50 protein-coding genes (2 of these 50 cut by a window edge) are annotated in these 56,451 nt (G+C 68.4%); 29 read left to right on the top strand and 21 right to left on the bottom strand.

Annotated elements, in window-relative coordinates:
* Positions 1 to 826, top strand: the 3' portion of a protein-coding gene (locus AC3WLD_RS01705) for a phosphodiesterase (protein ID WP_492555169.1). 38 nt of this gene lie to the left of the window's left edge; only the last 826 of its 864 coding nucleotides appear in the window; the start codon falls outside the window, past its left edge; the stop codon is at positions 824 to 826.
* Positions 827 to 848: 22 nt separating this feature from the next.
* On the opposite strand, the gene AC3WLD_RS01700 is transcribed toward AC3WLD_RS01705, so the two are convergent.
* The 4 genes from AC3WLD_RS01700 to lptB all read right to left on the bottom strand — a co-directional run bounded on the left by AC3WLD_RS01700 (position 849) and on the right by lptB (position 6,878).
* Entirely contained in the window at positions 849 to 3,662 is a 2,814-nt protein-coding gene (locus tag AC3WLD_RS01700; protein WP_492555168.1) for a DUF3857 domain-containing protein, read from the bottom strand.
* A gap of 119 nt (positions 3,663 to 3,781) precedes the next feature.
* Positions 3,782 to 4,411, bottom strand: coding sequence for a hypothetical protein (locus tag AC3WLD_RS01695; protein ID WP_492555167.1), 630 nt, complete (start codon positions 4,409 to 4,411; stop codon positions 3,782 to 3,784).
* Between the two features lie 83 nt (positions 4,412 to 4,494).
* Positions 4,495 to 6,000, bottom strand: a complete 1,506-nt coding sequence (rpoN, locus tag AC3WLD_RS01690; protein ID WP_492555166.1) for an RNA polymerase factor sigma-54 — start codon at positions 5,998 to 6,000, stop codon at positions 4,495 to 4,497.
* A gap of 98 nt (positions 6,001 to 6,098) precedes the next feature.
* Entirely contained in the window at positions 6,099 to 6,878 is a 780-nt protein-coding gene (gene lptB / locus AC3WLD_RS01685) for an LPS export ABC transporter ATP-binding protein (protein WP_492555165.1), read from the bottom strand.
* Positions 6,879 to 7,081: 203 nt separating this feature from the next.
* On the opposite strand from lptB, the gene AC3WLD_RS01680 reads away from it, so the two are divergent.
* The 3 genes from AC3WLD_RS01680 to AC3WLD_RS01670 all read left to right on the top strand — a co-directional run bounded on the left by AC3WLD_RS01680 (position 7,082) and on the right by AC3WLD_RS01670 (position 10,229).
* On the top strand, positions 7,082 to 7,447 hold the full coding sequence (locus AC3WLD_RS01680) for a hypothetical protein (RefSeq protein ID WP_492555164.1): 366 nt from the start codon (positions 7,082 to 7,084) through the stop codon (positions 7,445 to 7,447).
* 87 nt (positions 7,448 to 7,534) lie between these two features.
* Positions 7,535 to 8,881, top strand: a complete 1,347-nt coding sequence (locus AC3WLD_RS01675) for a TldD/PmbA family protein (RefSeq protein ID WP_492555163.1) — start codon at positions 7,535 to 7,537, stop codon at positions 8,879 to 8,881.
* Positions 8,874 to 10,229 carry a mechanosensitive ion channel domain-containing protein gene (locus AC3WLD_RS01670; protein ID WP_492555162.1) on the top strand — a complete coding sequence of 452 codons (1,356 nt, stop codon included), beginning with the start codon at positions 8,874 to 8,876 and terminating at the stop codon, positions 10,227 to 10,229. Before AC3WLD_RS01675 ends, AC3WLD_RS01670 begins: the two co-directional genes overlap by 8 nt.
* A 42-nt stretch (positions 10,230 to 10,271) precedes the next feature.
* Here AC3WLD_RS01670 and ppa read toward each other — a convergent pair whose 3' ends face one another.
* The 3 genes from ppa to AC3WLD_RS01655 all read right to left on the bottom strand — a co-directional run bounded on the left by ppa (position 10,272) and on the right by AC3WLD_RS01655 (position 13,566).
* On the bottom strand, positions 10,272 to 10,814 hold the full coding sequence (ppa, locus tag AC3WLD_RS01665) for an inorganic diphosphatase (RefSeq protein WP_492555161.1): 543 nt from the start codon (positions 10,812 to 10,814) through the stop codon (positions 10,272 to 10,274).
* A gap of 104 nt (positions 10,815 to 10,918) precedes the next feature.
* Positions 10,919 to 11,599 (bottom strand): DUF1345 domain-containing protein, encoded by a 681-nt coding sequence (locus AC3WLD_RS01660; protein ID WP_492555160.1) that lies wholly within the window; start codon positions 11,597 to 11,599, stop codon positions 10,919 to 10,921.
* A 2-nt stretch (positions 11,600 to 11,601) separates the two neighbouring features.
* Entirely contained in the window at positions 11,602 to 13,566 is a 1,965-nt protein-coding gene (locus AC3WLD_RS01655; protein WP_492555159.1) for a M61 family metallopeptidase, read from the bottom strand.
* Between the two features lie 91 nt (positions 13,567 to 13,657).
* On the opposite strand from AC3WLD_RS01655, the gene hisS reads away from it, so the two are divergent.
* The 7 genes from hisS (at position 13,658) to metK (ending at position 21,954) form a co-directional block, all read left to right on the top strand.
* Positions 13,658 to 14,902 carry a histidine--tRNA ligase gene (gene hisS / locus AC3WLD_RS01650; RefSeq protein WP_492555158.1) on the top strand — a complete coding sequence of 415 codons (1,245 nt, stop codon included), beginning with the start codon at positions 13,658 to 13,660 and terminating at the stop codon, positions 14,900 to 14,902.
* Positions 14,902 to 15,975, top strand: a complete 1,074-nt coding sequence (prfA, locus tag AC3WLD_RS01645) for a peptide chain release factor 1 (RefSeq protein ID WP_492555157.1) — start codon at positions 14,902 to 14,904, stop codon at positions 15,973 to 15,975. The genes hisS and prfA overlap by 1 nt, the downstream gene beginning before the upstream one ends.
* Positions 15,976 to 16,086: 111 nt before the next feature.
* Entirely contained in the window at positions 16,087 to 16,950 is an 864-nt protein-coding gene (gene prmC / locus AC3WLD_RS01640) for a peptide chain release factor N(5)-glutamine methyltransferase (protein WP_492555156.1), read from the top strand.
* Between the two features lie 187 nt (positions 16,951 to 17,137).
* The gene (locus tag AC3WLD_RS01635; RefSeq protein ID WP_492555155.1) at positions 17,138 to 17,995 is read left to right on the top strand and encodes a DUF4167 domain-containing protein; all 858 of its coding nucleotides are present in this window, start codon (positions 17,138 to 17,140) and stop codon (positions 17,993 to 17,995) included.
* A 63-nt stretch (positions 17,996 to 18,058) separates the two neighbouring features.
* Positions 18,059 to 19,096: an aldo/keto reductase gene (locus AC3WLD_RS01630; protein WP_492555154.1), complete on the top strand. Its 1,038-nt coding sequence runs from the start codon at positions 18,059 to 18,061 to the stop codon at positions 19,094 to 19,096.
* A gap of 39 nt (positions 19,097 to 19,135) precedes the next feature.
* Complete coding sequence (gene lnt / locus AC3WLD_RS01625) at positions 19,136 to 20,710, top strand: apolipoprotein N-acyltransferase (RefSeq protein ID WP_492555153.1); 1,575 nt, start codon at positions 19,136 to 19,138, stop codon at positions 20,708 to 20,710.
* Positions 20,711 to 20,748: 38 nt separating this feature from the next.
* On the top strand, positions 20,749 to 21,954 hold the full coding sequence (gene metK, locus AC3WLD_RS01620) for a methionine adenosyltransferase (RefSeq protein WP_492555152.1): 1,206 nt from the start codon (positions 20,749 to 20,751) through the stop codon (positions 21,952 to 21,954).
* Between the two features lie 113 nt (positions 21,955 to 22,067).
* Here metK and AC3WLD_RS01615 read toward each other — a convergent pair whose 3' ends face one another.
* The gene (locus tag AC3WLD_RS01615; protein WP_492555151.1) at positions 22,068 to 23,369 is read right to left on the bottom strand and encodes an acyl-CoA dehydrogenase family protein; all 1,302 of its coding nucleotides are present in this window, start codon (positions 23,367 to 23,369) and stop codon (positions 22,068 to 22,070) included.
* Positions 23,369 to 24,712 (bottom strand): phosphotransferase family protein, encoded by a 1,344-nt coding sequence (locus AC3WLD_RS01610; RefSeq protein ID WP_492555150.1) that lies wholly within the window; start codon positions 24,710 to 24,712, stop codon positions 23,369 to 23,371. Before AC3WLD_RS01610 ends, AC3WLD_RS01615 begins: the two co-directional genes overlap by 1 nt.
* A gap of 169 nt (positions 24,713 to 24,881) precedes the next feature.
* Between AC3WLD_RS01610 and AC3WLD_RS01605 the strand changes: the two genes are divergently transcribed.
* On the top strand, positions 24,882 to 25,838 hold the full coding sequence (locus AC3WLD_RS01605; RefSeq protein WP_492555149.1) for a serine hydrolase: 957 nt from the start codon (positions 24,882 to 24,884) through the stop codon (positions 25,836 to 25,838).
* 138 nt (positions 25,839 to 25,976) lie between these two features.
* Here the strand turns inward: AC3WLD_RS01605 and AC3WLD_RS01600 are convergent, their stop codons facing one another.
* Positions 25,977 to 26,156 carry a hypothetical protein gene (locus AC3WLD_RS01600; protein ID WP_492555148.1) on the bottom strand — a complete coding sequence of 60 codons (180 nt, stop codon included), beginning with the start codon at positions 26,154 to 26,156 and terminating at the stop codon, positions 25,977 to 25,979.
* A gap of 278 nt (positions 26,157 to 26,434) precedes the next feature.
* Between AC3WLD_RS01600 and polA the strand changes: the two genes are divergently transcribed.
* Positions 26,435 to 29,272 (top strand): DNA polymerase I, encoded by a 2,838-nt coding sequence (gene polA, locus AC3WLD_RS01595; protein WP_492555147.1) that lies wholly within the window; start codon positions 26,435 to 26,437, stop codon positions 29,270 to 29,272.
* On the opposite strand, the gene AC3WLD_RS01590 is transcribed toward polA, so the two are convergent.
* Genes AC3WLD_RS01590 through AC3WLD_RS01580 form a run of 3 tightly spaced genes read right to left on the bottom strand, consistent with a single transcriptional unit; the run spans position 29,269 to position 30,746 of the window.
* A complete protein-coding gene (locus AC3WLD_RS01590; protein WP_492555146.1) occupies positions 29,269 to 29,511 on the bottom strand; it encodes a hypothetical protein in 243 nt (80 codons plus the stop codon). The genes polA and AC3WLD_RS01590 overlap by 4 nt on opposite strands.
* Positions 29,512 to 29,535: 24 nt before the next feature.
* A complete protein-coding gene (locus tag AC3WLD_RS01585) occupies positions 29,536 to 30,000 on the bottom strand; it encodes a class I SAM-dependent methyltransferase (RefSeq protein ID WP_492555145.1) in 465 nt (154 codons plus the stop codon).
* 41 nt (positions 30,001 to 30,041) lie between these two features.
* The gene (locus AC3WLD_RS01580) at positions 30,042 to 30,746 is read right to left on the bottom strand and encodes a hypothetical protein (RefSeq protein ID WP_492555144.1); all 705 of its coding nucleotides are present in this window, start codon (positions 30,744 to 30,746) and stop codon (positions 30,042 to 30,044) included.
* Between the two features lie 147 nt (positions 30,747 to 30,893).
* On the opposite strand from AC3WLD_RS01580, the gene AC3WLD_RS01575 reads away from it, so the two are divergent.
* Positions 30,894 to 32,402 carry a YifB family Mg chelatase-like AAA ATPase gene (locus tag AC3WLD_RS01575; RefSeq protein ID WP_492555143.1) on the top strand — a complete coding sequence of 503 codons (1,509 nt, stop codon included), beginning with the start codon at positions 30,894 to 30,896 and terminating at the stop codon, positions 32,400 to 32,402.
* A 3-nt stretch (positions 32,403 to 32,405) separates the two neighbouring features.
* Here AC3WLD_RS01575 and AC3WLD_RS01570 read toward each other — a convergent pair whose 3' ends face one another.
* From AC3WLD_RS01570 to AC3WLD_RS01555, 4 genes are all read right to left on the bottom strand, one after another.
* Positions 32,406 to 33,176, bottom strand: coding sequence for an SEL1-like repeat protein (locus tag AC3WLD_RS01570; RefSeq protein ID WP_492555142.1), 771 nt, complete (start codon positions 33,174 to 33,176; stop codon positions 32,406 to 32,408).
* A gap of 77 nt (positions 33,177 to 33,253) precedes the next feature.
* Positions 33,254 to 34,003, bottom strand: a complete 750-nt coding sequence (locus AC3WLD_RS01565) for a LytR/AlgR family response regulator transcription factor (RefSeq protein WP_492555141.1) — start codon at positions 34,001 to 34,003, stop codon at positions 33,254 to 33,256.
* Positions 33,993 to 35,789, bottom strand: coding sequence for a histidine kinase (locus AC3WLD_RS01560; RefSeq protein WP_492555140.1), 1,797 nt, complete (start codon positions 35,787 to 35,789; stop codon positions 33,993 to 33,995). Before AC3WLD_RS01560 ends, AC3WLD_RS01565 begins: the two co-directional genes overlap by 11 nt.
* A gap of 86 nt (positions 35,790 to 35,875) precedes the next feature.
* Positions 35,876 to 37,399, bottom strand: a complete 1,524-nt coding sequence (locus AC3WLD_RS01555) for a fumarate hydratase (protein WP_492555139.1) — start codon at positions 37,397 to 37,399, stop codon at positions 35,876 to 35,878.
* Positions 37,400 to 37,589: 190 nt separating this feature from the next.
* Between AC3WLD_RS01555 and AC3WLD_RS01550 the strand changes: the two genes are divergently transcribed.
* The 7 genes from AC3WLD_RS01550 (at position 37,590) to AC3WLD_RS01520 (ending at position 43,248) form a co-directional block, all read left to right on the top strand.
* A complete protein-coding gene (locus tag AC3WLD_RS01550; protein ID WP_492555138.1) occupies positions 37,590 to 38,243 on the top strand; it encodes a protein-L-isoaspartate O-methyltransferase family protein in 654 nt (217 codons plus the stop codon).
* Between the two features lie 5 nt (positions 38,244 to 38,248).
* Positions 38,249 to 39,706 (top strand): TolC family outer membrane protein, encoded by a 1,458-nt coding sequence (locus AC3WLD_RS01545; protein WP_492555137.1) that lies wholly within the window; start codon positions 38,249 to 38,251, stop codon positions 39,704 to 39,706.
* Positions 39,707 to 39,756: 50 nt separating this feature from the next.
* Positions 39,757 to 40,230 (top strand): DUF2497 domain-containing protein, encoded by a 474-nt coding sequence (locus AC3WLD_RS01540; protein ID WP_492555136.1) that lies wholly within the window; start codon positions 39,757 to 39,759, stop codon positions 40,228 to 40,230.
* Between the two features lie 104 nt (positions 40,231 to 40,334).
* Complete coding sequence (locus AC3WLD_RS01535) at positions 40,335 to 42,125, top strand: acyclic terpene utilization AtuA family protein (RefSeq protein WP_492555135.1); 1,791 nt, start codon at positions 40,335 to 40,337, stop codon at positions 42,123 to 42,125.
* 11 nt (positions 42,126 to 42,136) lie between these two features.
* A complete protein-coding gene (locus tag AC3WLD_RS01530) occupies positions 42,137 to 42,553 on the top strand; it encodes an acyl-CoA thioesterase (RefSeq protein WP_492555134.1) in 417 nt (138 codons plus the stop codon).
* Positions 42,546 to 42,920 (top strand): (2Fe-2S) ferredoxin domain-containing protein, encoded by a 375-nt coding sequence (locus AC3WLD_RS01525; protein WP_492555133.1) that lies wholly within the window; start codon positions 42,546 to 42,548, stop codon positions 42,918 to 42,920. Before AC3WLD_RS01530 ends, AC3WLD_RS01525 begins: the two co-directional genes overlap by 8 nt.
* 85 nt (positions 42,921 to 43,005) lie before the next feature.
* Positions 43,006 to 43,248, top strand: coding sequence for a hypothetical protein (locus AC3WLD_RS01520; protein WP_492555132.1), 243 nt, complete (start codon positions 43,006 to 43,008; stop codon positions 43,246 to 43,248).
* Positions 43,249 to 43,314: 66 nt separating this feature from the next.
* Here the strand turns inward: AC3WLD_RS01520 and AC3WLD_RS01515 are convergent, their stop codons facing one another.
* The 3 genes from AC3WLD_RS01515 to hflK all read right to left on the bottom strand — a co-directional run bounded on the left by AC3WLD_RS01515 (position 43,315) and on the right by hflK (position 46,981).
* Positions 43,315 to 44,838 (bottom strand): Do family serine endopeptidase, encoded by a 1,524-nt coding sequence (locus AC3WLD_RS01515; RefSeq protein ID WP_492555131.1) that lies wholly within the window; start codon positions 44,836 to 44,838, stop codon positions 43,315 to 43,317.
* Positions 44,839 to 44,952: 114 nt separating this feature from the next.
* Positions 44,953 to 45,795 carry a protease modulator HflC gene (gene hflC / locus AC3WLD_RS01510; protein WP_492555130.1) on the bottom strand — a complete coding sequence of 281 codons (843 nt, stop codon included), beginning with the start codon at positions 45,793 to 45,795 and terminating at the stop codon, positions 44,953 to 44,955.
* Position 45,796: 1 nt separating this feature from the next.
* Positions 45,797 to 46,981, bottom strand: a complete 1,185-nt coding sequence (gene hflK, locus AC3WLD_RS01505) for an FtsH protease activity modulator HflK (protein ID WP_492555129.1) — start codon at positions 46,979 to 46,981, stop codon at positions 45,797 to 45,799.
* A gap of 275 nt (positions 46,982 to 47,256) precedes the next feature.
* Between hflK and AC3WLD_RS01500 the strand changes: the two genes are divergently transcribed.
* From AC3WLD_RS01500 to AC3WLD_RS01465, 8 genes are all read left to right on the top strand, one after another.
* A complete protein-coding gene (locus AC3WLD_RS01500; protein ID WP_492555334.1) occupies positions 47,257 to 48,024 on the top strand; it encodes an Mrp/NBP35 family ATP-binding protein in 768 nt (255 codons plus the stop codon).
* A gap of 1 nt (position 48,025) precedes the next feature.
* Entirely contained in the window at positions 48,026 to 50,284 is a 2,259-nt protein-coding gene (locus AC3WLD_RS01495; protein WP_492555128.1) for a molybdopterin cofactor-binding domain-containing protein, read from the top strand.
* Complete coding sequence (gene hemH, locus AC3WLD_RS01490) at positions 50,284 to 51,297, top strand: ferrochelatase (protein ID WP_492555333.1); 1,014 nt, start codon at positions 50,284 to 50,286, stop codon at positions 51,295 to 51,297. Before AC3WLD_RS01495 ends, hemH begins: the two co-directional genes overlap by 1 nt.
* A 60-nt stretch (positions 51,298 to 51,357) precedes the next feature.
* Entirely contained in the window at positions 51,358 to 52,737 is a 1,380-nt protein-coding gene (locus AC3WLD_RS01485) for a cytochrome P450 (protein ID WP_492555127.1), read from the top strand.
* Positions 52,738 to 52,889: 152 nt separating this feature from the next.
* Complete coding sequence (gene rpsT, locus AC3WLD_RS01480) at positions 52,890 to 53,150, top strand: 30S ribosomal protein S20 (protein ID WP_492555126.1); 261 nt, start codon at positions 52,890 to 52,892, stop codon at positions 53,148 to 53,150.
* 616 nt (positions 53,151 to 53,766) lie between these two features.
* Positions 53,767 to 55,158 (top strand): chromosomal replication initiator protein DnaA, encoded by a 1,392-nt coding sequence (dnaA, locus tag AC3WLD_RS01475; RefSeq protein ID WP_492555125.1) that lies wholly within the window; start codon positions 53,767 to 53,769, stop codon positions 55,156 to 55,158.
* 41 nt (positions 55,159 to 55,199) lie between these two features.
* The gene (locus AC3WLD_RS01470) at positions 55,200 to 55,592 is read left to right on the top strand and encodes a DUF983 domain-containing protein (RefSeq protein WP_492555124.1); all 393 of its coding nucleotides are present in this window, start codon (positions 55,200 to 55,202) and stop codon (positions 55,590 to 55,592) included.
* Positions 55,589 to 56,356, top strand: a complete 768-nt coding sequence (locus AC3WLD_RS01465; protein WP_492555123.1) for a HesA/MoeB/ThiF family protein — start codon at positions 55,589 to 55,591, stop codon at positions 56,354 to 56,356. Before AC3WLD_RS01470 ends, AC3WLD_RS01465 begins: the two co-directional genes overlap by 4 nt.
* Here AC3WLD_RS01465 and AC3WLD_RS01460 read toward each other — a convergent pair.
* Positions 56,353 to 56,451, bottom strand: partial view of a GFA family protein gene (locus AC3WLD_RS01460; RefSeq protein WP_492555122.1) — the final stretch only. 240 nt of this gene lie beyond the right edge of the window; only the last 99 of its 339 coding nucleotides appear in the window; the start codon falls outside the window, past its right edge — the gene reads right to left on this strand; its stop codon occupies positions 56,353 to 56,355. The two genes, AC3WLD_RS01465 and AC3WLD_RS01460, sit on opposite strands and share 4 nt — an antisense overlap.

The following is a 56,451-nucleotide window of genomic DNA, read 5'->3' as shown; positions in this document are numbered from 1 at the left end:
CGAGCCGGACACGCCGGGCGAGTTCAATCGCCAGCGGCTCGACCGGACGATCGAGACGATCCGCGCGCTCGATCCGCAGCCGCAGATGCTGCTGTGCACGGGTGACCTGATCGACCGGGGCGATGCGGGCAGCTACCGCCGCTTGAAGGAAGCGCTCGCCGACCTGCCGTTCCCGTATTACCTCGCGCTTGGCAACCACGACGAGCGCGCCAACTTCACCGAAGTGTTCCCCGACTACGTCTTCACCGACGGGTTCCTCCAGTACGAGATCGACACTCCGGACCTGCGGATCCTCGTCCTCGACACGCTCGAGGAAGGCCGCCACGGCGGTGCGTTCTGCGAGACGCGGGCCGACTGGCTCAACGCCCGTCTGGACGAGGAAACCAGCAAGAAGACCCTGATTGTCCAGCACCACCCGCCGATCGAGGTGGGGATTCCGTGGATGAACACCGACCCGCGCGAACCGTGGGTCCACCGCCTCGCCGATTGCCTGACCAAGCGCGACAACGTGATCGGTCTCGTCTGCGGGCACATCCACCGCGCGGTGACGACGCACTGGGAAGACCTCGTGGTCGCGACCTGCCCGTCGACCGCGCCGCAGGTCGCGCTCGACCTACGCCCGATCGATCCCGACGTGCCCGACCACCGGCACCTGATCATCGCCGATCCGCCGGCCTATGCCTTGCACTGGTGGAACGGGCGCGAGCTCATTACCCACTGGAACACGGCCGAGGACCACGCCGTCCTCGCGCGCTACGACCAGAACCTGCAGGGCATGATCCAGCACATGCTGGCCGAGCGGCCGGGCGCCGAAGGGCACCACTGACCGCCGGGCAGGCTGGCGCCGCTCAGGGCGCGATGCCGTAAATCTTGAAGTCCGCATCGACCATCGGGTCGATCTCGCGCGCGGCTGCCAGGTCGCTCCCATGGCCGGCCCGGCCCAGCTGCTTCCCGATCACGCCGCGCATGAACAGGGCGGAGGCCGAATCCGGCCAGGTCAGCAGCGCGGCATCGAGATCGGCCTGGGCTTCCTCCAGCCGGTTGAGCCGGAAGAACACCATTGCCCTGCTGTCGAGCGATTGCGCCGGACTGTCGCTCAGCTCGATCGCCTTGCTGCAATCCTTGAGCGCGGAATCGAGCTGGACGCTGGTCGTTCCCTTGACCCAGCAGCGGGCGTAAAGCAGCGTCGAGTCGCTGGGATGCGAGGCAATCTGCTCGTCGAGCACGGCAATCGCCTCGGCCCCCTGGCCCGCGCGGATCATCAGGTCAGCGAGCGAGGCGTAAAGGTTGCTGTTCTGGCTCCCGGAATTGGCGATGCGCTCGTCGAGCAGGGCCCGCGCCTGATCCGGTTTCCCGGTCTTGAGGAGCAGGCGCGCCTGGTCCGCGGCGATCGTGTCGTCGGACGGATCGAGTTCGGCCGCTGCGGTGAAGTCGGCAAGCGCCGGGGCGAACTTGCCCGCGCCTTCGTACAGTCTGGCCCGGGCGTTGTAGGTGAACGTGGTGGGTTCGATGGCGATGGCCTTGGCGAAGTCGCTCAGCGCCCCGGTCTTGTTTCCGGCACGGTCGCGGAACCAGCCCCGCCAGGCGTAGCCGCTCTGGTCTTCCGGATCGCGGGCGATCACCGCGGTATAGCCTGCCTCGATCGCCGCATAGCGCGCGCGGCGTTCCGCCTGCGGCACTTGCCAGTAACGCGGCGTGTCGGCGGGCGCGACCAGGCGGGGCTGCCTGGCGATGACCTGCGCCATGCGGGTGCGCAGGGCGGGAAGCTCCGCAGCGGGAATCTCGACGCCGCTGAAGTCGATGGTTTCCTTTTGCGTCAGCATTTCGCCGGCGATGGCAATGTCGCGGGTCATCGCGAGCCCCGCGAGCGTGTCGGCGAATACCGCGTCTCCCTCGATGGTGTACCCTGCGCCGCCACCGGGGAGACGAACGGTCCGCTCCACGGATGCGCTGCCGAGCAGGGCCGCCATCGGCCCCGATACCCGGGTCGCGACCGGCACGTTCTTCCATGCCGCGCGCGCCCGGTCGGGGGCGAAGGCCTTTTGCTCGGACGGGGTCGAAAGCGAAAGTGTCCACTTCCCACGGTCATAGGACCAGTCTTCCGAGGTCACGCCGCTGACGGACATGGTGATGGTGCCGGTAGCCTCGTCCCAGGCCATCGTGCCCGAACCGATCATCGCATTATCGATGAACGATCGGGTCAGGCTCCCGATCATTTCGTCGCGCTTCTTCGGGGTGAGCTGGCCCTCCGCGAGGTGGATGTACGCGGCCAGATCGCCCCGGATGGCGATCGTGGTCGCAAACGGCATCGGCATGTCGATGCCGCCGGTCGCATCCAGTGTGCCGGACACTGCCATGAACCGCCGCGCCGGGGGATGGCGGACGATCGGCACGAGGTCCGCCCCGTCCGGCCGCAGCGGCAGCGCGTAGCGGAACGGCGGCGAATCGCCGATGTCGGCCAGCTGGGTGACCGGGCGTGTCCCGTCGAGCCACAGCTCCTGCCCGTCGACCACCGCACGGATGATCACGTGGTCGAATTCCGCCGGGAGCGGGAGGACCTCGGGCAGCATGTCGTCGGCCGTGGCATTGATCAGCACCGCTTCGGATTCGATCCCCATCGCCCGCAGCAGGCTGAGCAGGAGAAGTGACTTGGCCTTGCAATCGCCATAGCGCACGTCCCAGGTGTGCGCCGGCGTCTGGGGGACATAGTTGCCGCCGTTCATCCCCATCAGCAGGTAGCTGATCTTGCCCTGGACCAGCGCCAGCGCCGCCGCGGTGCGGCCGAGCGGGTCGGGGTGCGCGGCCTCTATCGCCGCCACCTGTTCGGCAAGCGGGCTGCCCGGCGCGATCAGGCCGTCGGTGGCGAACAGCGGCGCCATCGTGCGCGAAACGTCCTTCCAGTCGGCAAAGTCGCCGATCTGGACCGACGTCTTGCGCAAGTACCGCTGCGGCGCATCGTCGGGCATGGCGATCCGCTTCGAGCCGACCGGCACCGAGAGGACGTGCCAGCCATCGACGACCTTGTCGGCATCGGCCGGGAGGGTCAGCTGCGGGCCGGTCCGCCACGCCAGCTTGCGGTCCCTGGGCCACGACAGTTCGATCCGTCCGAAGCCCAGCGCCGTATCGTCGTCGGGCACGACCTGGACATCCTGGACCTTCCCGCCAAGCGCCGCGTCGCGCTCGGTCACGGACACGCTGAGGCGGAGCGCATCGCCCACGCGGAGGCCCTTCACCGGCATGTTCGCGGTAAGCATCCCGGTGAGAACCCGCTGCTCCAGCTGCGATTCGCGGCGAATCACGGTGAACCTGTCGTCACCCAGCAGGTCGATCGTCTCGTCCCCGCGCAGGATCTGGGCGCGATGGACGATGAGATCGCCCTTGTCGGGCATCCATGCTCCGTTGAGCATGCTCCACTGGGTCAGGGCTTCGGGCGTATCGAGGCGGATGACGGTGTCGGTGTAAGTCCAGACGCGGCCATCCTCGAACCGGCTCTGCGTGTCCGAGACGACGAGCGAAGGGCCGGTCTTGAGGCGCGCCTGGTCAAGCGTCGGGGCGGCCTTCACCCAGCCTGGCGGCGGCTGGTACAACGGCTCGTCCCCCGCCCGTGCGGGAATCGCCGGCAGACACAGCAGCGCGGCAGCGCAGAGCAGCGACTTCTTCAAAACCCCAATCCCCCGAATAGCTTAGCGATCGAGATTATCGCCGCGCGGCGTTTCGGCAAGCGTATTCGCAGTCGAAATGGAGCGTGTAAGACGTTCGCTCCGACTGGCGGGACGGCCCGTCAGTGCGCCGACAGCAGGGCAAGATGCGCGAGCGCCGCCACCAGCGCCAGCACCAGCGCGACCCAAACGCGCGGGCCAAGGTACAACGATGGTCCGCGCCGGGCAGGGAACGAGAACGTCGCCGCGGTGCCGAGGACCTTGTCCGGGTGGCCGGCCCGGAAATCCGGATCGCGGGCGATCTTCACGAGGTCGCGGCGGCTGCGGTAACGCATCACGCTGAACAGGCTCCAGCCGGGATCGGGTGTGGTGTTCCACGCGTCGACATATCCGCCAACCTTGTCCGCCATCATCCCCGGATGCCCGCCGCGCCGCACGAGATGGCGGATGAACCGGCGGGCATAGCGCAGCAGCATCGTGCGCCCCGGCACGCTCTCACCGCTCTGGGGGTCGGTCACCGTGCCGGGTTCGACCCGGATCAGGTTGAGCATGAGGAATTCGCGCCCATCGTCGGCTTCGAGGAAGGCGCGCATGGTCGCCGGATCATTCGCGCTTTCCTCGAACCGCCCGGCGACCTCGGCCATGAACGCATCGATCTCGGCAGGCGTGAGCGGCCCGCGCCAGTTGTCGTACCACAGCCGGAACGCCGCATAGGCGGCCAGCGCGCCGCCCCAGATCATGATCGGAGTCATCGTCCTTCCCCCTCGCCGGAGACACTATTGCGGCGCGGCGCGGGCGCAAGCGATGCCCGTCCCTCCGCTGCCGCCCAAGGGGCCTAGCGGACGGCGGCGAGCGCCTTCTGCCGCCGCCGCTGCACCGAACTGCCGAGCCCGATCGCCTCGCGATACTTGGCGACGGTCCGCCGGGCGAGGTCGAACCCTTTCGCCTTGAGAAGATCGACCAGCGCGTCGTCGCTGAGCACGGCCTTGGGATCCTCGGCATCGATCAGGGTGCGGATCGCCGCCTTGACCGCTTCGGCCGACGCCCCGCCCTCGCCATCGGTCGAGGCGACGCCCGAGGTGAAGAAGAACTTCAGCTCGAACGTCCCGCGCTCGCACGACAGGTATTTGTTCGAGGTGACCCGGCTGACGGTCGATTCGTGCATGCCGATCGCTTCGGCGACCGTGCGCAGGGTCAGCGGGCGCAGCTCCGACACGCCCTTGCGAAAAAACCCGTCCTGCCGCTTCACGATCTCGCTGGCGACCTTGAGGATGGTTTTCTGCCGCTGGTCGAGCGCCTTCACCAGCCAGTTGGCGTCAGCGAGCTTCTCGCCGAGCCAAGCCCTGGCGTCGCGCGCCGTGCAGGAGCCGCGAAGTTCGACGTAGTAGCTGCGGTTGATGACGAGGCGCGGCAGCGTCGCCTGGTTGAGCGCGATATCGAAGCCCCCGGCGGCGGCGCGGACGAGGATGTCGGGCACCACCGCTTCCGCCGCGCCGCCACCGAAGCGCAGGCCCGGCTTGGGATCATAGCCGCGCAGCTCGGAGAGCATGTCGGCGAAGTCTTCTTCGTCGACTCCGCACATCCGCCGCAGCCGCGCAAACTCGCCGCGGGCGAGAAGGTCGAGATTGTCGATCAGCCGCGCCATGCACGGATCGTAACGGTCTGCCTCCTTCGCCTGCAGGGCGAGGCATTCGGCGAGGTTGCGCGCGCCCACCCCGGTCGGGTCGAGCGACTGGACGAGCGCGAGCGCCGCATCGAGCTCGGCCTCGTTCACCGCAAGGTCGCCGGCGATCTCGCGCAGGGAGGTGTGGAGATACCCCGCCTCGTCGAGCTGGTCGATCAGCCAGCGGGCGAGGAACAGCTGCATCGTGTCGCGCGCCACCGCACCGACCTGGGCATGGAGGTGTTCGGCCAGCGTCGATTCGCCGCCGCCGCGTTCGTCGATTCCAGGACCCTCGCCGCTGCCGCCGACCCGCGTGTCGCCGCCGAAGTCGGTGCCAGAATCTCCCGGGGCGTCGCCGGTATCGCGGTCGCGGTCGAGCGCGCTGGCATCGATGTCGAGCGGGCGGTCCTCCGCGGCGCGGCCTTCGCCGACGAGCTGGTCCACCGGCGAGCTTTCAAGGTGGGTGCGGCGCAGCTCGTCCGGCCCGCCGGTTTCGGCGGACGGTTCCGCCGGCGCGGCCTCGCCGATCTCGAGCAGGGGATTGGCATCGAGCGCCTCGCCGATGAACGCCTCGATCTCGAGGTTCGACAGCGCCAGCAGCTTGATCGCCTGCTGGAGCTGCGGCGTCATCACCAGCGACTGGGTCTGACGCAGGTCGAGGCGGGGGCCGAGGGCCATGGATTAAGCGCCCGTCGTCCCGGACCTGATCCGGGACCGCTGGCCTTTCTCGTGGGTGCCGCCAGCGATCCCGGCCTGCGCCGGGATGACGTGAGATTTCACAGCGTGAAGCCCTCGCCAAGGTAGAGTCGGCGCACGTTTTCGTCGGCGACCAGCGCTTCCGGGCTGCCCGCGAACAGGACCTGCCCGCCATAGATGATGCAGGCGCGGTCGACGATGTCGAGCGTCTCGCGCACGTTGTGGTCGGTGATCAGCACCCCGATGCCGCGGCGCTTCAGGTCCTTGACGAGGTCGCGGATGTCGCTGATCGAAAGCGGGTCGATCCCCGCGAACGGTTCGTCGAGGAGGATGATCGAGGGGCGCGCGGCCAGTGCCCGGGCAATTTCGCAGCGCCGCCGCTCACCGCCCGACAGCGCCATCGCGGGCGAGCCGCGCAGGCGAGTCAGGCCGAATTCGTCGAGCAGGCGTTCCAGTTCCTCGGCCCGGGTCGCCTTGTCCGGCTCGACCAGTTCGAGGACGGTCGCGATGTTCTGCTCGACCGTCAGCCCGCGGAAGATCGAGGTTTCCTGCGGCAGGTAGCCGAGTCCGAGGACCGAGCGGCGGTACATCGGCAGCTTGGTGATATCGACGCCATCGAGCAGGATCCGCCCCGAATCCGGCCGGACCAGTCCCATGATCGAATAGAAGCAGGTGGTCTTGCCCGCGCCGTTCGGTCCGAGCAGGCCGAGCACCTCGCCCTTGCCGACCGACAACGAGATGTCGGTGAGCACGGCGCGCTTGTCATAGCTCTTGGCGATCGAGACGACTTCGAGCCCGCCCTGCGGGAGCGGAGGGGAGGCGTCCGCGCGTTCGGCGACAGGGGTGGCGACAGCGTCCATCGTGGCTCCAGAGACGGCCGGTCATCCGGCGGTGCCCTTCCCAATAGCGGCCATCTCCTCGCGGAAAAAGGGAAAGATCGCGCTTGGCAGGGTTCATGCATGGCGGCGCAGTCCCGTTCGGGGCCCGGAGAACGGCAATCGGCCTTGATCCCGGACCGACTCGGTGTTTTACTCGCACCGGGATTGGAAGAAGGAACAGGCCGATGGCAAAGGCCATGCCCACCGGTATCAGCCGGGGTCGCGTGCTCGATTGGCGCAAGCGGATGAGCGACAATGTCGCCTATGCCCTGCTGGTCTACACGGCGCTCCAGATTTTCGTGACGACCAAGGCCTTGCGAGAGACCGGATCGTCGGCGCTGCCGATGATGGCACTGGTGGTGCTGGTCGCAGCGATCATCCCGTTGTGCCGCCGCTTCGAGAAGCGCTGGGAGGCAATCGGAGACGCGGCTGCGGGCGATCCCCAGCTCAAGCCCCGGTTCCGCCGCGACCAGCTTGTCCTGTGGGTTCTCGCGATCGGCCTGCCGTTCGTTTTTACCGGCCTGTCCATGGCGGTCATCGCGGCGTTCTGACCCTGCCGATTGCGGTGGGGCGAGGGGCAAGCTAGACCGGCCCGCCCGCGCGCACGTCCTCCTGCGCGCCAAGACGAAGGCCGTACCATGCTCTCCCCCGCCGATGCCCAGGCGCGCTGCCACGCCCTGATCGACCGCGCGACCCGCGCCGGCGCCGATGCCGGCGACGTGATCTATCTCGCCAATTCCAGCGAATCGGTCTCGGTTCGCCTGGGTGCGCTCGAAGACGTCGAGCGGTCGGAAAACGAGCACATCGGCCTGCGCGTGTTCGTCGGCAAGGGCTCGGCCTCGATCGGTTCGACCGACCTGTCCGACGGTGCCCTCGACGAACTCGCCGCCCGCGCGGTGGCGATGGCCCGCGCCGCCCCGCCGGACCAGTACGCGGGGCTCGCCCCGGAAGAGCGGCTGCTCAAGGGCGGGGTGATCGACCTCGATCTCGTCGACCCCGCCGATCGCAGCCCGGCCGAACTGCGCCGCACGGCCGAGGAAGCGGAGGACGCGGCCCGCGCCGTCGCGGGCGTCACCAACAGCGAGGGTGCGGGCGCTTCGGCCTCGCGCAGCGTCGTCGCGCTCGCCACCAGCCACGGCTTTGCCGGTGGCTATGCGACGACCGCGCACAGCCTTTCGGCGAGCGTCGTTGCGGGCGAGGGCAGCGGGATGCAGCGCGACTATGCCTGGCGCAGCGCCAGGTACGCCGCCGACCTGCTCGCGCCCGACGAGATCGGACGCCGCGCCGGGAGCCGCGCCGTCGCCCGGCTGGCACCGGGGCGGGTCAAGAGCGGACCGATGCCGGTGGTGTTCGATCCGCGCGTCGGCAACTCGCTGGTCGGCCACCTGATTGGCGCGATCAGCGGCTCGGCCATCGCCCGCCGATCGAGTTTCCTGCTCGACAAGCTGGAGGCGCAGCTGTTCGATTCCGCGATCACCATCCTCGACCAGCCGCATCGCCCGCGCGGGCTCCGCTCGCGGCCGTTCGACGGCGAGGGCCTGCCCACCGCGCCGCGCGCGCTGGTCGAGCAGGGCCGCCTGACCGGCTGGCTGATGGAAAGCGCGTCCGCCCGCCAGCTCGGCCTCGAGCCGACCGGTCACGCCTCGCGCGGCGCATCGGGCGCGCCGGGCGTGGGGGCGAGCAACGTCATCCTTGAAGCCGGATCGGCCAGCGTCGCCGACCTCATCGCCGATATCGCCGAGGGTGTGTTCGTCACCGAACTGATCGGCCACGGGGTGAACGCGGTGACGGGCGACTACAGCCGCGGGGCGAGCGGCTTCCGCATCGTCCATGGCGAGATCGCCGGCCCGGTCGCGGAGTTCACCGTCGCCGGCAACCTCGTCGACATGTTTGCCGGGCTCACTGCGGCGGGCGACCTCGATATCCATCGCGGAATCGATGTGCCCACGCTGCGGATCGACGGGATGAGCGTTGCGGGTGACTGAGCGGGCGGGAACTGCGAGCCAGGACATGCGCTTTGCCGGGATGATCCGGCCGTTCTTGACCGCACTCGCCGCGCTTGCCCTGCTGCCTGCCCTCCCCGCCCTGGCGCAAAGCGCCAGTCCCGCGCCGACGGCGAGCGCCATAGCGTCGGCGGTGCCCGCCAATGACGATGCCCGCATCGCCCAGCGCATTCGCGGGATCTATTCCGAGATCGCAGCGCTTCGCCCCGTGCAGGTGCGCGTTTCGCAAGGCGTCGTGACGCTGAGCGGCACTCTCAACGATGCCGATGCGATCGCCCAGGCGGTCGGGATTGCCGGCCGGGTTTCGGGCGTGGTGACGGTCCAGAACCGCCTCCAGCGCAACCTCAAGGTCGAAACCAACCTCAGCCCCGCACTGGCCGGAGTTCAGAAGAAGGCGACCGAACTGGTCCAGGCGGCGCCGCTGCTGGGCGTCGCGATCGTCATCGCGCTGCTGGTCGGGTGGCTCGGCTACGCGGTCGCGCGGCGCAAGACGCTGTGGCAGCGGCTCGCACCCAACCCGTTCCTCGCCGAAGTCATCGCCACCGCGATCCGCCTGGTTTTCGTCGTCGCCGGGATCGTCCTTGCGCTCGACATCGTCGGGGCGACCGCGCTGCTCGGCGCGGTGCTGGGCGGCGCGGGGGTGATCGGCATCGCCGTCGGCTTCGCGGTGCGCGACACCATCGACAACTACATCTCGTCACTGATGCTGTCGGTGCGCCAGCCGTTCCGGGCCAACGATTCGGTCTCGATCGACGGCAAGGAGGGCCGGGTGCTGCGGATGAACAGCCGCGCGACGATCCTGATCACGCCCGACGGCAACCACCTGCGCATTTCCAACAGCGCGGTGTTCCGCGCGGTCATCGTCAACTTCACGATCAACCCGCAGCGCCGGTTCCAGTTCGACATCCCGATCGACGTCCATGCCGACCTTGCCTGCGCGGTCGGCGTGGCGCTCGACGCGGTGAAGGCCGAAGACTTCGTGCTGAAGAACCCCGAACCCAAGGTCGAGATCGCCGACGTCGCCGGCGCCAACCCGGTGCTGCGCGTGTTCGGCTGGGTCGATCAGACCGACACCGATCTCGGCAAGGCGCGGACGGTCGTGATCGAATCGGTCGCGGCCGCGCTGCACGAGGGCGGCTATGCGGTGTCCGACACCGTCTACAAGGTCCGAATGGAGCAGCAGCAGCAGGCCAAGCCGGTGGCTGCCCCGTCACCGCCGCCGGCCAAGGATGTCGCGCCCGAGGACCACGTCAAGGCGATGGTCGAGGAAGAGCGCCAGACCAAGAAGGACGGCAAGGACCTGCTCGACTCGAGCCGCCCGACGGAATGAGCGAAACGTTCGTCCCGGGGCTGGCCCGGGACAACGCGAAGGTCAGGCCGCGGCCTTGTCTTCGTTGTAGCGCGCGATCGCTTCAAGGGTGATCTGCTTGGCCTCGTCGGCCCCGCCCCACTTGCCGATGCGCACCCACTTCTCGGCCTCGAGGTCCTTGTAGTGGGTAAAGAAGTGCTCGATCTGCTGGAGCACGATCTGCGGCAGGTCGTCCTTTTCCTTGACGTCGGAATAGTACGGGAAGGTCGAATCGACCGGCACGCAGACGAGCTTCTCGTCGCCGCCGTGCTCGTCTTCGAGGTTCAGCACCGCAATCGGCCGGGCGCGGACGACACAGCCCGGGACAAACGGCGAGCGGGCGATGACCAGCGCGTCGAGCGGGTCGCCGTCGGGCGAGAGGGTGTGCGGCACGAAGCCATAGTTGGCCGGGTAGCGCATGGGCGTGTGGAGGATGCGGTCCACGAACAGCGCGCCGCTGGCCTTGTCGAACTCGTACTTCACGGGTTCGCCGCCGACCGGCACTTCGATGATGACGTTGAGGCTTTCGGGCGGGTTGTCGCCCGTGGGGATGAGGTCGATACGCATGGGCGGGCCTTAGCCGCAGCATTGCTGCGCTGCAACATCGCGAAGGTCTAATTTTTTTCATCCGTTCGGGCGCACAGCCGCCAGAAAGTTGCGCGGAAGCAGGATCAGCCGGCGAGGCCGCCCAGCGCGTTGATGGTGAAGGCGATCACGCCGATGTTGAAGACGAACGCCGCGAACGAGTGGAGCAGGACGATCCGCCGCACCGTGGAACTGGTGATCTCCACGTCCGAGGTCTGGAAAGTCATCCCCAGCGTCGCCGCGAAGTAGCAGAAGTCGCTGTAGGTCGGGGTCTTCGTTCCCGGGAATTCGATCCCGCCGCAGTCCCCGCCGGCTTCCGGTTCGCGGTAGAACATGTGCGCATAGTGGAGCGCATAGACGACCTGCGCGAACACCCAGATGAGCACCAGCGTCGCCACCAGCTTGGCGATCGCCAGCGTCTCCCCGCTGCTCGCGCCTTTGAGCTCGCCGGCGATCGCGGCCATGACCACCACCGTCAGCAGCGAGGTGAACAGCAGCAGGAACAGCCGGTTGGCATCGTTATCGCGGGCGTGGCGGCGCATCGTGTCGGCGTCGCTGTCGCGCAGCAGCGGGACCAGGCTTGCGAGGAAGAATGCGGCGGCGAAGTCGAACGCGATCGCCGCGGCATCCTTCCACTCGGCCGACGGGACGAGGTGACGGTAGGCGAAGAAACCGACCGGGAGCAGGGCGAGGAAGGCGAGGAAGCGGGGCGGGGCGAGCCAGGCGCCGAACCCGCGCCTGTCCTGCGATCCGCCCCCCTGGCCCAAGCCTACTTGCCCTTCTTCTTCGCCATCGGCCGGCGCGGTTCGAGCAGCTTGTCGAGCCCGTTCGGCGCATTCCCCGGCGTGGCCTTTTCCAGCCAAGGGTAGCGCAGGCCGCCGTGGTAGTCGATCGCGATAGTCTGGAACCTGTCGCCGCGCTGGACGAGCAACTCGATCGGCGTGGTCGTGCCCTTGGCCGCGGTGATCGCCTTCTTGAGGGTGTCCTGGTCATAGGCGGTGCCGTTCACCGCGACGATCTTCGACCCCGTCACGATCCCGGCGTTGACCCCCGGGCTGCCCCACTGCGGGCCGACGACCTTGCCGTCTTTGTCGATGGTGAAGCCCAGCGAATAGGTCAGCGACAGGTTCTTGGCGTCGGCCATCAGCGCCTTGTTGAGGACGTTGGGCTCCTCCTTCCAGACGAGCTTGTAGCCGCCCATCTCGATGCCCTTGACCGGGGCGGGCTGGTTCGGCTGGTTGATCCGGGTGTCGAGGAAGGTCGCCCAGTCGTACGCATAGACCGAGTTCAGCGTCTTGACGACGTCGTCGAACTCATAGGTCAGCACGCCCCAGTCGCCGTCGTTCATGCCGTAGAAGGCGCGGGCGAAGTCATCGAGGCTCTTCCTGCCGCCGGTGCCCTTGCGGATGATCTGGTCGGCCTCGAGCCAGGTCAGCGCGCCTTCGGTGTAGTAGTCCTCGTTGCGGGCGAGGGTGGCATAGGGCTTGGCCTTGCGCGCCGCGAACACCGGATCGTGCGTGGTGTCCTCGACCGAACGCCAGCCGCGGCCGGGGTTCTCGGAGAAGCCGCCGACGTAGTTGGCGAGGGTCGCGAGCACCATTTCCTTCGACTGGACACCCGAGCGCGCGGCAAGGACATAGCCCCAGAACTGGTCGTTGCCTTCATAGACCCACAGCAGGTTGTCCTGCATCGGCTGGCGGTAATCGGGCGTCCACAGCTTGGCCGGGCGGCGGTACTTGCCCGACCACGAATGGCCGAACTCGTGCACGATCACGTTGCGATCCCAATCGTAGCCCTTCCAGTCGATCCACGACTTGGGCTCCTGCTGGTTCTCGCTCGAGCGGTGATGTTCCAGCCCGATCCCGCCCATGCGGTCGGTCAGGGCGAGGAGGAAGTCATAGTGGTCGAAGTGCTTCGCGCCGAAGGTCAGCAGCGCCTCGTCGACCATCGCGTTGTAGGTGGCGAGATTCTCGGGCGCGATCTCGAGCAGTTCGGGCGAATCGGCGAAGGTGTTCATGTACACGCTGTGGCCGAGGTCCCAGCGCTTCATGTACTTGCCCGCGAACAGCGGCGAATCGACCAGCGTCTCGTAGTCGGTCTCGGCCCAGGTGACGGTGCTGCCGGACGCGGCCTTGCCGTCGAGCGCGCCGGCGACCTGCCAGCCTTCGGGCAGGGTCACGGTCGGCTTGACCCGGATCTGGCGGACGTAGTGCCCGGCCGGATAGAGGCTCATCTTCTCCCACTGCAGGTTGAGCATTTCCTGCGTCATGGTGATGCGGCCCTCGCCGCTCGCCATCGGCGAAGGCGAGATGAAGGTGGCGACGACTTCGCGGGTGTTCGCCGGCAGGTCGAGGTGGAAGGCATAGACCTCGACCGGATCGCGGGTCCACTTGACCGGCTGGCCATCGACGAGGAAGCGCAGGTCGACGACTTCGGCGAGCGGGCCGCGCGGGCCGTGGTTGCCGGGCAGCCACTGCGGGAACAGCAGGGTCAGCTTCGAGGTGTTCGCGGCGACGGGGATCGTCTGCTTCACCTTGTAGACCATCCGCGTGATGTCGGACGCGTCGATGTCGAGCATGATCGTCCCGCCGGGATAAGGCGTGTCGACCGCATCGGGCACGGTATCGGGAATCGCCACGGCGACCGGCGCGCTTTTCTGAGCGGCAGTCTGCGCGATGGCGCTGGTGGACAAGGATAGGGCGGCGGCGAGGGCGAGTGCGACTGTTTTTTGCATCGTGCCCTCATGCCCGCAAGTGATTGCTTCTGCAACCATCCGCGCTGCACCCTTTCCAAGCGGGCGCGCCGGGGGTAATCGCGCGCCCATCATGGCGAAAGAGACACCACAGGCGATCCGGGGCACCCAGGACATCTTCGGCGCGGAGGCCGAGGCGTTCGGCTTCGTGGTCGAGACCTTCGAACGCATCCGCAAGCTCTACCGCTTCCGCCGGGCCGAGATGCCGGTGTTCGAAAAGACCACCGTGTTCTCCCGCTCGCTGGGCGAGACCACCGACGTCGTCTCCAAGGAGATGTACAGCTTCGAAGACCGCGGCGGGGAATCGCTGACCCTGCGCCCCGAATTCACCGCCGGCCTCGCCCGCGCCTACCTGACCGACGGCTGGCAGCAGTACGCGCCCCTGAAGGTCGCGACGCACGGTCCGCTGTTCCGCTACGAGCGTCCCCAGAAGGGCCGCTACCGCCAGTTCCACCAGATCGATGCCGAGGTGATCGGCGCGGCGGAACCGCAGGCCGACGTCGAGTTGCTGGTCATGGCCGACCAGCTGCTCAAGGAACTGGGCATTGCCGACGGGGTGACGCTGCAGCTCAACACGCTGGGCGACGCGTCCAGCCGCGAAGCGTGGCGGAGCGCGCTGATCGCGTATTTCCGCGACCACAAGGCCTCGCTGAGCGAGGATTCACAGGACCGGCTCGAACGCAATCCCCTGCGCATCCTCGACAGCAAGGATCCGCGCGACAAACCGTTCACGGCGGATGCGCCCAAGATCGACGAATTCCTCTCCGGCGAGGCCCAGGACTTCTTCGGCAAGGTCACCGCCGGGCTGGACGCGGCCGGCGTCGAATGGACCCGCGCCCCGGCGCTGGTGCGCGGCCTCGACTACTACCGCCACACCGCGTTCGAGTTCGTCACCGATCGGCTCGGCGCGCAGGGTACCGTGCTCGGCGGCGGGCGCTATGACGGGCTGATGGAAGCACTTGGCGGTCCGGCCACCCCGGCGGTTGGCTGGGCCGCGGGAATCGAGCGGCTGGCGATGCTGGTGGGGGAGAAGGGCGAGGCCAAGGCCGACGTCGCGATCGTCCCGATGGGTGAGGCGGCGGAGGCGGCGTGTCTCGGCCTCGCGGCCACGCTGCGCCGCTCGGGCCTTGCGGTCGACATGGGCTTTCGCGGCAACATGAAGAAGCGGATGAGCCGGGCGAATGAAAGCGGCGCGCGCTTTGCCCTGATCGTCGGCGACGATGAGCTGGCGGCCGGCGAGGCGATGATCAAGAACCTCGTCACGGGAGATCAGGAGCGGCTGCCCCTCCACTTCATTCCCGCACATGTCGGCGCCTGATGGCGCAGCTGTCCGACCAGCGCCTCGCCCAGATCACCGCGCGCTTTGCCGAGCTTGAGGCGCGGCTGGCGTCGGGCACGCTCGAGGGCAAGGACTTCATCGCCGCCAGCCGCGACTATGCCGAGCTCGAACCCGTGGCGAAGGCCGCCGAGGCCGTGCGCGCCATGCGCGGCGAGCTCGAGAGCCTCGAGGGCATGGGCGAGAGCGATCCCGATATGCGCGCGCTGGCCGAAGAGGAAGTCGCCCGCATTCGCGCCGAATTGCCCGAGGCCGAGCAGCGCCTCGCCATCGCCATGCTCCCGCGCGATTCGGCGGACACCCGCCCGGCGATGCTCGAAATCCGTGCCGGCACCGGCGGCGACGAGGCCGCGCTGTTCGCCGCCGACCTTTACCGGATGTACGAACGCTATGCCGCCGAACAGGGCTGGCGGGTCGAGACGATCAGCGTCAACGCCAACGATCTCGGGGGCTTCAAGGAAGTGGTCGCCAACGTCGCCGGGCAGGGCGTGTTCGCCAAGCTCAAGTTCGAGAGCGGCGTCCACCGCGTCCAGCGGGTGCCGGTGACCGAGAGCGGCGGGCGCATCCACACCTCGGCGGCGACCGTGGCGGTGCTGCCCGAGCCGGACGAGGTCGATGTCCAGATCGATCCGGGCGACATCAAGATCGACATCTACCGGGCGAGCGGCGCCGGGGGGCAGCACGTCAACACCACCGATTCGGCGGTGCGCCTCACCCACTTGCCGACCGGCCTCGTGGTGATCCAGCAGGACCAGCGCAGCCAGCACAAGAACAAGGACAAGGCGATGCAGGTCCTGCGCACCCGCCTGTACGACTTGCGCCGCGCCGAAGCCCACGGGGCCGAGGCCGAAGCGCGCAAGGCGATGGTCGGCAGCGGCGACCGTTCCGAACGCATCCGCACCTACAACTTTCCCCAGGGGCGCGTGACCGACCACCGCATCAACCTCACCCTCCACCGCCTGCCCGAGGTGCTGGAAGGGCCGGGCCTCGCCGAACTCATCGACGCGCTGATTGCCGAGGACCAGGCCAAGCGCCTGGCGGCGATGGATGGGTGAGGGCGTCCAGCTGCACATTCAAGCGCTGCGCCCCCGCGAAGGCGGGGGCCTCGTACGATCGACGGTCCGCTTGAATGATGGAGGTCCCCGTCTTTGCGGGGAAGCCGTCAGTTGTCGGTAGCGGACGCCATCCGGGCCGCCGCTCAAGCGCTTGCCTCCGTCAGCGACACCCCGCGGCTCGATGCCGAGCTGCTGATGGCGCATGCGCTGGGCGTGACCCGCTCGGACATGCTGCTGCGGCGGATGCAGGACCGCGCGCCAGAGGGTTTTAACGGCTTGCTCGACCGGCGCATGACGCACGAACCCGTTGCCTACATCACCGGGCGGCAGGAGTTCTACGGACTCGACCTCGCGGTTACCCCGGCCGTGTTGATCCCCCGGGGCGACAGCGAAACGCTGGTCGAAGCGGCGCGGACGGCGTTTGCGGGCAAGTCTCCGGCGCGCATCCTCGACCTCGGCACGGGCTCCGGCGCGCTGCTGCTGGCGGCGGCGTCGCTGTGGCCTGGTGTGGAGGCGGTCGGGATCGACCGGTCGGCGGAGGCGCTCGCGGTGGCTTCCGTCAACGCGCGGTCGCTGGATCTGGCTGCCCGCTTCGAGCCGCGCGACTGGACGCAGCCGGGCTGGGCCGACGATCTTGGCACGTTCGACCTGATCCTCTCCAACCCGCCCTACGTCGAGGACGCCGCCGAGCTTGCCCCGCAGGTGCGCGGTCACGAACCGGCGGGTGCCCTGTTCGCCGGCGCTGACGGGCTCGACGACTATCGCATTCTCATTCCGCAGTTGCCCGGCCTGCTTCACGCCGGCGGCGTCGCCATCGTCGAAATCGGGCACACCCAGGCCGACGCCGTTGCCGCGCTTGGCGCCGCGGCCGGGCTCTCTTCGCGCCTCCACCGCGACCTCGGCGAAAGGCCCCGTGCGCTCGAATTTACGCAGCTGGGCGAAATTCCCCTTGGCAATCGGGAGTACGAGCACTAACTGATTCGCAAGGCGAGGTATCGGACGAGGCTTCCCGTCCCCGCCCAATCCACCATTTGCAACGTTATCCGGCAGCACAGCCGGCGGACAGGCAGATGCTGGGAACCACGGCCCAAGGGGGCACGTGGCGGAGGGTCACGCGACAGCCGGCCAATCATGGTTTCGAGCCCGTCGCTCCAACAAGGACGTGCCTGAGTTGAACAACAATCGTGGCAACAACCGCCGGCGCGGTCGCGGTAACAACCGCCCGCAGGGTGGCGGCCAGCAACTGAACCGGATCGACAGCCGCGCCCGCGGCAACGCGCCGCAAATGCTGGAAAAGTATCGCAAGCTCGCCCAGGACGCCCATCTCAACGGCGACCGCGTCCAGTCGGAATACTATCTCCAGTTCGCCGACCACTATTTCCGCGTGATCGCCGACACCCGCCTGCGCCAGGAAGAGCAACGCATGCGCCCCGGCAACGAGCGCTGGCAGGACCAGGACGGCGAGAGCGAGGATAACGGCGATTTCTCGGTCGAGAGCGATTTCCCGACCTTCGACCGCCCGAACTACGAGCGCCAGGACCGGCAGGAACGTGGTGAGCGGCAGGACCGCCCGGACCGCGGCGAGCGCCCGGATCGCGGTGACCGCCAGGATCGCGGCGACCGCCAGTCGCAGGGCAATCGAGAGCCGCGCGAAAACCGCGAACCGCGCGAACCGCGCCGTTTCGAGCGCGAGCGCGAACCCGCCATGGAAGCTGCGCCGGTCGAATTCGTCGCAGGTGTCGAAGGCGAACCGGTCGATGAAGCGGCCAGCGACAACCCGTTCGTCCGTGACGCCCGTCCGACGCGCGGCCTGCGCCCTCGCGGCGAGCGCCGACAGAAGCGCGCCGAGCCGGCGAGCGAAGGCACGATCGATGCGTTCGATCCTTCGAGCCTGCCGCCGGCCATCGGGGTTCGCAGCGAGCCCGAAGCGGTCGAGGCTCCGGCCGAACCCGCCGCCGAGGTACCCGCGCCCAAGAAGCGCGGTCGGCCGCGCAAGAATCCCGCCCCCGAGGCGGCATAGAACTGAACAACGGCAGCGGCCGGGCGGAAACGTCCGGCCGTTTCCGCATCCGGGAGAGAATGAATGGAAAAGCGCGCCCTCGGCCGCAGCGGCCTGCTCGTATCGACGCTCAGTTTCGGGACTATGACCTTCAACCGTGACGGCGAAGGCATGTTCGCCGCGGTGGGCACGACCAACGGCAACGAGGCGCAGCGGATCGTCGATCTCTGTCTCGATTACGGCGTGACCACCTTCGACACCGCCGACGTTTATTCGGCCGGCCAGTCGGAGGAGATTCTCGGCGAAGTGCTCGGCAAGCGGCGCAAGAACCTTGTCGTGGCGACCAAGGCGTTCGGGCGGATGGGCCGCGGCGACCATGACACCGGCCTTTCGCGCCGCCACCTCGTCGAAGCCTGCGAGGCCAGCCTGCGGCGGCTCGGGACCGACTGGATCGACCTCTACCAGGTCCACAACTTCGACGGCGTCGTGCCCGTCGAGGAAACCCTGCGCGCGCTCGACGACCTCGTGAGCGCGGGCAAGGTTCGCTACATCGGCTGCTCGAACCACGCCGGGTGGCAGCTGATGAAGGCGCTCGGCACCTCGGACCGGCTCGGCCTCGAGCGCTACATCGGCCAGCAGATCCAGTACTCGCTGCTGGTCCGCGATGCCGAGTGGGAGCTGCTCCCCTGCGGCCTCGACCAGGGCGTCGGCGCGCTGATCTGGAGCCCGCTGGCGCAAGGTTTCCTGTCCGGCAAGTTCCGCGAGCAGGGGGCGGACGGCACCCGCCTCGGCGCGCGTGGCGGGTTGGGAGCGTGGGATACACCGCACGGCAACGCGGTGCTGGATACGGTCATCGAGATCGCCCGCGAAAGCACCGCTTCGGCCAGCCAGGTGGCGCTGGCGTGGCTTTTGCGGCGCCCAGGTGTCTCCAGCGTCATTCTCGGTGCCCGCAACGAGGCGCAGCTCGTCGACAACCTCGGCGCGGTGAACGTCGTGCTGAGCGACGAGCAGATGGAGCGGCTCGACACCGTCAGCCAGCCGCCGGTGCAGTATCCCAACTCGCACCAGCGGTTCTACGGCGGCGAGCGCAATCCGCAGGCGTTTGCCCGCTACAAGAAGTAGCCTTGCTGGCAGCGGGGTGACCCGGCATACCGCCGCGCGATGAATCCCGGACAAATCCTCAAGTATCGCAAGACCCTGGCGCTGGTCGCCGGGGCGCTTGCGGCCTGCGGTTTCCAGCCGCTGATGCTGTGGCCGCTGACACTGGCGGCGGTGGCGCTGCTGCTCCACCTCGTCGCGACCGCGCCGGACTGGAAGCGCGCGCTGCTTGTCGGCTGGCTCTTCGGGGTCGGTCACTTCACGGTGGGCAACAACTGGATCGCCACCGCCTTCACCTACCAGGCGGAAATGCCCGCGTGGCTCGGCTGGATCGCCGTGGTCCTGCTCGCACTGTACCTCGCGGTCTATCCCGCGCTGGCGACGCTGGGTGCGTGGCTGCTGGCGCGGCGCGGACACGAAGGCTCGCTGGCGCTGGCTTTTGCGGGCACGTGGATCGTCAGCGAATGGCTGCGCAGCTGGGTGTTCACCGGGTTTGCGTGGAACCCTCTGGGCATGGTCGCGCTGGGCGGCCTCGAGCGACCGGGGCTTGCCGGCATCGCGCCGTGGGTCGGTACCTATGCATTGTCGGGCCTCGTCGTCCTGCTCGCGGCGAGCTGGCGGCGCGCGCCGACGCAGTGGCGCAAGGGTCGCAAGGCCGGCGGGGTCATTCTCGCCGTGCTCCCGGCCGCGCTGCTGCTTGCGCCGTGGCACGGCGGGCCCGAGCGACCCGGGACGCTGCCGTTCACCCTGGTCCAGCCGCTGACGAAGCAGGAGGACCTCAACGATCCGGCCAAGTTCGAGGAGCAGTTCCAGGTCACCGCAGCGCTCACGCTCGCCGAGCACCCCGGCACGCGGCGGCTGGTGCTGTGGCCCGAATCCGGCGTGCCCGATTACCTGCGCGAGGGCTATCCGCAGTATTTCTATGACGAGACGACGTTCATGGGCGACCCCGTGCTGGCCCGGCGGCGGATCGGGCGGGTGATCGGGCCGGGCAGCCTGCTGCTGACTGGCGCGGTCGATCTCGTGATGAAGGGACGCCGCCCGATCGCTGCCGACAACACGGTGAGCGCCATCGACGCGCAGGGCAACCTGCTCCCCGGCTATGCCAAGGCCCACCTCGTACCATATGGCGAATACCTGCCGATGAAGAGCCTGCTCGAACCGCTCGGGCTGACCCGGCTGGTGGCCGGCAGCATCGAGTTCCGCCCCGGCCCGGGCCCCCGCACGCAGGACTATGGCGCGTGGGGCAAGGTCGGCTTCCAGGTCTGCTACGAGATCATCTTCTCGGGCCAGGTGGTCGATCCGGCGAACCGCCCCGACCTGGTCTTCAATCCCTCCAACGACGGCTGGTTCGGCGCGTGGGGCCCGCCGCAGCACCTCGCCCAGGCGCGGATGCGGGCGATCGAGGAAGGTCTGCCCGTGCTGCGCGCGACGACCACCGGGATCAGCGCCGTGGTCGATGCGGACGGAGTGGTCCGTCAGCACCTGCCGCTGGGCGAGCGGGGCCGGCTCGACGGACTGGTGCCCAAGGCCCATGCGCCCACGCTGTTCAGCCGCACCGGCAACATGCTCCCGCTTGCATGGAGCGCAGTTCTTCTTGTCCTCGCGCTGGTTGTCAGGCGGCGCGCGCGCGGTTAGGAGAGGGACATAAAGAAAGCTTTATATCAGGATCGTCCATGCGCGCTGACTACCTGTTCACCTCCGAGTCCGTTTCCGAAGGCCATCCCGACAAGGTCGCGGACCAGATCAGCGACGCCATCGTCGACCTGTTCCTGTCGAAGGACCCTGAGGCGCGCATCGCCTGCGAGACGCTGACGACGACCCAGCTGGTCGTCCTCGCCGGCGAGATCCGCTGCAAGGGCGTTTACGAGAACGGCGAGTGGGCCGCGGGCGCGCAGGACGAGATCGAGAAGGCCGTGCGCGATACGGTCAGGCGCATCGGTTACGAGCAGGACGGCTTCCACTGGGAGAAGCTCGAATTCATCAACCGTCTCCACGGCCAGTCCGCGCACATCGCGCAGGGCGTCGACGCGGCTGAGAACAAGGACGAGGGTGCGGGCGACCAGGGCATCATGTTCGGCTATGCCACCGACGAGACGCCCGACCTGATGCCGGCGACGCTGTATTACAGCCACAAGATCCTCGAGCGCATGGCTGCCGACCGCCATTCGGGCGCGGCGCCGTTCCTCGAGCCCGACGCCAAGAGCCAGGTCACGCTGCGCTATGAAGGCTCGCTGCCGGTCGCCGCGACCGCGATCGTCGTCTCGACCCAGCATGCTCCGGGCTATGACGAGGGCGACAAGGAGGCTGAACTTCACGCCTATGTGAAGCGCATCGTCGCCGAGGTCATCCCGCCGGTGCTGCTGCGCGAGACGAAGTACTACATCAACCCGACCGGCTCGTTCGAGATCGGCGGGCCGGACGGCGACGCCGGGCTCACCGGCCGCAAGATCATCGTCGACACCTATGGCGGCGCAGCCCCGCACGGCGGCGGCGCTTTTTCGGGCAAGGACCCGACCAAGGTCGACCGCTCGGCCGCCTACATCAGCCGCTACCTCGCCAAGAACGTGGTCGCGGCCGGCCTCGCCACGCGCTGCACGATCCAGCTCGCCTATGCCATCGGCGTGTCGGAGCCGCTGTCGCTCTATGTCGACACGCACGAAACCGGCACCGCAGGCGACGACCGGATCGAGGCCGCGATCCTCGCGCTGCCGCAGCTCGGCGGGCTGACCCCGCGCAGCATCCGCACGCACCTGGGACTCAACAAGCCGATCTATTCGCCGACCGCCGCTTATGGCCACTTCGGGCGCAAGGCCGAGGGCGATTTCTTCCCGTGGGAGCGGGTCGACCTGGCGGATGCGCTGAAGGCGGCTGTGGGCTGAGGCACGAATCCTGAAACTGCGTCCCCGCGCCTGCGGGGACCTCGTGCAGCAAACGGTCCGTATGATGGATGGAGGCCCCCGCCTGCGCGGGGGCGCAATTCATCTGGGAGTTCTCAGCCGAACGTGCCCTTCCGCGGCCCCATGTAGCCGAACAGGTAGCCGGCCACTTTCCGCATCTGGATCTCCTCCGCGCCTTCGGTGATCCGGTAGCGGCGGTGGTGGCGGTAGATGTGCTCGAAGGGCTTGTGGCGGGAATAGCCGATGCCGCCGTGGACCTGCATCGCGCGGTCGGCGGCCTGGCACACCAGCCGGTTCGCCCAGTAGTTGCACATGCTGATCTTGTCGGACAGCTCGCGCTCGATCGCCTTGTGGCCGCCCTCGCCGGCCTCCAGCTTGTCCATCTGCCACGCGGTCTTGTAGATCAGCGTGCGCAGCATCTCGCACTGGGTGGCGATCTCGACGAGGGGGAACTGGATGCCCTGGTTGCGCGCGAGATCCTCGCCGAAAGGCTTGCGCTCGCGCGCATAGCGGACCGATTCCTCGAGGCAGTAGGTCGCCGCCCCCAGCGAGCTCGCAGCCTGGCGGATGCGGTTCTGGTGGACGAAGCTCTGGGCGATGGCGAGCCCGCCGTCGACCGGGCCGAGCACCGCACTTTCCGGCACCCAGCAGTTCTCGAAGTGCATCCGCGGGTGGTCGGTCGGCATGTTGAAGGTCCACATGTACTCGTCGACCACCATGCCGGGGGTGCCCGCCGGGACCAGCAGGCAGGTGATCCCGCGCGCGTCGCCGGCCTCGCCGCTCGTGCGGCAGAACGCGGCGCAGTGGGTGGCGACGTGCATCCCGGTGATCCACATCTTCTCGCCGTCGATGCGCCAGCCGGGCACGCCGTCGCGGGTCTCGCGGACCGCGCGGGTTTCCATGTGCGTGGCGTCCGATCCGTGGTGCGGCTCGGTCAGGCCGAAGGCGGTGCGGCGCGTACGCTCGAACCCGCCAAGGATGAATTCCTTCTGCTGCTCTTCGGTCCCGAAGTGTTCGAACATGTTCACGAACGGGAAGTTGCCGACGATCGAGTGCTCGTTCTGCAGGTCGTTGTGGAGGCCGAGACCCATGGCAGCGAAGCGGTCGCGGATCACCGCCATCCACAGGTTGGAGCCGTCCTTGCCGCCATACTTCTTCGGCGCGGAGAACCGCCAGTGACCGGCCTTGTCGGCGCGCTGCTGGGCCTCGCGGAGGAGCTCTTCCCATTCGTGGCGGGGAAGGCCATGGTTCTCGAAGTCGGTGCGCGCGTATTCGCGGCGGTGGTCGAAGAAGCGGATGTTGTCGTCCGCTTCTTCGAGCGGCTTGATCTCGGCGACAATGAAGCGGTCGAGCTCGTTCAGGTAGGCGACGAGGTCGGCGGGAAGATCGAAGTCCATCAGGCAGGTTCCCATGCGTTGCGCGCCTCTGAAAGCGCTGGATATTTCGGCTGGTCGGAAGCGAGCACGTCGAGCGCGCGGCGGCGCAGCTCGGCGAGCAGGCCGGGGGTGGCGAGGCTAACCCTGCCCGAGATCAGGTCGTCGCTGAGCGCCTTGTCCTCCGGCGATGGCCGTGCGGCCAGCTCGCGGCGGACGATTCCCAGCGCGTTCTGCGCGACGGCCAGGTCGAAGCGGTCGCGCCCGGCCAGCTTCGGCTTGACCGTGGCGGCGAGCCATTCCGAGATTGCGGTGAGGACTTCCGAGGCCGTCGGTTCGCCGTGGGGCGTCGGCGCCTGCGGGGTCGGCGGCGGGAGCGGGCGCGCGCGCTCCGCTTCCGGTGCTTCGCCTTCGAGCAGTCGCAGGAGGTCGAGCTCCTGCTCGGCGCAGCGCCGCGCCACAACGACCCGCTCCAGCGAGCGGTCGGTCCCCTCCCGCCAGTAGCCGCCCATGTTCAGCGTGCCGAGCGCCCACCAGACGGTTCGATAGACGAGCCAGAAGCGGAAGCGGGCGCGGTCCACCGGCCTGCCGCCCGCCGCCTGGTAGGCGGCGAAGTAGGTGTCGAGGTCGGCGCAGCCGAAAGCCGGCTTGTCGAGCTTGCCGAAACGCCAGACGGTCATGCAGCCATAGGCGAGGTCTTCGTGGTAATCGCCGCTATGGGCGAGCTCCCAGTCGAGTACGCCGGTGATTCGCCCGCCCTCGGCCATGACGTTGCCGATTCGGAGGTCGCCGTGGACAAGGCTGGGCGCGATCGGCCCTGGCAGGTTGGCGCGCAGCCAGGCGAGGCCGAGCGCGATGATCGGCCGGTCGGCACCAAACCCGGCCCACTGGTTGTACAGGCCTTCGACCCCGTCGGCGGGGAACAGCATCGGCAGGAAGGCCAGGGTCCCAGAGTCGACGGTATGGATTCGCGCGAGATCCTGCGCGATGTCTCCGATCAGCTGTGGTCCGGGATCGTGCAGCACCACCGATGGATCGGCAGTCCCGGCGATGCAGCGCATCACGAAGCCGAGGCCGAGGTCGTCTTCGGGCACGAACTCCGCGACGACTTCCGGCGCGCGCACCCCGGCCGCGGCAGCAGCGCGGATCACGGCCGCCTCGCCGTCGATCTTCAGCGGCCGGCCCTCGAGCCATTCGGCAGAGGGCGCGCGGCGCAGCACGAACCGCTGGCCTCCGCAGGCGAACAGCCACGATTCCATGTTGGCCCCGCCGGACAGTCGTTCGAGCCCGGTCACGGGAGCGGCGATGCCGGCCCTGGCCATGACGGCGGACAGCTTTTCCGCGAGGTCCTCGCCGGTCGCGCTCATTATCTCTCCCGAATCATGCCGTGGAGCATATTAAGCGCACGATTAAAGCCATGGCCAGCCCGATCGCCCCGATGGCGCGACCGATCGATACAATCGGGGGCTTTGCGAAGGAATCGCAATCGGTTACTCTGCTAACCGCAGGTTTACCGGGATGGGGTTAAACAGAACGATGCGAAGGGTCCGCAAATACCTCGCCGCACTGGCGCTGGCCTTGCCGGTGTTCGTGGCAACACCAACGGTTCACTCCCGGCCGCCTGTGCCGGTCGAGGACACGCGCTATGCCTGGTTGCAGCAGCAGGTTGCGGGCATCGCCGCGCAGGGCCAGGGCCGGATCGGCGTGGCCGCCATGGACCTCGACGGCGGCGGGCAGATCTTCGTCAACGGCGACCAGCCTTTCCCGATGGCGAGCACCGCCAAGATCGCGGTCGCGGCGACGTTTCTCCAGGGCGTCGAGCAGGGCCGCTTCCGGCTCGACCAGCAATTCCCGCTGATGGTGCCGGTGCGCGAAAGCGGCCAGCGCAGCGCGGTCGCCCCGCTTACGGCCGGCAACCTGCTGACCGCGCAGACCCTGATGGAGCAGATGATCACCCGCTCCAACAACGAGGCGACCGATGGTCTGATCACCGCGGTCGGCGGGGTCCAGGCGGTCAATCGCTGGCTCGCCACCGCCGGGATCTCGGGCCAGCAGCTCGACCACACCATGGCCACGCTGGTCCGCGACGACGGCGCGATCGATCCGGCCAGGGTGATCGACGTGCGCACCAGCAGCACGCCGCGGGCGATGCTCGCGCTGCTCGCGGCGATCGACAAGGGCAGCGTGCTGTCGGCGGAAAGCCGCTCGGTCCTGCTTTCGACCATGACCCGCACGTCGACCGGTTCGCGCCGGATCCGTGCGGGCGTTCCCGCGGGCACGCTGGTCGCGCACAAGACCGGCACGCTCGCCGGGGTGACCAACGATGTCGGGATCATTCGCATGCCCGACGGCCGTCACGTCGCGCTGGTCGTGTTCGTGACCGGCCCCGAAGGCCACCGCGCGCACGACGGGCTGATCTCGCAGATCACCTCGGTGGTCTACAACGGCTTCCTTGGCAGCGGAGGCGCATCGGCGGCGATCCCGGTTCGCTGATCGAACGGCTCAGCCAGACAGAAAGGCCCGGGCGCAAACCCGGGCCTTTTCGTTTGCGCTGGCCGCGTGTGGTGAGCGCAAACGAAAAGGGCGTGGCCTTGCGGCCACGCCCTTCGAATTCTTGCCCGAAGGCGCGAATTACATCGCGGCCGATTCGCTGGCTTCCGGAGCGGCTTCGCTCGAGTCAGCCGAGGCGTCCATCGCCGGAGTTTCTTCGGCCATAGCTTCGGTGGTGGCTTCGGCGACCGGCTCTTCCTTCTTGCAGGCGGTCAGAGCGAAGGCGGTGCCGACAACGGCGACGAGCATGAGCTTGCGCATGGCGTTACAATCCCTGGATCATAGAGTGGACCACGTCGGGCGCGCGGCCCGGCGCAAAGCCTACTTTGGGGGTAGACTTCGACGCCCCGAATAATCGTCATTTTCCGTTCATGCAAGCGTTACGCATTGCATTGCGGAACGACCCACCCCGCAGGGACGCGGAAACCGCAGAAATCAGCGGTCTGCGCCGGAGCGTGCTTTTCCATCGACGGACACTCCGTGGACCCGATCTGGCAAAGCCGATGACGCCCCGAGCCGCGCCTGCTAGGACCCTCGCCATGGATTCCAAGCAGCATCTCTACCTGGTCGATGGCTCGGCCTATATCTTCCGCGCGTACCACCGCCTGCCGCCTTTGACGAACCCGCAAGGGGTGCCGGTCGGCGCGGTCTATGGTTACACGACGATGCTGTGGAAGCTCGCCGAGGACCTCCACAAGGCCGACGGGCCGACCCATCTCGCGGTCATCCTCGACAAGGGCTCGACCTCGTTCCGCAACGCGCTCTACGACCAGTACAAGGCGAACCGCCCGCCGCCGCCCGAAGACCTGGTGCCGCAGTTCCCGCTGATCCGTGACGCGACCCGCGCATTCAGCCTGCCGTGCATCGAGGAAGACGATCTCGAAGCAGACGACCTCATCGCCAGCTACGCCCGCGAGGCGACCCGGCGCGGCTGGGACGTGACCATCGTCAGCTCCGACAAGGACCTAATGCAGCTCGTCGGCCAATGCGCCGAGGGCGGCGGCTGTGTCGACATGCTCGACACGATGAAGAACCAGCGGATCGACATTCCCGAGGTGGTCGAAAAGTTCGGCGTCCCGCCCGAGCTGGTCGGCGACGTGCTCGCGCTGATGGGCGACGCGGTCGACAACGTTCCCGGCATCCGCGGGATCGGCCCCAAGACCGCGACCAAGCTGATCCAGGAATACGGCAGCCTCGAGGCCGCGCTCGCCGCGGCGCCGACGATGAAGCCGTCGAAGATGCAGCAGAGCCTGATCGAGCAGGCCGAGATGGCGCGGCTGTCGCGCGTGCTGGTGGCGCTCAAGGAAGACTGCGAGTTGCCGATCCCGCTCGACGATTTCGCGCTCGACAAGATCCCGCCCGAGCCGCTCGCCGCGTTCCTTTCGGAACATGGCTTCACCAGCCTGCTGAAGCGGCTCGACCTCGGCAAGGGCAGCCCCGAGCGGGCGACCCAGCTCAACCCGGCCAAGCCGACCACGTCCGGCGCGCCGGCCGCGCCGCAGGGCAATCGCCAGCCGCTGCCCGAATGGCCGGCGTTCGAACTCGGCAGCTATCAATGTGTCCAGTCGATGGGCGAGCTCCAGCAGTGGATCGCCCGTGCCTTCGAGGCGCGGATGGTGGCGATCGACACCGAAACCAGCGCGCTCGATTCGATGCGTGCCGATCTTGTCGGCGTCAGCCTCGCGCTCGGACCCAATGACGCCTGCTACATCCCGTTCTGCCACGGCGGCAGCGACATGTTCGCCGAGCGTCCCGTCCAGGTCGACCAGAAGGAGGCGATCGCCGCGCTGAAGCCGCTGCTGGAAAGTGATGCGGTGCTGAAAGTCGGGCAGAACATCAAGTACGACCTCAACGTGCTCGCCCGCCACGGCATCGATGTCGCGCCGATCGACGACACCATGGTGATGAGCTTCTGCCTCGACGCCGGGCGCAGCGAGACGGGGCTGGCCGGGCACGGCATGGACGAGCTAGCCGAACGCCACCTTTCCCACACCACGATGAAGTTCAAGGACCTCTGCGGGACGGGCAAGAAGGCCATCTCGTTCAGCGAAGTCCCGCTCGCCGACGCCACCCGCTACGCCGCCGAGGACGCCGATGTGACCTGGCGGCTGCATAAGCTGTTCGCACCCCGGCTCGTCGAGGAAGGCGGCAGCCGGATCTACCACCGCGTCGACCGTGCCCTGATCCCGGTCGTGGCGATGATGGAGCGCAGTGGCATCCGGGTGGACCGCGAGCGGCTCGCCGCGCTTTCGACCGAGTTCTCCCACCAGATCGCCGCGCTCGAGCAGGAGATCTACGGGCTCGCCGGCGAAAGCTTCACCATCGGCAGTCCCAAGCAGCTGGGCGACATCCTGTTCGACAAGCTCGGCTACAAGGGCGGGCGCAAGGGCAAGAGCGGGCAGTACTCGACCGACCAGGCCATCCTCGAAGGGCTGGCCGCGCAGGGTGCGGTCGTCGCGACGAAGGTGCTCGACTGGCGCCAGCTGTCGAAGCTCAAGTCCACTTACACAGATGCGCTGCAGGCGGCGATCAACCCGGCGACGGGCCGCGTCCACACCAGCTACAGCCTGGTCGGCGCGCAGACCGGGCGTTTGTCCTCGACCGATCCGAACCTGCAGAACATCCCGATCCGCACCGAGATCGGCCGGCAGATCCGCGATGCCTTCGTCGCCGAACCCGGCAATGTCCTGCTCGCCGCTGACTACTCGCAGATCGAGCTGCGACTCGCCGCCCACATGGCCGACGTACCCGCGCTCAAGGACGCCTTCGCGGCCGGCGAGGACATCCACTCGCGCACCGCGATGGAGATGTTCGGCACTGTCGACCGCGACACCCGCGGCCGCGCCAAGACAATCAACTTCGCGATTCTCTACGGCATCAGCCGCTGGGGCCTCGGCGGGCGGCTCGGCGTTTCGGCGGACGAGGCGCAGGCGATGATCGACCGCTATTTCGAGCGCTTTCCCGGCATCCGGAACTACATCCACGGCACGCTCGAAAGCGTCCGCAGCTGCGGCTATTCGCAGACCCTGTTCGGCCGCAAGACCTGGTTCCCGCGGATCAATTCCAGCCAGCAGGCCGAACGCCAGGGGAGCGAGCGCGCCGCGATCAACGCGCCGATCCAGGGCACCAGTGCAGACATCATCAAGCGGGCTATGGCGCGGATGATGCCCGCGCTCGAGGACGCGGGGCTCGGCCATGTGAAGATGCTGCTGCAGGTCCACGACGAACTGGTGTTCGAATTGCCCGAAGGCGACGCCGAAGCCGCGAAGCCGGTGATCGAGCGGGTCATGGCCGAAGCGGCCGAGCCGGCGGTCAAGCTCTCGGTGCCGCTCGGCATCGAGATCGGGACCGGCCTGTCATGGGGCGCTGCGCACTAGCCCTCGGCGATGACCAGCCGGTAGCCGGCATCGTAGCTGTCCAGCGCGGTGATCTCGCCATAGCGCCGCGTCCACCCGCCGCTGCCGAGATCGTCCTCCAGCCGCGCCAGCTCCGCCGCGCAGTCGCCGAGCGCCCAGAACGAGGAACTGCCTGAGCGGATGCGCGGATCGAGGTAGGCCGCGGGCCGCCGCCAGTAGGCATAGAGGAACCCGTCGATGCAGTCGGCCGGTATGGCCACCGGCTCGATCCGCACCGGGCCGAGTCACCGCGCGTAGTCGTCGATACGCGGCATCTGCGCCTCGTCGAGCGCAGCGAGTCGCGGGAGGTAATCGGTGAGCCACGGGCGGCTCGCCGGATCGAAGGTGAGCAAGACGATCCGGCCGCGCGTCACCCGGCGCATTTCGCGAAGGCCCGCTGCCTTGTCGGGCCAGTGGTGGACGGTGAGCACGGCCATCGAGGCGTCGAAGGCGTTGTCGGAAAACGGCAGCTCCGCCGCCGCCGCCTGCACGGCCGGCGCCGCATCCGGCGCGCGCTTGCGGATCATTTCGAGCGATGGCTCGGCGGCCGTCACCTTCCGCCCGCGCGGCTCGTACGAGCCAGTCCCCGCGCCGACGTTGAGGACCGTCCCCGCATCGCCCAGTGCCGCCTCGATCTGCGCGGCGATCCGCGGATCGGGCCGGCGCAGTGCGGCATAGTTCACGCCGATGGTGTCGTAGAGCGCGGTCATGGCGGGTGTTCTACGTACGGCGCCTTGGCCGGACAACCGGGTCAGTCGAGGCTGGCGAACCGCGCGATGTCGGGCGTGTGCAGCCACAGCGCCTCGTCGTTCGGGACCGAATTGGTCAGCGCATAGAACGCGGCGGCGTTCTCGCGGCTCAGGCCCATTTCGCGATAATAGGCGAGGTAGGTGCGGTTGACCGGATCGTCGGAGGCAAAATCGCCCGCTTCCTGTCCGTTGGTGTCGAGCCAGGAATGGACCGCGAATTCGGCTGTCGGCTCGGCACTGCGGGTCGCGCCGGCGAAGAACAGCTCGACCGCCCCCGAACGGACCGAGCCGTTCGCCGGGACGTGGGTGGCGATTCCCGCGGCGCGGATCATCCGGCCGAGCCTGAGGTTGGCGGTGTCGTCGACCGTCCCGGGGCAGTCGATCATTTCCAGCACCCGCAGGCCCGGATAGGCCCGGAGCATCGCCTGGAATTCGTGCGGGGTGAATCCGTCGGTCTCGCCCACGAGCGCGGCACGGCCAGGATCGAGCACGCGGAACGGGCCGAAGTTGGCGATCGCGGGCACGTCGACGGGCGGCGCGGCGACGAAGCGTTCGCTGCCCTGCTCGACCTCCTCGACCGTCTCGGTCCAGACCGTACCGTCGGCGTCGGTCCAGGTGCGCGAGCTGATCACCTCGGCCAGCGCAGGCTGGGCGAAGCCGATTAGCAGGGCAGCCAAGGCGGCAGGGACGGCGAGAAAGCGGCGCATGGTGCCCATCTCGCGCGCGCGGGCTTGCCGTTTCGCGAAGGAAGGCGGTTAAATGCCGTTGACCATGTTTCGCTTCGGAAATGGAGCGGTTGCCTTGGCGCGGGCGCACGGCGCGGCGATACGCAGTCCCGCTAGGGAGTTTTCCGCATGGTCGCGCTGGTATCGACGGTCGCCTACCTCGGGCTGGAGGCGCGCAGCGTCGAGGTGCAGTGCCAGATCGCCCGGGGCATGCCGGCCTTCGCCGTGGTCGGCCTGCCCGACAAGGCGGTGCGCGAAAGCCGCGACCGGGTGAGCGCGGCGTTATCGGCACTGGGCCTCGCGCTGCCGCCCAAGCGGATCACCATCAACCTTTCCCCGGCCGACCTGCCCAAGGAAGGCTCGCACTTCGACCTTCCGATCGCGCTGTCGTTGCTGGCGGCGATGGGGGTGGTCGATCTCGAGCAGATCGCCGATTTCGAGGCGGTTGGCGAACTGGCGCTCGACGGGCGGATCATCCCCTCACCCGGCGTGCTGCTCGCCGCGCTTCACGCCAGCAGCGAGGACAAGGGCCTGATCTGCCCTGCCGCGCAGGGGAGCGAGGCGCGCTGGGCGACGGGGATCGAGGTGGTCGCCGCACCGAACCTGATCAGCCTGCTCAACCACCTCAAAGGCACCCAGCGCCTTCCCCCGCCCGAACCGGGCGAGGCGGAAACCGTGCGGCGGGGGCCGGACCTCAAGCAGGTCAAGGGTCAGGAAACCGCCAAGCGCGCATTGGAGATCGCCGCGGCGGGCGGGCACAACTTGCTGATGATCGGCCCGCCGGGTGCCGGAAAGTCGCTGATGGCGGCGTGCCTGCCCGGCATCCTTCCGCAGTTGACCCCGGCCGAGGCGCTGGAGGTGTCGATGGTCGCTTCGGTCGCGGGGACGCTGGAAGACGGCAAGATCAGCCGCAGTCGCCCGTTCCGCAGTCCCCACCACTCGGCCTCGATGGCGGCGCTGACCGGCGGCGGGCTGAAGGTGCGGCCGGGCGAGGTCAGCCTCGCCCATCTCGGCGTTCTGTTTCTGGATGAACTGCCCGAATTCCAGCGCCCGGTGCTCGATTCGCTGCGCCAGCCGCTGGAAGCGGGCGAGGTCACCGTCGCGCGGGCCAACGCCCACGTCACCTTTCCGGCGCGGGTCCAGCTGGTCGCGGCGATGAACCCGTGCCGCTGCGGACACCTCGGCGATCCCGCACTGGGCTGCAGCCGCGCCCCGCGCTGCGCGGGGGATTACCAGAGCCGGGTCTCAGGTCCGCTTCTCGACCGCATCGACCTGCATGTCGAGGTCGATCCGGTGTCCGCCGCCGACCTCGCCCTGCCGCCGCCCGCAGAGGGTTCGGACGAGGTCGCGGCGCGGGTGGCGCGGGCGCGGAGTGTGCAGACCGCGCGGCTCGAACCGCTGGGCCTCAGGACCAACGCCGAGCTCGATGGCGACGCGCTCGACCGCTACGCCACACCTGACGAGCCGGGGCGCAAGCTGCTGATGCAGGCGGCCGATGCGATGCGGCTCTCGGCGCGCGGCTATACCCGGATGCTGCGAGTCGCCCGGACCATCGCCGACCTTGCCGGGGCGGAGACGGTCGGCCGCATCCACGTGGCCGAGGCGCTCAGCTACCGGCGGATGGCACCGCGGGCGTGACGGTCAGGGCACCTTCACCTGCTCGTTGAGCCACGATTCGCACGACGAGGAACCGCCAAGCTCGCAAGCGCGCTTGCGGAAGCCTTGCCAGCGCCTGAGCTGTTCGACTGTCGGTGATTCGCCATCCGCGATTGCGCCGCGCTCGAGGTCAGGAATCCAGCGGCAGCCGTCTTCGGACCCCATCTCGCAGGCCTTGAGCCTCAAAGCGATGGCTTTGGAGCGATCAAACAGCGGGTTTTCATACTCGTTGCCGAAATAGTTGGCGGCGGACTCGCAGGCGGAGCGGAAGCCTTGCGCGCAACCCTTTTCATAGAGATCAGCGATCTCCTTCTCCAGCGCATCAGTCAGTGCGGAGGCTTGGCTGCCGTCACTTTCGAGCTGGTCGGCGAGGTCGTCGCATGCATAGCCCAGACCACCGTCGCAGGCCTTGCGCAGGGCTGTGATACCACGGGCCTTGCTCTTATCGTCCGCATCGTAGGAAACACGGCGCTGGACCATGTAGCAGCTGCGCGCCTCTCCCTTCGCGCAGTTGGCGAGGAACTGCTTGTCGGCCTCCGCCCTGGCCTCGTCGCGGTAATCTTCCGACATGACCAGCGCGAGCCGCCAGCAGGCTTCGGTGTTGCCGCCCTTGCAGGCGGCGTCGAGCACTTCCCTGGCTCCGTTGGTGTCGTAGTTTTCCAGCATCTCGACCGACTGTGCGATCGGATCCTGGGCTGAGGCAGGAACGGCGAACAGGACCGCGGCGAACGCGGCGAGAATGGGTATCAAGCGCATCGGTACAGACCTCCCCGTCATGCGCCCTTGCTAGCGCGGGGCAGGCTTCGTGCAAATGATCAATGACACAGGCGCGCTCAGCGTCCGGCCATGGCCTTGGCCTTCGCCAGATAGGTCCGGCCGATGCGCAGCGCGGTGCCGTCGGCCAGTTCCGCCGACCACACGCCGAGGCCGTCGTGGCGCAGCCCGGCGATGCGGTCGCGGCGGACGATGGTCGAGCGGTGGAGACGGATGAAGCGCTCGGGATCGAGCCGCGCTTCCAGCCCGGCGATGGTGTGCAGCATCAGATAGCTGCGCTGCCCGACATGAAGGCGGACGTAATCGCGCTCGGCGTCGATCCGCTCGAGGTCGGACGCGGCGATGCGGATCAGTTCAGAACGGTGGGGGACCCAGAACTCCTCGATCCACTCGGCCTGGGGGGTGGCGGTACTGCCGGGCGCGCGGCGAGCCACGGCGCGTTCGATCGCCCGCTCCAGCCGGTCCTGCGCGACGGGCTTGAGGACATAATCGACCGCGTCGAGATCGAACGCCTCGACCGCGAAATGGTCGTGCGCGGTGACGAAGACGATCGCCGGGCGGTTCGGCTGGCTGGCGAGTCGGCGCGCGACCGACAGCCCGTCGACCTCCGGCATCGTCATGTCGAGCAGCAGCAGGTCTGGCGAGAGCGCCTCGACCAGCCGCAGCGCCGCCGCGCCGTCGCTGGCGGTGCCGACAACCGAGAGGCTGGGCAGGCGCGAGCAGAGGATCTGCATCCGCTCCACTGCCAGCGGCTCGTCATCGACGATCAGCGTGCGCAAGGGGGAAGGGGCTTCGGCATCAGCAGTCATTGCGCACCACCGGGATGATCAGGGTCGTGGAATAGCCGCCTGCGGGCAGCGGGCCGCTTTCGATGCTCGCCTCGTCGCCGAAGCGCGCCGCGAGCCGGTCGCGGACGTTGGCGAGGCCGATGCCGGTGCCGCCCATCAGCCCGTCGGGCTTTCCCGGGCCATCGTCGGACACGGTCAGGATGAGCTTGCCAGCGGCCTCGCGCGCCGAGATGCGGATCGTCACCGGGCTGCTGGTGGAGGACACCGCATACTTGACCGAATTCTCGACCAGCGGCTGGAGGATCATCCCCGGCACGCAGGCGTCGGCAAGGTCATCCGGCACGTCGAACTCGGTCAGCAGCCGTTCGGGGAAGCGCACGGCCTCGATTTCTAGGTAATGGCGCTGCAGCGCGATCTCGTCCTCCAGCGGCACGTCGGCGGTCGGCGCGCTGGCGAGGCTGTGGCGATAGAAGTTCGACATCGTCTGGATCATCTGCTCGGCCTTCTCGGACCGGCCAGACATGACCAGAGCGGACAGCGAATTCAACGTGTTGAACAGGAAGTGCGGGTTGACCTGATAGCGCAAGCTGCGCAGCTCGGCGTTCTTCGCGGCGCGCTTGAACTCGCCCTCGCGGCGTTCTGCGGCCTGGACCTGCGCGGCGTTGCCGAGCGCGAGGTACAGCGCCGCCCACGCCAGCAGGAGGAAGTAGCGGCCGAGCGCGACGTCGGTCAGTTGCCGCCACAGGCCCTCGTCATCGACCGACTTCTGGATGATCTTGATCGTGGCCTCGCGTGCCGGTGCGGGCATAGCCGGCACCGCTGCGGCGGCCGGTGTCGGCGAAGCTGCGGGGACGGCGGGAGCGGCCGGCGTGGTTGCGGCCTTGGTCGGCCTCGCTGAAGGTGCCGGCGCAGGCGCTGCGTGATGCTCGCGCACCTGGACGACCCGCGTCGTCGCGCGCGGCGCAGGGGCGGCCGGGGGAGCGGGCTTGGCAGCGGGAGCGGCGGGGACCGGGGGCGCGGCCTCGTCCGGGTCGAAATCGAGATCCTCGGCATTCTCGTCGGGCTCGATCGTTTCGAGCTCGTCTTCGCCGGTGGTCTTGATGATCATCCCGCCTGCGCGGACTTCGGATGACCCGTCGGGCCGGCGGACGATCAGGACACCGGGGCGGCGAATCACGGTCGACCCGTCGGGCGCGCGGGAAATCCCTTGCATCTCGGGCGGGGCCGGTGGCGCCGGAGGGGCGGGGTTCGCGCGCGGGTTGGGATTGGGATTGGGATCGGGAGCGGGCGGCGGGGCCGGCGGGGCCTTGGGTTTGACGAGGTTTTCGTCGAGCACGTCGACCAGCACGTTGCCGGACACGTCGTGGCGGATCTTGATGCTGGCTTCGGCCTGGGCGTCGCTGGCCTTCTGTTCGGGCGTCCGCGAATCCTGCTGTTGTTGCTGCTGTTGTTGCTCCTGCGTGATCCGGGTCAGCATGCGCTTCTCGACCGGCGCGAAGGCGAGCTGGTTGGCAAAGGCGATGGCCAGCGCCGCAGGGAACATGATCACCAGCGCGGCGACGGCCCGGGCGACGAGGCTGCGCCCGTCGAAGCGGCGCAGCAGCGGCCAGGCCATGATCGTCACGATGATGCCGATCGCGGTGACCAGCGCCCGCCGCCACAGCAGTTCGTTGAATTCGCCCAGCTCGACCACCAGCCCGCGCACGGTGATCAGCGCGAAGTAGCACAGCCACAGCGCCGCCGCCGACAGGATCACCTGCCGGGCGGGCACGCTCGGGACGGGCTGGGCTTCGCCGGAAACGGACATCGCCGTCTTTTACGCTGCGCCGCCCGCCGCGCGCCAGTGGCGGCAGTCGGGCGGAATCGGCGGTTGGTCGAAGGGCAAGGCCCGCCTCAGGCCGGCAGCAGCCCTTCGTCGGCGATCTTCTTCTTCCAGATCAGCGGCGCTTCGCGGTGGACGTTGACCCCGGTCGAATCGACCGCGACCGTCACCGGCATGTCGACCACGTTGAATTCGTAGATCGCCTCCATGCCGAGGTCCTCGAAGCCGACGACCTTCGCTTCCTTGATCGCCCGCGCGACGAGATAGGCCGCGCCGCCGACCGCCATAAGGTAGGCGACCTTGTGCTTGGCGATGCAGTCGACCGCGCCCTGGCCGCGCTCGGCCTTGCCGATCATCGCCAGCAGGCCAAGGTCGAGCATCATGTCGGTGAACTTGTCCATGCGGGTCGCGGTGGTCGGCCCCGCGGGGCCGACGACTTCGCCCATGATCGGATCGACCGGGCCGACGTAGTAGATCGCCCGGCCCTTGAACTCGACCGGCATTTCCTCGCCCTTGGCGATCATGTCCTGGATGCGCTTGTGCGCGGCATCGCGGCCGGTCAGCATGTTGCCGTTGAGAAGCAGGCGATCGCCCGCCTTCCAGCTCTGCACTTCCTCGTGAGTCAGCGCGTCGAGGTTGACGCGCTTGGCCGCGCTGTCGGGCGCCCAGTGGACTTCGGGCCATTCGTCGAGCTTCGGCGCCTCGAGGAACTTCGGCCCCGAGCCATCCAGGGTGAAGTGGGCGTGGCGGGTCGCGGCGCAGTTGGGGATCATCGCCACAGGCTTGCCCGCGGCGTGGCACGGCGCATCGAGGATCTTGACGTCGAGGATGGTCGAAAGGCCGCCCAGTCCCTGCGCGCCGATGCCGAGTGCGTTGACCTTGTCGAAGATCTCGATCCGCATCTTCTCGATGTCGTTCTGGGGGCCCCGCTCCTTGAGCTGGGCCATGTCGATCGGCTCCATCAGCGCCTTCTTGGCGAGCAGCACGCAGTGCTCCGCCGTGCCGCCGATGCCGATGCCGAGCATCCCAGGCGGGCACCAGCCGGCGCCCATCTGCGGGAGCATCTCGATCACCCAGTCGACGATGTTGTCGCTGGGGTTCATCATCTTGAACTTGGACTTGTTCTCGCTGCCGCCGCCTTTCGCGGCGACGTCGACCGAAACCTTGTTGCCCTTCACCATCTCGACGTGGAGCACGCAGGGGGTGTTGTCGCGGGTGTTGCGACGGGTGAACGCGGGATCGGCGAGCACCGAGGCGCGCAGCTTGTTTTCCGGGTTGAGGTAGGCGCGGCGCACACCCTCGTCGACCACGTCCTGCAGCGAGCGGTCGCTCTCCAGCCGGCAGTCCTGGCCCCATTCGACGAAGACGTTGACGATGCCGGTGTCCTGGCAGATCGGGCGGTGCCCTTCGGCGCACATCCGGCTGTTGGTGAGGATCTGGGCGATCGCGTCCTTGGCGGCCGGACCCTGCTCGGCCTTGTATGCCTCGCCCAGCGCGCGGATGTAGTCCATCGGGTGGAAATAGCTGATGTACTGGAGCGCGTCGGCGACGCTCTCGACCAGGTCTTCCTCACGGATCGTTACCATTTCGCCCATTACCCGACTCCCCTGATGCAAACGCGTGATGCCGTTCGTCTAACTCCCACGCAGTTGGAAGCAAAGCGCTTGGCGCACCTTGAGCGATATTCTAGAGGCCTTCGCGGCAGCGCGAGGCACGCCCGGGACCGCGGGAGCCTTGCGCGAACTGTGTTATACGGGCAATACAGCCCGCAATGAGGTTTCAGCGATGGTGATTGAGCAGCAGGCCGCCGTTTCCTCGGCCCAGATGCGCCGGGCCATGATCGACAGCCAGCTCCGCGTCAGCGGCGTCAACGATCCGGCGGTGCTTGCCGCGATGGACGCGGTGGCGCGCGAGGATTTCGTGCCCGAATCGCGGCGCAGTGTCGCCTATGCCGACCGCGCGGTGCCGCTCGGCGGCGGGCGCGTGCTCGCCCCGGCGCTGACCCACGGCCAGATGCTGATCGAGGCCGAGCCGGGCGCGGACGACAATGTCCTGATCATCGGCAGCGGCACCGGCTACCTCGCGGCGGTCGTCGCCCCGCTGGTCGGCAAGCTGACCGTGGTCGAGGCCGATCCGGCGCTGGCGGATGCCGCGCCTGCCAAGGCCGGAACCTGGGTTGCCGGCCCGCTCGCCAAGGGCGCCGCGAAGCACGGGCCCTACAGCCTGATCCTGATCGATGGCGCGGTGGAGCAGGTGCCAGCCGACATAGCGAAGCAGCTTGCCGACGACGGCCGCGTCGTCACCGGCTGGCTCGAAAACGGCGTGACCCGTCTCGCCGCGGGCCGCAAGGCTGCCGGCGTGGTCGCGCTGACCGCGCTGGGCGAAGCCGATTTCGCGGTGCTTCCCGAATTTGCCGCACCGCGAAAGTGGAGTTTCTGATCCCGATGAAAGCCCCTGCCATTCGCGCCGCGCTGCTGGGCGCAACCTTGCTTGGCGGGGCCGTCGCGGCGAGGGCCGACGACCTGCGCGAGGCGCTGGTCATGGCCTACAATACCAACCCCGACCTCCAGGCCGCGCGCGCCAACCAGCGCGCCACCGACGAGGGCGTGCCGATCGCCAAGGCGGCGGGCCGGCCCTCGGTCAACGGCTCGGCCTCCTACACTGAATTCGTCAAGAAGAGCGCCAACAGCTTCAACGCCCCCGACCGGGCCCTCGATGCCTCGGTCCAGCTCGGCGTGCCAGTCTATTCGGGCGGCGCGGTGCGCAACTCGGTGCGCGGCGCGGAGCGGCGGGTCGCTGCCGGGCAGTTCGACCTGCGCGGCACCGAATCGGCGATCTTCAGCCAGGTCGTCGCCGCCTACATGGACGTGATCCGGGACCAGGCGATCGTCGGGCTCAACCGCAGCAACGTCGAGGTCCTGTCGGTGAACCTCAGGGCAACGCAGGACCGCTTCGAGATCGGCGACCTCACCCGTACCGACGTCGCCCAGTCGAATTCGAGACTTGCGCTCGCCCGCGGCGACCTGCGCAGCGCCGAGGCGAACCTCATTTCCAGCCGCGAGCGGTACATCCAGGTCGTCGGCAAGGCGCCGGTCGATCTCCAGCCGCCGCCGCCGCTGCCGGGTCTTCCCGCGAGCGTGGACGATGCGGTGGCCTTCGCGCTCGAACACAACCCCGATCTGCTCGCCGCGCAGGAGCGCAGCCGCGCCGCCGGGTACGACATCGAGGTCGCGGGCGCGGGACGCTTGCCCACGGTCAGCGTATTCACCGGCGGGGACTACACCGATTATCTCGGCACGCTCGGCGGCAACAGCGGCGGGGCTGCGTTCACCCAGCGCCAGACGACGGCGCAGGTCGGCGTGCGCGCCTCGATCCCGATCTTCCAGGGCGGCCTGCCCGCGGCGCGCGAGCGCCAGGCGCAGGCGCGTGCCGGAGCGACGCTCGAACAGGAAATCGCGGTCGAGCGCGACGTGATCGCGCAGGTCCGTTCGGCGTGGTCATCGTGGCAGGCGGCCAACGAGATCATCGCGATGAACCAGACGGCGGTGGAAGCCGCGACGCTCAGCCTCGAGGGCGTGCGGGCCGAAAACACCGTCGGCAATCGCACGATCCTCAACATCCTCGACGCCGAACAGGAGCTGCTGCGCGCGCAGGTCCAGCTCGTCGCGGCGCGGCGCAATGCCTACGTCGCGGGGTTCAGCCTGCTCGCGGCGATGGGCCGTGCGGAAGCCAAGGATCTCGGGCTCGACGGCGGTGCGCTCTACGATCCGCAGGACAACTACGACCGGGTGAAGGGCAAGTGGTTCGACTGGGCGATGGACCCCGATCCCAAGGCGCAGTCGACCCGCACCGTTGACACACCGGCGCAGACTGCCACAATCCCGACCACGACTGTCCCGTAACGGGATTCGGGATTCGGGCGGTCGCAGGGCGGACAAGACAGGGGTTATGCATGCGCCAGGCTGGTGAACCTTCGGTCGAGGAGATCCTCGAATCGATCAAGAAGGTGATCGCGCGCGACAACCGCGCCGAAGCCGCGCAGCAGCGCCAGCGCCGCGAGAACGAGGGCGTCACCGCCGTCGCCGAAGCCGCGCCCGAACGTCCCCGCGTGCACGAAGTGCTCGAACTGACCGAGATGGAGGCAGCGCCGATGGACGAGCCGGGCGAAGACGCCAGCAAGGACGAACCGGGCCTGATTGCCCCGGCCGCCGCCGCTTCGATGCGCGATTCGCTGGCGGCACTGGCCGTGCTGGCTGAGCCGGGCGCGAGCCCGCAGATTGTCCGCTCGGGCGAAACCTCGCTCGAAGGGCTGACCCGCGAGCTGCTGCGCCCGATGCTGGCCGAATGGCTCGACAAGAACCTGCCCGCGATGGTCGAGAAGATGGTCGCGGCGGAGATCGCCCGGATCGCCGGCAAGAAGAGCTGACGCTCAAACGCCTTTCAGATCGCTGAAACGCGCCCGGATTGTCCGTTGCCTTGACCGGGCGGCGCGATAACCCCTGCCTCCAATCAGAGGAATTGGAGAGCGCGATGGGCAAGATGGTGCGGATCGGCGGGGGCTGTGCCTTCTATGGCGACAGCTCGGTCGCCCCGGTGCAGCTGATGAAGGCGGGCATCGACTATCTCGCGCTGGATTACCTCGCCGAAGTAACGATGTCGCTGCTCGGCGGGATGAAGGAGAAAAATCCCGAATCCGGCTACGCGCTCGATTTCACAGAATGGGTGTGGAAGGACAACCTGCGCCTGATCAAGGAGACGGGCACGCGAATCGTCACCAACGCAGGCGGGGTCAATCCGGCCGCCTGCGCCCGGCGGATGCAGAAGTATGCCGCAGAAGCGGGGCTGTCGTTCCGCATTGCAGTGGTCGAGGGCGATGATCTGATGCCGCGGCTGGCGGAGCTGGAGGCCGAGGGCGGGGAGATGTTCACCGGCGCGCCGTTCCCGCCGCGCGAGCAGATCCTCACCGCCAATGCCTATCTCGGCGCGGACCCGATCGCCAGGGCGCTGGCGATGGGTGCGGACGTGGTGGTGACCGGGCGCTGCGTCGATTCGGCGCTGACCCTCGGCCCGCTGGTCCATGAGTTCGGGTGGGGTGCCGGCGATCTCGACCAGCTCGCCGGCGGCAGCCTCGCCGGCCACGTCATCGAATGCGGCGCGCAAGGCTCGGGCGGGCTGTTCACCGACTGGGAAGACGTGCCGGACTGGGCGCACATCGGCTACCCGATCGTCGAGTGCAGCGCCGACGGCTCGTTCGTGGTGACCAAGCCCGAAGGCAGCGGTGGCCTCGTCACCCCGGCGGTGGTCGGCGAGCAGGTGCTTTACGAGGTCGGCGATCCGCAGGCCTACATGCTCCCCGACGTCACCTGCGACTTCACGCAGCTGAAGCTCGAACAGGTCGGTGAAAACCGGGTCATGGTGTCGAACTGCATCGGCCACCCGCCGAGCGGGCGTTACAAGGTGTCGATCACCTGGAAGGACGGTTTCCGCTGCTTCGCGTTCATGGCGCTGGTCGGGCGCGATGCGGCGCGGAAAGGACAGCGCCAGTGCGAAGCGGTGATCACCCGGGTCGAGGAAATGCTTCGCGACAGGAACCTCGCTCCGTTCCGCGCCCAGAGGATCGAACTGCTCGGCGCCGAATCGAGCTATGGCGCGAACGCCCGGGCGATGGCGACCCGCGAGGTCGTCTGCCGGGTCGGGGTCGAGCACGACGATCCCAGGGCGTTCGATTACTTCATCCGCGAATTCGATTCGCCGACGACCTCGATGTCGGTCGGCACGGCTGGCTGGTTCGGTGGGCGGCCCGAGGTCCGGCCGGTGCTGCGGGTGTTCTCGACGACGCTGGAACGCGACAGCGTGCCGGCGACGGTGACGGTCGGCGAGGCGAGAGAGACCGTAGTCGTGCCCGCCCCGGCCGTCCGGTTCTCCGCCGACGCGCTGGATCGCCCGGGTGCGGGGGAGAGACCGGACCTGTCAGCCGCAGGTATCGAAGTCCCGCTGATCAAGCTGGCCTGGGCGCGCTCCGGCGACAAGGGCGATGCCTTCAACATCGGGGTCATCGCCCGCAAGCCCGAGTATCTCCCCTGGATCCGCGCCAACCTATCGCCCGAACGCCTGCGCGAATGGTTCGCCCACGAGTTCGAGGGCGGCGCGAATCCCGAGGTCCGGGCCTATGAATTGCCCGCGATGCGCGCGCTCAACTTCCACTTCCTCGATTCGCTCGGCGGCGGGCAACTGGCGAGCCTCAGGGTCGATCCGCTGGCCAAGGGCAAGGCGCAGCAGCTGCTCGACATTCCGGTTAGGGTTCCCGCGGGTTTGGTGTAACGGCTCCGCCCATGGCCAAGCCCGATCCCTCGCTGCTGAACCCCGCGCGCTATCCGTTCGTCCACCGGGTCACCACCCGGTTCTCGGACGTGGACCCCAACCAGCACCTCAACAACGTGGCAATCGCCGCGCTGTTCGAGGATGGCCGGGTGCGGTTTGGTCAGGCGGCAGGCAACCGCAAGGCGATGATCGTCAGCGTCGCGATCGAGTACCTCGACCAGGCCTTCTTCCCGCAGGACGTCACCGTTTATGTGGGGCTGGAGAACATCGGCCGGTCGAGCTGGACCACCGTGCAGCTGCTTGAACAGGAAGGCCGCGTCTTCGCGTTCTGCCGCTCGACCATCGTCCGGACGGTCGATGGCAAGCCCGCGCTCGTCGAGGGCGACCTGCGCGCCGGCTTCGAAAGGATGCTGCTGCGCGATGGCTGAACCGCAGGACGAGTTGACCCAGGCGGAATACGCGCTCGCCCAGCTCGGCGGCTTCACCACGGTGCGTCACATCTTCCTGTGCGTCGATCCCGAAAAGCCGAAGTGCTGCGATCTAGAGACCGGGCGCGCGGCCTGGGCATTCCTGAAGAAGCGGCTCGGCGAACTGAAGCTCGGCGGAAACGTCGGCATCCTGCGCAACAAGGCCGGATGCCTGCGCGTCTGCCTGAAGGGGCCGGTCGCGGTCGTCTATCCCGAGGGCGTGTGGTACCATTCGTGCACGCCGCCGGTGCTCGAACGGATCATCCAGGAGCATCTGGTGGGCGGCGTCCCGGTCGAGAATTTCCGCCTCAGCCCGCCGCAAAACTGAGACAGGGCGCGAACCGAATCAGCCGGTCGTGCGTTTCTTCCTCGATCCGGGCCTAGCCCCGGGAGAATTCGAGGAGTCTTCACCTATGGGTATCCTGCAATGGGCACTCGCCGGGGCCACCGGCTACGCCATCTATCGTTTCGCCAAGAAGAATGAGAGCGAAGGCCCGCGTGCCGCGTTCGCCGACGGCGAATTGTCGGGCAACAACTTCTCCCAGGTTCGTTCGGCCGGGACCGAGGGCATGCGCTCCGACCCCAAGGAATGGGACAAGGTCGACCAGGCTGCGGACGAAAGCTTCCCGGCCAGCGATCCGCCCGCGACTTACTAAGCGGCTGGACACGAAAAAGGGCGGGGGCCTCGCGGCTCCCGCCCTTTTCTCGTGCCGGCTGACGGGTCAGCGCAGGCGGATCGGGACGTACAGCGCGGGCTGCCCGCTGCGCTGGACACGCAGGAGCAGGGCCTCGCGCCCGGCCGCCTTGGCCGCCTTGATCGCGTTTTCGAGATCGGCCCGGGTGCCCACCGCGGCGGACCCGGCCGACAGGATGATGTCCAGCCGCTGCAGGCCCTTCGCCGCCGCATCCGATGAATCGTCGACCTGCGTGATAACCAGGCCCTTGGTCGTTTCCGACACGCCAAGCTGGCGCGCACGCGCCGGCGTCATCTCGACCACCGCGACGCCCAAAGCCTTTTCAACCGTGCCCGAAGCCTGCGGGCCGTTGTCGAACTGGTTCTGGTCCTGCTGGTTGTCTGGCCCGAAGTTCTGCTGGGCGAGTTCTTCTTCGCTCGGGCGCTTGCCGACAACTGCGTTGACGGTCAGCCGCTGGCCGTTGCGCAACAGCTCGATCGGGATGCGCTTGCCCGGAGCAGTATTGGCGACGATGAATGACAGCGTCTGGTCGGGGGTGACTTCCTTGCCGTCGACCTTGACCACGACGTCGCCCGGCTGGATCCCGGCGCGTGCCGCGCCCTGGCCCGGCTCGACCGACTGGATGAACTCGCCGCGGTTCTTGGGCAGGCCCAGCGAGGCAGCGAGGTCGTCGGACAGCGACTGGATCCGCACGCCGAGGTAGCCGCGCTCGATCGCCTGGCCGGTCCTCAGTTTGTCGACGATCGGCGCGGCGATCTCCGCCGGGATCGCGAACCCGATGCCGACGCTGCCTCCGGTCGGCGAGAAGATCGCGTTGTTGATGCCGATCACCTGGCCGTTCATGTCGAACATCGGCCCGCCCGAGTTGCCCCGGTTGATCGAGGCGTCGGTCTGCAGGTAACGGTCATAGGCCGAACCCGTGCCGGTGTTGCGATAGACCGCGGAGATGATCCCGGAGGTGACCGTGCCGCCCAGGCCGAACGGGTTGCCGATCGCGATCACCCAGTCGCCGACGCGGGCATGGCGGCTGTCGCCGAACTTGACGAAGGGGAAAGGCTTAGAGCCCTCGATCTTGAGCACCGCCAGGTCCGAGGCGGCGTCGCGGCCGACCAGCTTGGCCGGATAATCGGTTCCGTCGGTCATGGTGACGGTGATCGATTCGACCTCACCCTGGCCATCGGCGGTGATCACGTGGTTGTTGGTGACGATGTACCCGTCGGCCGAGATCACGAAGCCCGAGCCCAGCGACTGCGCCTCGCGCGTGGTTTCGCCGCCGCCGCCCTGGCCGCCGAACAGGTCGCCGAACGGGGTGCCGGCGAACGGATTGGCCTGGACCTTGACGCGCTGGCGGGTCGAGATGTTGACGACCGCCGGCTGGAGCTGCTCGGTCAGGTCAGCGAAGCTCGCCGGGGCGCCGGCGCGCGGCACCACCTGGCTCATTTCCGCCTGGTCGTTCTGGGCGACCTGCGCCCCGGCGGGAAAACCGGTGACGAGGGTAAGCGCGCTGCCGGCGAGAAGCAGCGCCGAAGTTACTCCATAGGCATATCGCACTGGGCTTCGTCCTCTTTGTTCGTGTGTGCGGGGCCGTCGCCCCGCCCAGATCCCGGTTGGTGATTCACGCCGCATGGCCTGAACGGGAATTGAATGGCCGGGTTCCGCAGCGGCTCACTTGCCGCGGAACTGGCGCAGGTACTCGTTGTCGGGCGACAGGATGATCGAGGTCTGGCTGTCCTTCTGCGCGAAGGTCGCGTCATAGCTCTGCATCGCGCGGTAGAAGTCGTAAAACTGCGGGTCCTTGCCGAAGCTGTCGGCATAAGTCTTCGACGCCTGCGCTTCCGCCTCGGCGCGGATGATCTGTGCCTGCTTGAGCCCTTCCGCCCGGATCGTCGTCGCGGCCTGGTTGCGCGCGCTGGCCATGCGGGTGAACGCCGAATCGAGCGGCGTGCCGTCGGGCAGGTCAGCCCGCTTGATCCTGACGTCGATCACCTGAGCACCATATTCGCGCGCCTGCTTGTCGAGCCCGGCGCGAATCCGCTCCATTGCGACGCCGCGGTCGGCGGTCAGCAGCGACGAGAAGCTGCGCTTGCCCAGTTCCTGCCGGAGGACCGAATTGAGGATCGGCTGGAGCTGTTCGGCGACGCGCTCGGTCGTCCCGGCCGACTGGACCATGCGGACGGGGTCGATGATCCGGAAGCGGGCGTAGGCATCGACCTGCAGCCGCTGCTGGTCCGACGACAGCACCTGCTGGCGCTCCATGTCGAGCGACAGCATCCGCTTGTCGATCCACACCACCTGCTCGAAGAACGGGATCCGCCAGGAAAGGCCCGCCCCGGTCATGCCGAAATCGACATTGGGGCGGAACTTGTTGATCACCCGGGTCGGCTCGCCGACGCGGACGACCACGGCCTGCTTGGTTTCGGGCACGACGATCAGCGTGCTGAACAGCGCCACCACCAGCGCGATCACCGCGATGACGACGGCCTTCTGCTCTCGCCAGAGACGTTCCATCTCAGCGTCCTCCCTGCTTGGGCTGGGCGTCCGGCGCCTTGGCCGGGGCAGCGATCATGCCGGGCAACGGCAGGTAGGGCGTCACGCCCGGGGCTTCGACGATGACCTTGTCGTTCTGGCTGAGCACGCGTTCCATCGTTTCGTAATACATGCGCCGCTTGGTCACCTCGGGCGCGAGCTTGTACTGCTCATAGACCTTGTCGAACTGCGCCGCCTCGCCCTCGGCGCGCTGGGTCAGCTGCTGGGCCCAGGCCTGGGCCCGGTTGATCTCGCTCTGCCGGTCCTGCTGCGCGGCCAGCACTTCCTTGAAGGCTTCGACGACCTTGGCCGGCGGATCGGTCTTCTTGATTTCGACGCCCTGGATCGAGATGCCGGCGCGGTAGAAGTCGAGCGTGCGCTGCATCCGCTCGCGCACCTGCTGCTCGATCCCCGCGCGGCCGTTGCCCATCGCCCCGTCGAGCGTGACTTCGGCGATCGCCTGCCGCATCGCCGCCTCGGCGACGTCGCGCACGGTGCGGTTCGGGTCGTCGAGCTGGAAGGTATAGAGTTTCAGGTCCTTGATGTTCCAGCGGACGATGTAGCTCATGTCGACCAGGTTCTGGTCGGCGGTCAGCATCAGCGTTTCCGCCTCGCCCTGCGGCAGCGTCTCGACGTTGATGGTCGTGACGTTCTTCACCGAGACCTGCTGGATCGGCCACGGCAGCGTCATGCTGACGCCGGGGCCGAGCGTGCGCGAGTACGAGCCGAAGGTCGTGACCACGCCCTTTTCCTGCGCGTCGATGAAGTGGAAGGTCGAGGTGCCGAGCCACGCCAGCGCGACGAGGCCGAGCGCAATCGGCAGCCACGACTTGCCGTCGGGCCGCTGCGGCAGGCGCGGGAACCCGCCGCCCTGGCCGCCGCCACCGCCGCCGCGGTTGGCGCGGGCCTTGAAGATGTCCTCGATGCTCGCCGAGCGGCGCGGCCCTGGCCCTTCGCCGCCGCTGCCGGCGGGCGGGACCCACGGATTGCGCGGCCCGTCGCTCTTTGGCCCGTCGCCTTTTGACGCGTCGCCGGAGGGGGCAGGCGAAGCATCGCCCTCGCCCGGCTCCTGCGGCGCCGAAGGTTGTTCTCCCGATCCGCCCCACGGGCTCTTGCGACCCGCCATGGCAAGGCCGATCCGCGATATGCGTCCACCACCAAGGTTCATGGTCTCCGTTATAGGAAGCATTCGCGATAAAAACAGGGTCCGCTCGGCTGATTTTCCCTGCTAGGGCGCTGGCGATGGATACGGCTGACGAAGCAGGGATGCGCGGGGCGCTGGAACAGGTGGCGGGATCGCGCCTCCAGTCGCTGAAATGGGCGGACGGGATCGCGACGGTGGTGCTCGAGGTCGGCGGGCTCGATCGGATGGAGCGCGACCGGCTGGAGATCGCGGTCCGCGATGCGGCGCGCAAGGCCGGTGCCAGCGACGTGCGCGTGGCGATGACCGCCGAAAAGCGCGCGCGCAAGATCATCGCGGTGGGTTCGGGCAAGGGCGGGGTCGGCAAGTCGACGCTGTCCGCCAATCTCGCCGTGGCGCTGTCGCGCATCGGCAGGAAGGTCGGGCTGGTCGATGCCGACATCTATGGCCCCTCGCAGCCGCGCCTGCTCGCCAACGAGGGCCAGCGGCCCGAGGCGCAGGGGAACAAGCTGGTGCCGGTTGACAGCCCGTGGGGCGTGCCGCTGCTGTCGATGGGTCACCTTGTCGAGCCCGGCCAGGCGATCGCGTGGCGCGGGCCGATGGCGGGCAATGCGCTCGGCCAGCTGGTCGACGCCGAATGGGGCGATATCGAGATCATCGTGGTCGACCTGCCCCCCGGCACCGGGGACGTGCAGCTGACGATGCTCCAGCGCCACAAGCCGGCGGGCGCGGTGATCGTCTCGACCCCGCAGGACCTCGCGCTGATCGACGCGACCCGCGCCGTCAACCTGTTCGAGCAGGGCGGCGTGCCGGTGATCGGAATGGTCGAGAACATGGCAGGGTACGTGTGCCCGCACTGCGGCGAGATGTCCGATCCGTTCGGGCAGGGCGGTGCTGAAGCGGCGGCGCGGACCATGGGCATGGCTTTCCTCGGGCGGATCCCGCTCGACATGAGCATCCGCGTCGACAGCGACGCCGGGCGGCCTCCCGCCGCCAGCGAGGGCGAGCCGGCCGAGGCGTTCAAGGCCATCGCCCGCCGCGTGCTCACCTGGCTGGAGAACCAGAAGTAAGATGCGCGTCACCCGGCGCGGCCTGCTGATCGGCGCCGCGGCGGGCGGCGGCTTGCTGGCTGCGTGGGCGCTGCTGCCCCGCCGCTACGCGAACCCGCTGGCCGCGGGCGAAGGCGAATTCGCGTTCAACGCGTGGCTCAAGCTGGGGAGGGACGGGGTCCTGACTGTGGCGAACCCCGCACTCGAGATGGGCCAGGGCATCACCACCGTGCTGGCGCAGGTCGCCGCGGTGGAGATGGGCGCGGACTGGCGCCAGGTCGCGCTCGCCCCGGCCGCGCTTAGCCCCGCCTATGCCGATCCGGTGCTCGCCGAACGCTGGGCGCCATATTGGCTGCCGGTGGGCGAGAAGGCCGGCGATGCGGTCGCGCGCCGTTATGCCGAGGATGGTCCGCTGGTGGTCACGGCGGAAGGCACCGCGCTCGCCGCCTACGAACAGCCGCTGCGCGAGGCAGCGGCGAGCGTGCGCGCGGTGCTGTGCATGGCCGCGGCCGACCAGTGGGACGTTGCGTGGGAAGAATGCCGGACAAGCGACGGCTTCGTCCTTCACGAGAACAAGCGCCTGCGCTTCGCCGACCTCGCCGAAGCCGCTGCCGGGTTCTCCCCGCCCGAGCCCCCGCCGCTCCTGCCCGCGCCGGCCGCGGAAAAGCAGGCGACCTCGCCCGAGGGCACGAAGCCGATGTTTCCGCGGCTCGATCTGCCTGCCAAGGTCGACGGCAGCTTCACTTTCGCCGGCGATGTGCGCCTGCCGGGAATGGTCTATGCCTCGGTCGCGCACGGGCCGCTCGGCGATACGGTGCTGGCCAAGATCGACCGGGACGCGGCGCAGGGCGTGACCGGGCTGATCGACGTCGTCCAGGGCGAACGCTGGGTCGCCGCCGTCGCGACCAACTGGTTCGCCGCGGACAAGGCGGTCCGCGCGCTCGCTCCGCTGTGGAAGGCGAGCGGCAAGGTTGCCGACAGCAGCGCGATCGAGGAGCGGCTCGACACCGCGATCCGCAAGGGTGCAACGCGGCGGGTGCTCGACGTCGGCGATGCCGACGCGCTGCTCGAAAAGCCGAGGATTGCCCTGCGCTACGATGTCGATCCGGCGGTTCATGCCGCGGTCGAGACCGCCAGCGCGACCGCGCGGCTGCGCGACGGGACGCTCGAGCTGTGGATCGCCACGCAGGCGCCCGACCACGCTCGCCGCGCAGCGGCCGAGGCGGCGGGGATCTCGGCCTCGAAGGTGCTGGTCTATCCGATGGCGGCGGGCGGCTCGTTCGACGCCCGGCTCGACAGCCAGGTCGCCGCCGAGGCCGCGGTGATCGCGGTGAAAGTGGGCAAGCCGGTGCAGGTGCTGTGGTCGCGCTGGCAGGAATCGCTGGCGGTATTCCCGCGCGCGCCGGCTGCGGCGATCCTCGCGGCGGCGACCGACGACGAGGGCCGGGTGCTCGCGCTCAAGACCCGCATCGCCACTCCTGCCTCCGCGCGCGAGGCGCTGGGCCGGCTGCTGGGCGGCAAGGACCCGGTCGAGGCGCTGGCGGACAGCCTCGGCGCGGCGGATCCGCTCGCGGTCGAGGGGGCGGTGCCGCCGTATGCCTTGCCCAACTTCGCGCTGAGCCACGTATCGGTCGAGCTGCCGCTGCCGACCGGACGTTACCGCGGCAATGCCCATGGCTACACCGCGTTCTTCACCGAGTGCTTCATCGACGAACTGGCCGTGCTCGCCCGGCACGAGCCGATGAGCTACCGCATCGCCATGCTCGGCCAGGACCCGCGCCTCGCCGCCTGCCTGACCGGCGCGGCGCGGCTTGCGGAGTGGGACGGCGGACGCGACGCCTCGGGTCAGGGGATCGCCTGCCACCGCATGGAGATCGCCGGGCGCACGGGGCGGATCGCGGTCGTCGCGACGGCCCGGCGGGATGAAAACGGGGTGCGGGTCGACCGGCTCTCCGCGTTTGCCGACATCGGCCGGATCGTGAACCTCGATATCGCGCGCCAGCAGATCGAGGGCGGGCTCGTCTTCGGCCTCGCCATGGCGATCGGCGGGGCGGCAAGCTATGCCCGCGGCGTCCCGCTGACCGGGCGTCTGGCGGAGCTCGGCCTGCCGCTGGTCGCCGACTGTCCCGAGATCGTGACACGGTTCGCCGAAAGCGACGATCCCCCGTTCGACCCCGGCGAGATCGGCGCGGTCGCGGTTGCGCCGGCCATCGCCAACGCCCTTTTCTCCGCGACCGGCTTGCGCTTCCGCCGCCTGCCGCTGCTATCCGACGGACTATGATGCAAAAGCCCGCAGACCATCCCCATATCGCCACCGGCAAGGTCGGCGTCCTGCTCGCCAACCTCGGCACGCCCGATGCGCCCGAGGCGGGGGCGGTGAAGCGCTACCTCAAGCAGTTCCTCTCCGACCGCCGGGTGGTCGAGATCCCGGCGCTGGTGTGGCAGCCGATCCTGCGCGGGATCATCCTCAACACCCGGCCCAAGAAGAGCGCACACGCCTATGCCCAGGTCTGGGGCGAGGACGGCTCGCCGCTCGCCGCGATCACGGCGGCGCAGGCGCGGCTCCTGCAGGAGCGGCTGGGCGAGGCTGCCGTGGTCCGGCACGCGATGCGCTATGGCAGTCCCGCGATGGAACGCGAACTCGACGCGCTGCTCGCGGCAGGGTGCGAGCGCATCCTCGTGGCGCCGCTCTATCCGCAGTATTCGGGCGCGACGACGGCAAGCTCGCTCGATGCACTCGCGGCCTGGATCAACGCGAACCGGCGGTTGCCGGCGCTGCGCACCCTGCCTCCCTATCATGACGATCCGGCCTATATCGGCGCGCTCCACGCTGATCTGTCAGCCAGCCTCGCCGGGCTGGACTTTGCGCCGGAGGTGCTGCTGCTCAGCTTCCACGGGATGCCCGAGCGGACACTGACGCTTGGCGATCCCTACTATTGCCACTGCCGGAAGACCGCACGCCTGCTCGGCGAGCGGTTCGCCGCCACGCATCCCCAGCTGCGGATCGAGACCGCCTTCCAGTCTCGGTTCGGGCGGGCCAAATGGCTCGAACCGGCAACCGACGCGGTGCTGGTCGAGGAGGCAAGGAAGGGCACCCGCCGCCTCGCCATAGCCGCGCCGGGGTTCTCCGCCGACTGTCTCGAAACGCTCGAGGAACTGGCCCTGCGCGGACGCGATTCGTTCGTGGAGGCAGGCGGCGAGAAGTTTGCCGCGCTGCCCTGCCTCAACACCTCCGGTCCGGGCATGGAGCTGATCGAGACGCTTGTGCGGCGCGAGCTTGCCGGGTGGATTTGACGGTTCGGGCAGGCCTGCTTACATTACGGTAAGTAATCAAGGCCAACCCCGGGGAGAACCATGGCCAGCATCGCCACAGACGCCGGCAATCCGCACTGGACCACGCTCAAGGACGAGCACGCGCTCGACCACATCCCGGGCGAAGACGGCTGGCCGATCGTCGGCACCACGCTGAAGGTGCTGGCGGATCCGATGGGTTACGGGCGCGAGATGCTCGCCAAGCACGGCCGCGTCTCGCGCAGTCGCAGCTTTGGGCGGCGCAATGTGATCCTCGTCGGGCCGGACGCCAACGAACTGGTGCTGTTCGACCGGCAGAAGCTGTTCTCGTCGGAACAGGGCTGGGGGCCGATGCTCAACCTGCTGTTCCCGCGCGGCCTGATGCTGATGGACTTCGAGGCACACCGGGTCGATCGTCGCGCGCTGTCGGTCGCGTTCAAGCCCGAACCGATGCGCCACTATGCCGACGTCCTCAATGCCGGCATCGCCGCCGACGTCGCCAGGTGGGGCGACCGCCCCGGTGGGCGCATCCGCTTCTACGACGAGATCAAGCGCCTCACGCTCGACACCGCCGCAGCCTCGTTCCTCGGCCTGCCGCTGGGGCCGGAGGCGGACCGGCTCAACCAGGCCTTCGTCGACATGGTCCAGGCCTCGGTCGGGGTGGTCCGCCGGCCGCTGCCCTTCACCAAGATGGGCAAGGGCGTCGCCGGGCGGAAGCTGATGGTCGAATACTTCACGCCCCTGGTGCGTGAGCGGCGCGAGCGGCCCGGGCAGGACATGTTCAGCCAGTTTGCGCTCGCCACCCGCGAGGACGGCTCGCTGCTGCCCGAGGACGTCGTGGTCGATCACATGATCTTCCTGATGATGGCGGCGCACGACACCATCACCAGCTCGGCCACCTCGCTGGTCTGGGAGCTGGTCAAGTCGCCCGAATGGCAGGGCAAGCTCCGCGCCGAGGCACTGGCCGTGACCGGCGGCGAAGGCCGCCCGCTCGCCTACGACGACCTTGGCCGGATGGAGCTGACCGAGATGGCCTTCAAGGAGGCGCTGCGGCTCGTCCCGCCGGTCCCGAGCACGCCGCGCCGGGCGATCCGCGACTTCGAGTTCGGCGGCTATCATATCCCGGCGGGCACGCCGGTGGGAATCAGTACCTCGATGGTCCATCTCGATCCCGAAGTCTGGCCCGAGCCCAACAGGTTCGATCCCCTGCGCTTCACGCCGGACCAGGTCGCGAAGCGGCACAAGTACGCGTGGGTACCGTTCGGCGGCGGCGCGCACATGTGCCTCGGCCTCCACTTCGCCTACATGCAGGTCAAAATCCTGATGGCGCACCTGCTGACCCGCTACGAGCTCACGGCCGAGCCCGGCTATGCGCCGCAGTGGCAGCCCTGGCCGATCCCGAAGCCGCGCGACGGGCTGCAGGTCACCCTGCGCCGACTCTGACGCCCCGCTCCGCCCGGAACTGGTTGACGATTCGGGGCTGGCTGGCTAAGGGGCGCGCTTTCCGGCGATCCGGGCCGTCTGGCCGGGGGCGCCTTCATGCCCAGACACGCAAGACATAACGGCCCCTCGCCGGGTCAGGAACAAGGACGAACATGGCCAATACGCCGCAAGCCCGCAAGCGCATCCGCCGCAACGAGAAGCGCGCCGAAATCAACGGCAACCGCTTGGGTCGCATCCGCACCTTCGTCAAGAAGGTCGAAGCGGCGATCGCCGGCGGCGACAAGGAAGCGGCGGCTGAGGCGCTCAAGGCGGCCCAGCCGGAACTGTCGCGCGGCGTGGCCCGCGGCGTGCTCCACAAGAACACCGCCTCGCGCAAGTTTGCCCGGCTGACCAAGCGGGTCGCCGGCCTCTGATTCGCGCCGCCCGGCTTCAGGCCGGGCGAATCGCCTCGATCCGGCCTCGTCATGAGCAGGTCACGATGGCGAAAAAGCCGAGTCATCGGGCACAAAGACAGAACGTGGCCGGCGGGTGTTTCGCCGGCCATTTTCGTTTCCGGCACTGTGCAGCGCAGCATGCCGGTGAGCAGTTGCGGGAAGGCTAGGAAAATCCACGATTCGGGAATGCCGATTCGGACCGGATTTAACTTTATTGTTATTTTACAGTAACTTGATTGATTTCTGCGGCCTCGACCGAGTCAAGCATGTTTATTTCAGTTTTTTTGCAGGTCCCGGACTTGCGCGGTGCGGCATACCCCCAATACAGTCCCATCTGTCCACGGCGATTCCATCTGTCGGGACATCACATGGGACATTCTTCCGGACCTCGGCTGACGATTTCAGGTCGTCGGCGGCGGTCCGGTCGTGCCCGGCGAATTCGGGGGTCGGATTTGCGGGCCATCAACATTGGGCGGGGCGGTAGCAAGTGTCAGATATCGGACTGGACGGCGCGCCCTTGGTGCGTCTTGCCGTGAAAGATGCGACAAGGAGTGCGGGCGTTCCCGCCCAGGGCAGGAAAGGCCGTGACGAAGCGATGATCGAAGACCAGGAAGCACTCGATCTGGCTGCCGACTGGTCTGACATCAGCCAGGGCTTGCGCAAGGATCTTGGCCAGCAGCTCCACACCCAGTGGATCAAGCCGATCCAGCTTGGCTCGTTCTGCAAGGAGACCGGCACGCTCGATCTCTACCTGCCGACCGAGTTCTCCGCCAACTGGGTGGCCGACCGGTTTTCCGACCGCCTGTCGCTGGCGTGGAAGATCGCCCGCAACGAAGTCCGGCAAGTGCGCATCTCGGTCCACCCCCGCCGCCGCTCGCTGCCCGAGCTGCGTCTCGGCAGCGAGGTCCAGGGACTGCAGACCAGCTCGGTCGCACTGGCCGCGCAGGGCGTTGCCGACGCGATGACCAGCGGGCTCGACCCGTCGCTGACCTTCGCCGAGTTCGTCACCGGCACCGCCAACGTGCTCGCCTGCAACGCCGCGCAGCGCATGGCGGCGAGCGAGACCCCGCAGTTCTCGCCGCTCTATCTCAAGGCCTCGACCGGGCAGGGCAAGACCCACCTGCTCCACGCGATCGGCCACGCCTATGCCGCCAACCGCCCGGGCGCGCGGATCTTCTACTGCTCGGCCGAGCGGTTCATGATCGAGTTCGTCCAGGCGATGCGCTCGAACGAGATGATCGAGTTCAAGGCACGGCTGCGCGGGTTCGACCTGCTCCTGGTCGATGACATCCAGTTCATCATCGGCAAGGCCAGCACGCAGGAGGAGTTCCTGCACACGATCGACGCGCTGATGAGCGCGGGCAAGCGCCTCGTCGTCGCCGCCGACCGCGCGCCGCAGGCATTGGACGGGGTCGAGCAGCGCCTGCTGTCGCGCCTGTCGATGGGCCTCGTCGCCGATATCGCCCCGGCCGACATTGAGCTGCGCCGCAAGATCCTCGAGCACCGCCTCGCCCGTTTCACCAGCAGCCACGTGCCGGCCGACGTGATCGAGTTCCTCGCTCGCACCATCAACCGCAACGTCCGCGAGCTGGTCGGCGGCCTCAACAAGCTGATCGCGTTTGCGCAGCTCACCGGCCAGCCGGTGTCGCTCCAGCTGGCCGAGGAGCAGTTGACCGACATCCTCTCGGCCAACCGACGCCGCATCACCATCGACGAGATCCAGCGCACGGTCTGCCAGTTCTACCGGGTCGACCGCACCGAGATGGCGAGCAAGCGCCGTGCCCGCGCCGTGGTCCGTCCGCGCCAGGTGGCGATGTACCTCGCCAAGGTGCTGACCCCGCGCTCCTACCCGGAGATCGGCCGCAAATTCGGCGGGCGCGACCACTCCACGGTGATCCACGCGGTCCGCCTGATCGAGGAACTGCGCACTCGCGACGCCGACATGGACGGCGACGTCCGCACCCTGCTGCGCCAGCTGGAGAGCTGAGCGGTTCCCTTGCCGGACGCGTTGCGCTAGGCGCTTCGGCAATGGCTCCCGATCTTCCCGCCACGTTCTGGCAGGCCGCCTTGCGCGGTCTTGCCGGCAAATGCCCGCGCTGCGGTGGCGGACCGCTGTTCGCGGGATGGCTGAAGCCGGTGGCGCACTGCCCGGCCTGCGCGCAGGACTGGAGCCACCAGCGCGCCGACGACTTTCCCGCCTACGTCTCGATTCTCGTGACCGGTCACCTGATGGCCCCGATCATCATCGCGCTGGTCACCGAGTTCGACCTCTCGACCCCGGTGCTGATGGCGATCGTGCTGGTGCTCGCCTCGGTGCTGATGCTCGGCCTGCTGCGTCCGGCCAAGGGCGCGATCATCGCGGCGCAGTGGTGGCACGGGCTCCACGGCTTCCGCAAGGAACGGCGGGCCGGGGCGGAATGAGCCTGCCCGCAGACCGCGTCGGGCGCTTCGCCCGCCACATCGTCCTGCCCGAAGTCGGCGGCGCCGGACAGGCGCGGCTCGCCGAAAGCCATGTCGTGCTGGTCGGGATGGGCGGAATCGGCAACCCGGCGCTGCAGTACCTTGCCGGCGCGGGCGTCGGGCGGCTGACCCTGATCGACGACGATACGGTCGATCTCTCCAACCTCCAGCGCCAGACGCTGTTCACGAATGCGGACGTGGGCCGGAGCAAGGCGCAAGTCGCGGCAGAATGGCTCGGGCGCTTCGACCCGGTCATTGCGGTCGACGCGCACGTCACGCGGATCGGGGCGGACAATGCAGGCGAACTGCTCGCCGGCGCCGACCTTGTGCTCGATGGCTGCGACAACTTCGCCACGCGGCTAGCGGTGTCCGACGCCTGCGTGGCGCTAGGCGTGCCGCTGACCAGCGCCGCGCTCGGGCGGTTCCAGGGGCAGGTCGCCAACTTCGCCGGGCATCTTCCGGGCGAGAGCTGCTATCGCTGCTTCGTCGGCGACGCGTTCGATGCCGAGGATTGCGACACCTGCGCCGCCGATGGGGTGCTCGGCGCGATGGTCGGGATGGTCGGCAGTTTCGCCGCGATGCACGCGATCCGCGTCCTGCTGGCGGGCGTATCCACGCTCGGCGACCCGCAGTGGGGCAAGCTTCACCTGTTCGACGGGCTGAAGCCCGAAATGCGCACGATGCGGATCGCGAAAGACGCCGAATGCCGGGGCAGTTGGGCCTAGAAGCTCGCGCCGTCGATGAAGCGGCGGGGCAGGTCTCGCCACAGCGCCGGCTCGAACATCCGCAGGTTCACGCCGACCTTCGCGTAGGCCGGGTC

It is taken from the genome of Novosphingobium sp. FW305-C-111 (assembly GCF_058783565.1).
The sequence above is the reverse complement of the archived record's forward strand: the minus strand, read 5'-3'. Positions and strand labels throughout refer to the sequence as shown.

Coding starts and splice junctions, on each gene's coding strand:
- AC3WLD_RS01695 (WP_492555167.1), bottom strand. CDS start 4,411: ATGACTCCGATCATGATCTGGGGCGGCGCGCTGGCCGCCTATGCGGCG.
- rpoN (WP_492555166.1), bottom strand. CDS start 6,000: ATGGCCCTCGGCCCCCGCCTCGACCTGCGTCAGACCCAGTCGCTGGTG.
- lptB (WP_492555165.1), bottom strand. CDS start 6,878: ATGGACGCTGTCGCCACCCCTGTCGCCGAACGCGCGGACGCCTCCCCT.
- AC3WLD_RS01680 (WP_492555164.1), top strand. CDS start 7,082: ATGGCAAAGGCCATGCCCACCGGTATCAGCCGGGGTCGCGTGCTCGAT.
- AC3WLD_RS01675 (WP_492555163.1), top strand. CDS start 7,535: ATGCTCTCCCCCGCCGATGCCCAGGCGCGCTGCCACGCCCTGATCGAC.
- ppa (WP_492555161.1), bottom strand. CDS start 10,814: ATGCGTATCGACCTCATCCCCACGGGCGACAACCCGCCCGAAAGCCTC.
- AC3WLD_RS01655 (WP_492555159.1), bottom strand. CDS start 13,566: ATGCAAAAAACAGTCGCACTCGCCCTCGCCGCCGCCCTATCCTTGTCC.
- hisS (WP_492555158.1), top strand. CDS start 13,658: ATGGCGAAAGAGACACCACAGGCGATCCGGGGCACCCAGGACATCTTC.
- prfA (WP_492555157.1), top strand. CDS start 14,902: ATGGCGCAGCTGTCCGACCAGCGCCTCGCCCAGATCACCGCGCGCTTT.
- AC3WLD_RS01630 (WP_492555154.1), top strand. CDS start 18,059: ATGGAAAAGCGCGCCCTCGGCCGCAGCGGCCTGCTCGTATCGACGCTC.
- lnt (WP_492555153.1), top strand. CDS start 19,136: ATGAATCCCGGACAAATCCTCAAGTATCGCAAGACCCTGGCGCTGGTC.
- metK (WP_492555152.1), top strand. CDS start 20,749: ATGCGCGCTGACTACCTGTTCACCTCCGAGTCCGTTTCCGAAGGCCAT.
- AC3WLD_RS01615 (WP_492555151.1), bottom strand. CDS start 23,369: ATGGACTTCGATCTTCCCGCCGACCTCGTCGCCTACCTGAACGAGCTC.
- AC3WLD_RS01610 (WP_492555150.1), bottom strand. CDS start 24,712: ATGAGCGCGACCGGCGAGGACCTCGCGGAAAAGCTGTCCGCCGTCATG.
- AC3WLD_RS01605 (WP_492555149.1), top strand. CDS start 24,882: ATGCGAAGGGTCCGCAAATACCTCGCCGCACTGGCGCTGGCCTTGCCG.
- AC3WLD_RS01600 (WP_492555148.1), bottom strand. CDS start 26,156: ATGCGCAAGCTCATGCTCGTCGCCGTTGTCGGCACCGCCTTCGCTCTG.
- polA (WP_492555147.1), top strand. CDS start 26,435: ATGGATTCCAAGCAGCATCTCTACCTGGTCGATGGCTCGGCCTATATC.
- AC3WLD_RS01585 (WP_492555145.1), bottom strand. CDS start 30,000: ATGACCGCGCTCTACGACACCATCGGCGTGAACTATGCCGCACTGCGC.
- AC3WLD_RS01580 (WP_492555144.1), bottom strand. CDS start 30,746: ATGCGCCGCTTTCTCGCCGTCCCTGCCGCCTTGGCTGCCCTGCTAATC.
- AC3WLD_RS01575 (WP_492555143.1), top strand. CDS start 30,894: ATGGTCGCGCTGGTATCGACGGTCGCCTACCTCGGGCTGGAGGCGCGC.
- AC3WLD_RS01570 (WP_492555142.1), bottom strand. CDS start 33,176: ATGCGCTTGATACCCATTCTCGCCGCGTTCGCCGCGGTCCTGTTCGCC.
- AC3WLD_RS01565 (WP_492555141.1), bottom strand. CDS start 34,003: ATGACTGCTGATGCCGAAGCCCCTTCCCCCTTGCGCACGCTGATCGTC.
- AC3WLD_RS01560 (WP_492555140.1), bottom strand. CDS start 35,789: ATGTCCGTTTCCGGCGAAGCCCAGCCCGTCCCGAGCGTGCCCGCCCGG.
- AC3WLD_RS01555 (WP_492555139.1), bottom strand. CDS start 37,399: ATGGGCGAAATGGTAACGATCCGTGAGGAAGACCTGGTCGAGAGCGTC.
- AC3WLD_RS01550 (WP_492555138.1), top strand. CDS start 37,590: ATGGTGATTGAGCAGCAGGCCGCCGTTTCCTCGGCCCAGATGCGCCGG.
- AC3WLD_RS01545 (WP_492555137.1), top strand. CDS start 38,249: ATGAAAGCCCCTGCCATTCGCGCCGCGCTGCTGGGCGCAACCTTGCTT.
- AC3WLD_RS01540 (WP_492555136.1), top strand. CDS start 39,757: ATGCGCCAGGCTGGTGAACCTTCGGTCGAGGAGATCCTCGAATCGATC.
- AC3WLD_RS01535 (WP_492555135.1), top strand. CDS start 40,335: ATGGGCAAGATGGTGCGGATCGGCGGGGGCTGTGCCTTCTATGGCGAC.
- AC3WLD_RS01530 (WP_492555134.1), top strand. CDS start 42,137: ATGGCCAAGCCCGATCCCTCGCTGCTGAACCCCGCGCGCTATCCGTTC.
- AC3WLD_RS01525 (WP_492555133.1), top strand. CDS start 42,546: ATGGCTGAACCGCAGGACGAGTTGACCCAGGCGGAATACGCGCTCGCC.
- AC3WLD_RS01520 (WP_492555132.1), top strand. CDS start 43,006: ATGGGTATCCTGCAATGGGCACTCGCCGGGGCCACCGGCTACGCCATC.
- hflC (WP_492555130.1), bottom strand. CDS start 45,795: ATGGAACGTCTCTGGCGAGAGCAGAAGGCCGTCGTCATCGCGGTGATC.
- hflK (WP_492555129.1), bottom strand. CDS start 46,981: ATGAACCTTGGTGGTGGACGCATATCGCGGATCGGCCTTGCCATGGCG.
- AC3WLD_RS01500 (WP_492555334.1), top strand. CDS start 47,257: ATGACCGCCGAAAAGCGCGCGCGCAAGATCATCGCGGTGGGTTCGGGC.
- AC3WLD_RS01495 (WP_492555128.1), top strand. CDS start 48,026: ATGCGCGTCACCCGGCGCGGCCTGCTGATCGGCGCCGCGGCGGGCGGC.
- hemH (WP_492555333.1), top strand. CDS start 50,284: ATGCAAAAGCCCGCAGACCATCCCCATATCGCCACCGGCAAGGTCGGC.
- AC3WLD_RS01485 (WP_492555127.1), top strand. CDS start 51,358: ATGGCCAGCATCGCCACAGACGCCGGCAATCCGCACTGGACCACGCTC.
- rpsT (WP_492555126.1), top strand. CDS start 52,890: ATGGCCAATACGCCGCAAGCCCGCAAGCGCATCCGCCGCAACGAGAAG.
- dnaA (WP_492555125.1), top strand. CDS start 53,767: ATGATCGAAGACCAGGAAGCACTCGATCTGGCTGCCGACTGGTCTGAC.
- AC3WLD_RS01470 (WP_492555124.1), top strand. CDS start 55,200: ATGGCTCCCGATCTTCCCGCCACGTTCTGGCAGGCCGCCTTGCGCGGT.
- AC3WLD_RS01465 (WP_492555123.1), top strand. CDS start 55,589: ATGAGCCTGCCCGCAGACCGCGTCGGGCGCTTCGCCCGCCACATCGTC.